Here is a 57,671-nt window from a genome sequence, read left to right as displayed (position 1 = left end):
GGGTACGACCGGCCGTTGGCGGAGTCGGTGTATCGCGCCGCTCGCCGGGGAGCCCGGCTGCTCCTGACGCTGCCGGAGGACGGGCCGGTCGCGGCGGCGGCCTCCGGGTCCTCGGTGCTGCTGTTCCCGAGGGTCACGGCGCCTGCCGGGCTGAGCCTGCCCAGGGCCGTCACCGGCGGCCTGCTCGCCGCCCGTGCCCTGAACCTGTTCTCGGTCGACCTCGACCGCGTCGCCGACGGCGTGGACCGCGAGGCCGAACGCGACCATCCGGTCCACGAGACCTTCGTGAACCCCGCGAAGACGCTGGCCCTGCGGCTGTCCGATCGGATTCCGCTGCTCTGGGGCCTGGACCCGGTGGCGACGGCGGTGGCGACCCATGCCGCCCACTCGCTGGCGTCCTTCAGCGGCCTCGTCGCCGACGCAGGCGACTATCAGAACGCCGTCCGACGTCCCGCGCTGTACCGCGCGGTGGCCGGGCAGGCACAGAGTCTCGACATCTTCGCCGACCCCGACGATCAGGTCGCGCCGCGCCCCAGGGTGCTTCTGCTGTCGATCCAGCGCGGCGACGAGGCCATGGCCTTGGCGCGGCAGGCTGGCGAGACCGTGCCCGGCGGCGACGTCGTGTCCCCCGAGACGGACCTCGACAGCCGTGCGGGCAGCGACGGCGACGTGCTCGGCGCCCTGTCCCTGGCGGCCAGATTCGACCTCTGCGCCGTGTACCTCGGTTTGGCCACCGGCGCGCTGGGCGGCTCGGGAGAGCTGGCCGGAGCAGGTCGCTGACCTGCCTGCCAGGCGCGCATCGCTCACACGTCAGTCTTGTTGACCGCAGACGAGGGAACGAGAGACCGAAGTGGACCTGCTGCGCAACCCCGTGCGTCCCTACGCCTGGGGGTCTCGGACCGCCATCTCCGCCCTGCTGGGCCAGCCGGTGCCCGCACCGCACCCCGAGGCCGAACTCTGGCTCGGCGCACACCCCTCCGACTCCTCGACCCTCGTCCGTGCGGACGGGTCCGAAGCCGCGCTCGTCGAAGTCCTGCATGCCGATCCGCACAGTCAGCTCGGCAAGGCCTGCGCGCAGCGCTGGGGCGGTCGGCTGCCCTTCCTGATGAAGGTGCTCGCCGCCGACGAACCCCTGAGTCTGCAGGCGCATCCCTCCGCGGAACAGGCCGCCGAGGGCTTCGCCAGGGAAGAGGCCGCAGGCGTGCCGCTGGACGCGTCCGACCGCAACTATCGGGATCGCAACCATAAACCGGAGCTGATCTGCGCTCTGACCGAATTCCACGCGTTGGCGGGCTTCCGAGATGCGACGCGGACGGTGGAGCTGCTCGCCGCGCTCGATGTTCCGCAGCTGGCCCACTACGTCGACCTGCTGGCCGCCGTCCCTGGCCCCGAGGGACTGCGGGCGTTGTTCACCACTCTGATCACCCTGCCGCAGGGGGCGGTCGACGCGCTGCTGCCGCCGGTGCTGGACGGCTGCATCCGACACGTCCAGGCGCACGGTCGTTTCGACCGCGAGTGCCGAACGGTGCTGGAGTTGGGCGAGGCGTATCCCGGCGACGCCGGAGTGCTCGCCGCGCTGCTGCTCAATCGCGTCGTGCTGGCCCCGGGGGAGGCCTTGTACCTGCCTGCGGGGAATCTGCACAGCTACCTGCGGGGGACCGGCGTGGAGATCATGGCCAACTCGGACAACGTGCTGCGCGGCGGACTGACCCCGAAGCACGTCGACGTGCCGGAGCTGATGCGGGTGCTCGACTTCCGGGGCGGCGACATGCCCGTCCTGACCGGTGACCGGCGGCGGGAACGCGTCACCGTCTATCCCACCGAGGCGTCCGAGTTCGAGCTGTCCCGCCTGGACTGGAACTCCGATGCCGGTGCCCTCGCCGCGTCTGACGGCGTCGGCGACCGTGCCGAGGATCTCACGGTGCGGCTGGAGCCGGTCGGCCCGCAGGTGCTGCTCTGCACGGCAGGCCGAGTGCGACTGCTGGCCGAGGACGGCGGCACGTTGACGATCTCGCGTGGGCAGGCCGTCTGGCTCGCGGCCGTCGATCCGGCGGTGGAGGTCGTGCCGGTGGAACACGACGAGGAAGGACGCACTCAGCTCTTCCACGCCACCGCGCCGGTCTGAGCCCGGCCGGCCCGCGCCAGACGCGTGCGACTCGACACGCGGGGCTGATCGGGCCTGGGGCGCCGAGGACTGCGAGACTGCTCCCTGTTCGTCAATTTCCCACCATGGGAATACCCCGTCTCCGGCTCACATGGCCGGGACGAGCAGCGCAGGGAGGGCGAGGAGATGCCACGCGGCCTGAAGCGGATCAAGTCGGTCGAGCAGTCGATCGCGGACACCGACGAGCCGGGCAGCAGACTCCGCAAGGAGCTGACGGCCTGGGACCTGATGGTCTTCGGGGTGGCCGTCGTCGTCGGTGCGGGCATCTTCACGCTCGCCGCCCGCACGGCGGGCAACATCGCGGGCCCTTCGGTGTCGTTGTCCTTCGTGCTGGCCGCCGTGACCTGCGGTCTCGCGGCGCTCTGCTATGCCGAGTTCGCGTCGACGCTTCCGGTGGCAGGCTCGGCGTACACCTTCTCCTATGCCACCTTCGGCGAGTTCCTCGCCTGGATCATCGGCTGGGACCTCATCCTGGAGTTCGCCCTGGCGGCCGCCGTGGTGAGCAAGGGCTGGTCGGACTACCTCCGTGAGATCTTCGCGCTGATCGGCCTCGACGTGCCGACGCAGGTCTCGCTGGGTGGCGTGGCGTTCGACTGGGGTGCGGTGCTGCTCGTCGCGGGACTGACCACCGTTCTCGTCCTGGGCACCAAGCTGTCCTCGCGGGTCAGCCAGGTGATCACCGCGATCAAGGTCGCCGTCGTCATCCTGGTGATCGTGGTCGGCGCCGCGTATGTGCGAGCCGAGAACTACACGCCGTTCATCCCGCCCGCCGCCGACAGCTCGACGGCGGCAGGCGGGCTGGACCAGTCGCTGCTGTCGTTGTTCTTCGGCATGGAGACCAGCACCTACGGGATCTTCGGCCTGCTGGCGGGTGCCTCGATCGTCTTCTTCGCCTTCATCGGGTTCGACGTGGTCGCCACGACGGCCGAGGAGACGCGGAACCCGCAACGCGACGTACCTCGGGGCATCCTCGGCTCCCTGGCGATCGTCACGGTCCTGTACGTGCTGGTCGCGCTGGTCCTCACCGGGATGCAGCCCTACACGGAGCTGGCGACGCCGCCCGGCGGTGATGACGCGACCTTGGCGACCGCCTTCGCCGCGAACGGCGTGGACTGGGCGGCGGCGGTGATCTCCGTCGGCGCGCTCGCGGGGCTGACGACCGTGGTGATGGTCATGATGATCGGCCAGGTGCGCGTGCTCTTCGCGATGTCTCGGGACGGGCTGGTGCCGAAGGTGCTCTCGCCGACCGGCTCCCGAGGCACTCCGGTCCGCTCCACGCTGCTGGTCGGCGGCGTGGTGGCCGTGGTCGCGGGCTTCTTCCCGGCAGGCACGCTGGAGGAGATGGTCAACGTCGGGACGCTGTTCGCCTTCATCCTCGTCTCGGCGGGCGTCATCGTGCTGCGCCGGACCCGACCGGATCTGAAGCGCGGCTTCCGCGCTCCGCTGGTGCCCCTGGTGCCGATCCTGGCGATCCTGGCCTGCATCTGGCTCATGCTGAACCTCACCGCGCTGACCTGGGTCCGGTTCCTGGTGTGGATGGCCCTTGGCGTGCTCGTCTACTTCGTCTACGGCCGACGGCATTCCGTGCTCGGTCGCAGGCAGCGCGAAGAGGATCAGACTGCGGGCGGGTCCGCAGGTCGATGAGCCCGGTGGCGACCTGCCGCGGGCTCTTGGCCCGCACCGACCGAGACGGGGCGGCCGACACCGCAGCAGCTGACCGGTCGTCGACTGCTCGGCGCAGATCGAGCGCGCCCGACGGCGTCCGGGCAGCGCGTCGGCCGCCCGGACGGCAGTGGGAGGCGAAGCAGCCGCATCGCCGGTAGACAGGGGAGAGTCCGCGCCCGCGTCGGGCGGCCGCCTGCGCGCGACGGCACGCCTCCAGACTCGGACGAACCGGACTCAACTCTTCCGTCTGCCCGGCAGATCGCCGCCGCGCTCCCACGGAGTGCTCTTGCCCCTCGGGGCATCGGGGACGATCGGGTCGCCGTTCTCGTCGACGGCTGCCGCGACCTTGCGCTTCGCCGCCTTCCGGCTCGTCTTGGCGCCCGGCGCCGCAGGAACGTCCGGCGGAGTGACCGTCTCGTCGGACTCCGAGACGGCCGAGGATTCGCCGTTGCCCGCAGGCAGGGCCGTCACCGGCTTCTCCGCCTGCGAGGGCAGCACCGCATCGACCCTGGTGACCAGGATCGTCGGCACATCGGCCTCGCTGTTCGCCTCGCCGTCGAGCGCGTCGTCGAGGTCGTCCGCCTCGGCCACGTGATGCCGAACGCCCGCGAGCAGATGGGAGTACTCGCCTGCCTGACCGCGCGGCGGCAGTTCGAGGCCTGCGGCGATCGCCACGGCGCGATCCCATTCCGGGTCGGAGTTGAAGTCGTTGTGGCCCAGCACTCCCGGCCCCCACCGCCTGCCGGTGAACGGGCCGCGTGCCGGATCGGGCAGCCAGTGGTCGCCGCCGAGCACCAGCGCCCCGCTCGGGCTTCGAGTGGCCGACGGCAGCGGACCCTCGGTGCCGTCGGCCCGGAAGCCGACGCCGATGAGGGTGCCCTCGTACACCTGCCTGTTCCATGTGGTGACGCCCCCGCCGAGGGCGTCGGTGCCGCGACACAACGCCCGCCAGCGGCCCGACAGGGAACCGGAAAGCTCCGTCAGCGACTCGTGTGGCACGACAGCGGGGAACGCCCGCGGATAGGCCCACTGCAGCTGTGAGCCCGCGGTCACCAGGCCCAGCCTGCTGCGGTCCGACTCCGGCAGCGTCCGCAGCAGTCTGCCCGCCGCGACCGCAGCCAGCAGACTGCCCTGGCTGTGGCCGACCAGCACCACCCTGGCGGCCGGGTCACGCAGGTGCTCCGCAGCCCGATGCACCAGCTCGGGAACGACCTTCAGCGCGTAGCACGGCGGCACCGTCGGATGTGCCTCGCGCGGCCAGAAACAGGCGAGATCCGCGAGCACGCCGAGCAGTCGCGCGGTGTTCGGCCTGCTCTTGGCCAGGTAGACCGTCCGAATCAGGGCCAGCGCCAGCGCGGCCAGTGCGATCACGCCCACCGCCGCGAGCGGCTCCAGCCACTCGGGCACGTCCGCGCCGGTGGCGTACTGGATCAGTGCCACCGCCGAACCGAGCGCCAGCAGCGCCGCGAAGGCGAGCAGTGCGTGATGCAGATGCTCTCGCTCCAGATTCGCCCACCACCAGGCACGGGCGGCGGTCCGACGGTCGTCGGGACGCCCCGCGTGCAGCAGGGTCGCCTCGGCCGGGGCGAGCCGGTCCTGGTGCTCGGCCAGCCAGCGACGCGTCAGGATCACCGGGACGATCACCGCGAGGGCGAGCAGGCTCAGCACCGCCGTCGCGCCCCACAGCACGGTCAGCGTCTCGTAGGCGGGCGGCGGGGTCACGTTCTCCGTGCCGAGCAGCGCGACGATCGTGAGGGCGATCCCGGCGCCGAAGCCCGCACCGAGGAGACCGGACATGCCCAGCACCGGCGCGGCCATCCAGCCGCCCGCCCACGGCCGCAGGTTCCTCGGCCGGCCTGCCCAGCCGCGCCGTGCCGCCCAGGCCGCCGGTGCCAGTAGCACCGCGAAGACCAGCACGCAGCCAGCGAAGGCGACGGCGAGCAGCCCGATGGTGTCTCCGGAGAACTGGGTGGGCATCGAGGACGGCGACGGCGACGGCAGCGGTCGCATGACCACGACCGAGGCCGCGAGCACCGCGATGCCCAGGGTCACGATCAGCTTGCGGGGCACGGTGCCCAGCAGCATCCGCAGCCGTCGTGACGCCGCCGCCGAGGGGCGGGCCGGGTCGTCGAGCAGCAGGACGCCCACCAGACTCAGCAGGAACAGCACGACGGCCGTGAGCCAGACCTGGGTGGCGGTGGCGCTCATCGGGCCTGCAGGCCCGCCGGTCGCCATCACCGCCGCCGTGGCCAGCGCGCCCGTCGTGTGCAGCGCTCGCAGCGCGGGGGTGTCGGGATCGGCCTCGACCGCATCGCCCGGCAGCACCGCACTCTGCCCGGGCGGCGGCGGTGCATCCTGCCGCAGGCCCGTGAGCCCGGCGACCGGGTTGGTCGATGCGCCCGCCTCCGCCTTGTTGACCTCCCAGTCGACCTTCGCCACCTGATGCAGCAGCAGGATGAGCAGGGCGGGCGGGATCAGTCCGACGGCGACCCTGGCCCACTCGCTCCGCAGCCAGTCCGGCGCGACGCCCGCGAGACACGCCCCGCCCGGTTGGAGGCACTGGGCGGCGATCAGGTCGAGACTCACGACGGTGACCTGTGCGACCAGCAGTGCAGTGAGCAGCAGCGCGGCCACCCGCAGCAGTGCCCGCAGCGCATGCCCCAGCAGGAACCCGATTCTGCTGTCCGGGCGTGCGGGCGGCAGCATCCAGTGCGCCACATTGGCCATGGCGAAGGGGAAGAGCATCGCCCAGGCCGCCTTCGCGAGACCGCCGGAGGTCATCCGACCCCAGAGATAGCCCTCCACGACGCGGGGCACCGGACGTGCCGTCGTCTGGAGGACGGGGCCAGGTGCGGGTCTGCGCAGCCGGTCGGCGGGTCGCACCACTCGGCCGAGGCCGTCGCCTGCGACCTCCACCGCAGCCACCGAGTCGGTGAGGCGTTCCGGGGTGGTGCCGAGAATCCCATGCACCCGCAATTCGACGACACGTGTGTCAGGCCCGGGAATCGCCACGGCTGCTCGCCTTCCTGCCACGTCTTGACCAAGGACGTCGATTATCGACTCTTCTGGTCGTGTTCGTCGGCAATCCTCTGCGATCTCGTGGTCCTTCGCGAGCACATGGGGTCATCGGCGTGGCGAACGGTACTGTTCGGAAGTCGATCGAGTCGGGTTTGAGGAGTCGTGGAGATGAGTGCCGAGAGGTTGCAGACGCGGGCCGGGATCGACTTCGCGGTGGCGGACCTGTCGCTGGCCGAGTTCGGCCGCCGGGAGATCCGCCTCGCCGAGCACGAGATGCCTGGCCTGATGGCTCTGCGGCGCGAGTACGCCGAGGTGTATCCGCTGAGAGGGGCCCGTATCTCGGGCTCGCTGCACATGACCGTCCAGACCGCAGTGCTGATCGAGACCCTGGTGGCCCTGGGAGCAGAGGTGCGCTGGGCCTCCTGCAACATCTTCTCCACTCAGGACCATGCCGCTGCGGCCACCGTCGTCGGCCCGCACGGCACGCCGGAAGAGCCTGCCGGGGTGCCGGTCTTCGCCTGGAAGGGCGAGTCGCTCGAAGAGTACTGGTGGTGCACCGAGAAGATGCTCACCTGGCCGAACGGTGCCACGGCCAACATGATCCTCGACGACGGCGGCGACGCCACCATGCTGGTGCACAAGGGAACCCAGTATGAGAAGGCGGGTGTCGTCCCGCCCGCGGACGACGCGGACAGCGACGAGTTCCGGGTCTTCCTCGACCTGCTGCGCGCCTCGCTGGCCCAGGACGCGTCCAAGTGGACCAAGGCGGGCGAGGCGATCCTCGGCGTCACCGAGGAGACCACGACCGGCGTGCTGCGGCTGTATCAGCTCGCGGCACAGGGCGAACTGCTCTTCCCGGCGATCAACGTCAACGACGCGGTCACCAAGTCCAAGTTCGACAACCGCTACGGCATCCGGCACTCGCTGATCGACGGTATCAACCGGGGGACCGACGTCCTCATCGGCGGCAAGGTGGCCGTGATCTGCGGCTACGGCGACGTCGGCAAGGGCGCTGCCGAATCGCTGCGCGGCCAGGGCGCGCGCGTGGTCGTCACCGAGATCGACCCGATCTGCGCACTCCAGGCGGCGATGGACGGCTACCAGGTGAGCACCCTGGCGAACATCGTCGACAAGGCCGACATCATCATCACGACCACGGGCAACAAGGACGTCGTGACGGTCGAGGACATGGCGCGGATGAAGCACCAGGCGATCCTGGGCAACATCGGTCACTTCGACAACGAACTCGACATGGCCGGACTCGCCAGGTATCCCGGCATCCACCGCATCGAGATCAAGCCGCAGGTCGACGAGTGGGTCTTCCCCGACGGCCACTCGATCATCGTGCTCTCCGAGGGCAGGCTGCTGAACCTGGGCAATGCGACCGGCCACCCGTCGTTCGTCATGTCGAACTCCTTCTCCAACCAGGTGATCGCCCAGGTCGAACTGTTCACCAAGAACGAGGAGTACGACCGCGAGGTCTTCCGGCTGCCGAAGAAGCTCGACGAGAAGGTGGCATTGATCCACCTGACCGCGCTCGGGGGTGAACTGACCCGACTCACCAAGGAGCAGGCCGAGTACATCGACGTCGACGTCGACGGCCCGTTCAAGGCGGACCACTACCGGTACTGATCTCTTTTCTCGCCGCGGCGGGTGTCCCGCTCCGGCCGGTGCGGTCGGTGTGCAGGCTTCGGCCGGAGCGTCGGTATGGGCGCTCCGGCCGGGGCCTTGGGTATGGACGCTCGGGCCGGGCCGTCTGTATAGAAGCTCCGGTAGGGCCGTCGGTGTGGATGCTTCGTCCGGCGGGGCCGTCGGTGTGGATGCTCCGTCCAGCGGGGCCGTCGGTGTGGATGCTCCGTCCAGCAGGGCCGTCGGTCGGCCCTCGGCACCCGCCGGCTACGGTGGCCGCCGTGAGTCGCTTGATCGTGATCGAGGGCATCGACGGAGCCGGAAAACGGACCATGACCGATCGACTGCGCGCCGGGCTCATCGCCCGGGGCGCGTCGGTCGGGTCCGGGGCTTTTCCCCGCTATGGGCAGGACGTGCACGCGGACCTGGTGCGGGAGGGACTGCACGGCAGGCTCGGGCCGCTGGGCGACTCGGTCTACGGGATGGCCGTCCTCTACGCGCTGGACCGCCGCGAAGGCGCGGAAGGGGTGCGTAAGGCCCTGCGGGAGCACGACGTCGTCCTGGTGGACCGCTATATCGCCTCCAACGCCGCCTACGGTGCGGCCCGGCTGCACGAGCCGATCGACGGCGAGTTCGTCACCTGGCTGCATGATCTGGAGGTGGACCGCTTCGGTCTGCCGAGGCCGGATCTCCAGTTGCTCCTGTCGGTGCCGCCTGCCACTGCGGCGGCGCGGGCCGTCCGGCGCGCCGAGTCGGAGGCGGACCGCGCGCGGGATCTCTTCGAGACCGACGACGGGCTTCAGGCGCGCTGCGCCGACCGCTACGCGCAACTCGCGGCGGTCTCGTGGCTGTCGCCCTGGGTCTCCGTCGACGGAGCCTCGTCAGTGGACGTGAACGGGCTGGTGGATGTCGTACTCGGCTGAGGACAATCCGGTCGACCTGGTGCGGGCGCTGCTCGCCGAGGCCGCCGAGCAGACCGGGTTCCCGCTGGCCTCCTGGGCCCACGAGGAACACGGCGTGCACACCATGATCGACGTCGAACCGCCGAACGAGGATGCGACGAGCGTGGGCATGTGGGTGCTCGGCGCGATCGTGCTCGTCTTCCTCGACATCGATCAACCGGTGGAATTCGACCTGCGGCTGGAGACCGACCGAGTTCGGCTGGTCGGTCTGGTGACGGCGGTGGTGCTCGGGACCGTGGAGCTGGACGAGGCCGTGGAGCGGTCCGTGGTGCGGCCGAACGCCGTCCGGTGGCCCGGCGGCTCGGCAGAGCTGGAGGGCACCCGCCCCGTCATCTCCCGCGAGCTGCTGCCGAGATTCCTCCTCCGCCGAACCGAACCGGAGCTTCGAGTCAGACGACTGGTGCCCTGGTCACCGGCCTGAGCCGTTCGGCCCAACGACTGCTCGGCCGCACGTGACTCGACGAACAGAGATCAAGTCGAGACATGTGAGTCGGTAACGTTTTCGGTCTCATCTGCGGTGTAGGTCATGGTTACGCCGATGGGGTGACCAAGGTCACCTCCAGTGAGTGCGAGGTACGTGCGTGGACAGAGACCAGTGGGTCGGGGGACAGCGGGTCGGAATCGCGGAGGCCGCTCAGCAGCGGGTGATGCGGACCAGGTCAGGACCCAGTGCGACCATATGGGGCATGAAGTCGCGTGTATTGGTGGTGGACGACGATCCGGCGTTGGCGGAGATGCTCACCATCGTCCTACGGGGTGAGGGCTTCGAGACGGCGGTCGTGGGGGACGGGGCACGAGCAATGCCCGCCATGCGCGAATTGAAGCCTGATCTCGTTCTGCTGGACCTGATGCTGCCGGGGATGAACGGCATCGACGTCTGCAAGGCGATCCGATCAGAGTCGGGGGTGCCCATCGTGATGCTCACCGCGAAGACCGACACGGTCGACGTGGTGCTGGGACTTGAATCCGGTGCGGACGACTACGTCGTCAAGCCGTTCAAGCCGAAGGAGCTGGTGGCGAGGATTCGGGCCCGCCTCCGCCGTACCGAGGCGGAGCCCGCCGAGACGCTCGGCATCGGGGACCTGACGATCGACGTCCCGGGTCACGAGGTCACGAGGGAGGGCAGGCCGATTCAGCTCACTCCGCTGGAGTTCGACCTCCTCGTGGCGCTGGCCCGCAAGCCTCGCCAGGTGTTCACCAGGGAGGTGCTGCTCGAACAGGTGTGGGGCTACCGGCACGCGGCGGACACCCGGCTGGTGAACGTCCACGTGCAGCGGCTGCGCTCGAAGGTCGAGCGGGACCCGGAACACCCCGAGGTCGTGCTGACGGTCCGCGGTGTCGGATACAAGGCAGGCCCGCCGTGAGGTGACCCGACGACTCACGGTCGAGCACGACGGGGAACGGGCAGCATGCTCCCCGTCGTCGGTCGACGGCAGGCGTGATTTTCCACTCGATCGAGTGGAGTTCAGGCCTGCATGGCTGCGTGCGGATGGCACGGGTTGATTACGGGCTTCCGCCTGCGCCGGGGACTCTGGTAAAGCCTGCGGTGGCACCGGGCCAGGGACAGCGGAGCAGAGGCGGGCTTGCAGTGGGAGTCGGTACTGCGCGAGGCACTGCGGCAGGCCGTGCCGTGGTGCGTGGTTTCCTGCGGGCCCGCCGCCTCGTCCGGCGGCGACTCGCCGCCTTCGCCGCGTTGTGGCGACGCTCGCTGCAACTGCGGGTGGTGATCAGCACGCTGGCGCTGTCCTCCGCCGTCGTGTTCGTCCTCGGCATGGTGTTGCAGGCCGAGATCACCAATCGGCTGTTGGACAGCAAGCAGAGCGCCGTCACCGCCCAGGCCTACACGAGCCGGGACACCGTCGAGCGGCTGCTGGTCAACGTCAACCCCAACCGGGACGACTTCGAGGCCACGCTGAGCAGCACTCTCACCGACCTCAGCAGCACAGACAGCTCAGACGACTCGACCAGGCCTGCGGCAGGCGTGTTCGAGCCGGTGCTGATAGACGGGCACGGTCCGGCCCGCTGGGAGGAGAGCCAGCTCGCCGTCGGGCGCCAGGAGGACGTTCCGCAAGAACTGCGCAGCCAGGTCGAGGACGGCGCCCTCAGCTATCAGATCACCACCGCCGTTCGGGAAGACCAGGCCGTCCGGATGCTGGTGATCGGCATCCCCGTCCAGACCACCAACCGATACGTGCAGCTCTACCAGCTCTACCCCCTGACCAACGAGGAACAGACGATCGGGGTCGTCCAGAGCACCCTCGTCCTCGGCGGGCTGGCCATCGTGCTGCTGCTGGCCGGTGTCACGAACCTGGTCACCCGGCAGGTGGTCCGCCCCGTGCGGCAGGCCGCCGCCGTCGCCGAACGGTTCGCGGAAGGCGATCTCGACGATCGGATGCGGGTGGTCGGTGAAGACGAGGTCGCGAGGCTGGCCGAGTCGTTTAACGAGATGGCCGCCAGCCTGCAGGATCAGATCCACCGCCTCGAGGAGTTCGGCACCCTGCAACGCCGCTTCACCTCGGACGTCTCCCATGAACTGCGCACCCCGCTGACCACGGTGCGCATGGCCGCCGACGTCCTGCACGCCTCGCGGGACCAGTTCCCCGCCGGACTGGCCCGCTCCACAGAGCTGCTGGTCAACGAACTGGACAGGTTCGAGTCACTGCTCGGCGACCTGTTGGAGATCAGCAGACACGATGCCGGGGTGGTGGATCTCAGCTCCGAGACCGTCGACCTGCGCTCCTCGGTGCACCGGGCGCTGGAGGCCGTGCACGGGCTGTCCACGAACGTGGGCGCCTCCATCGAGCTCGACCTCCCGGTTCGGCCGGTGCTCGTCGAGATCGACTCCCGACGCATCGAGCGCGTGCTCCGAAACCTGCTCGCCAACGCCGTCGACCACTGCGACGGCAATCCCGTGGTGGTCACGCTGGCCGCCGACCGCAACGCCGCGGCCATCACCGTTCTGGACCACGGCATCGGACTGCGTCCCGGCGAGGAGGAGCTGGTCTTCAACCGGTTCTGGCGGGCCGACCCGTCCAGGAACCGGCGTACCGGCGGCACCGGACTCGGCCTGGCCATCAGCCTGGAGGACGCCCGACTCCACGGCGGCATGCTGGAGGCCTGGGGCGAGATCGGCGTCGGCGCCTGCTTCCGGCTGACGCTGCCCCGCAGGCTCGGCGAGGAGGTCAACGGCAGCCCGCTCCCGCTGCCGCCCGCCGCCGTCTCGGGCCCGGTCGTCGGCGAGATCGGCGGTGAGCCTCCGGAACCGCCCGCCGTCGTGGAGCCGGACTCCGTCGCCGACGCCCTACGCTGGCAGGCGGCCGACGAGGAGCTGGAACCCGCCACAGCCGACCGGGACCGGGCGCGGGAGGAGGACCAGACCGGGGTTTCCGATCGGAGTGCGGACCCGATCGGACTGGACCAGCGCCCGGAGCCGAACCAGAATCGACAGCAGGACGAACACCGGGACGAAGGTCGAGAGCAGCGTCGACACCGGGACGGGGAGCAGGGGCCGGATCGACTCACGCCACCGGCTCCCGAACGGCGAACTGGCGACGGTCCGGGCTCCGCAGGCCGCGAGGGGGATTCGAGATCATGAACCGGGCACGCACCGGCAGAGTCTGCGTCGCGATCCTGCTCGGACTGTCGATCACCTCCGGGTGCGCGGCCATCCCGGACTCGTCGACGCCGATCAAGCTGGACGAGGTGGTCGAAGGCGGCCGGACGGGTGAACCGCAGGCGCCGGTGAGCAGTCTCAGCGCCACCGAGCTGGCCAGGAGCTTCCTCTCCGCGAGCGTCGACCCCGACGACGACCACCGTGCCGCTCGGCTGCACCTCACCGCCGAGGCAGCCGAGTCGTGGAACAACGAGGTCAGCATCCGCTTCCTCAGCAGCAACTACAACGCGATCGACGCGCCGGATCAGGCCCCCTCCCCGGACTCGCAGGACACCGCCGTCGTCGAGGTGTCGGGCTTGGAGGTCGGGGTGCTCAACGAGTACAACGCCTTCGAACCGCGCCTCCAGGAGGTCGAGTTCCGGCTGCCGATGCGCTGGACCGATGACGGGTGGCGGATCACCGAGGCCCCGCCCGGCGTGATCATGCCGCTCAGCGAGTTCCGCGACCACTACCAGCCGGTCCAGCTGTACTTCTTCGCACACGACCGGAAGGGACTGGTACCGGAGCGGCGCTACCTGCCGCCCGCGACCAACAGCAGTCAGCCGGGGCAGATCGTCGAGCTGCTCAAGAAGGGGCCGTCACCCGCGCTGCAGGGGGCGGTGATCCCCGTGCTGTCCGCAGGCGTGGACACCCGACATGCGGTGGCGGAGAACGATGACGGGGTCATCGAGATCGACCTCACCAATCTCGGCGAACTGACGCAGGACGGCCGACGGGAGATGGTGGCAGGCCTGGTCTTCTCGCTGCAATCGCTGCGCCCCACCCCGGTACGGGTGCTGGTGGAGGGCGTCGACGTCCTCCGGGATCAGACCGAATGGCATCGCGAGGACTTCGACGACCTTCGGCGAGCCGTCACGCCGGACCCCGACCTGTCGAGCCTGGTGGTGCGAGACGGTCAGGTCCAGAAGCTCACCGTCGACGGTGAGGCGGTGCCGGGGCCTGCGGGTGAGGGGGCTTACCGGGCCCGCAGTGCCAGCCAGTCGATCGCCGGGTCGAGACTCGCCGTCGTCGGGGACGACGACGCCGGGGGACGAGACCTGTGGGTCGGCGAGTACGGGGAGGAACTGGACTCCGTCCCCGTCGAGGCGACGACCTTGACCCGGCCGACCTGGCGGGCGGGCGCATCGGAGTTGTGGACCGTCGCCGACGGGCACACGGTCCTCCAGGTCGTGGCCACCGGCGAGGGCGGCTGGCAGGCGAGCGAGGTGTCGGCGCGGGAGCTGCTCGAGTACGGCGAGGTGACTGCGCTGCGCTTCGCCCCGGACGGGATGCGCATCGTGGCGATCGCTGGGGGACGGCTGTTGGTGGGCGCGATCGTCAGCGACGGGGGCAATCCGAGGATCGGCAACCTGCGTGAGCTGCCGCTGCCGCTCAACCCGCAGGCCACGGCAGTGAGCTGGAACAGCCCGTCCGGCGACTCGCTGGACGGCGATCTGCTCGTGGTGGCCACCGACAATCCCGACGTGCCGGTGGTACGGCTCCAGGAGGATGGGTTGGACGGCCGCACGTATCAGCCGACGAACCTCAGCCCGCCGGTCACCGAGGTGACGGCCTTCCCCGGTCATGACGTCATCGTCGCCGACCAGAACGGCCTGTGGACGACGGCGGACGTCAACGGGTACTGGAAACAGCTGCTTCGTGTCTCCGGTTCCAGCGTGACGCCGTCCTATCCGGGCTGACGGCAGGCGGGCCCGCGCCGCGAAGATCTCGGGCCGCGGCCGTGGCAGGCCGCGGCCGCGGAATCCGGTCGGCGGACGGGGCTGCCTGCGCCGGGCTCGTGGTCGACACGGGGCGTGGCGCGTCTTCGAGCTTCTCGTGGTCTCGCGGCGTCCGTGGGCGTTGATTTCGGCAGGTCGCAGCAGGCGTCTCAAGGCCGCCGGGTTCTGCCTGCCTCGCTAGCGCGGCCGTTCCGGCTGCCGTGCCTCGGGCCGGTCGGGCGGGAGTTCCGCTGCGACGGGCGGCGGTCCGGCCACTCGCGGCATTCTGGGCACCATGCGTGTCTTGATGAATGCTCTGCGTGATCTGAACGATCTGATGCTGCCGATGTCCTGTGTCGGCTGTCCGGCGGAGGGCTCGTCGTTGTGCCCGGACTGCCGATCCGAGTTCGGTCTGCCCGCCGTGGTGCCGGGCCTCGCCGAGGTGGTGGGGGCGCCCTGCCACGCGCTGGCCAGATATCGCGGCGCCGCCCGAGAGGCGGTCGTGTCCTACAAGGAGCGAGGCGATCGGGCGCTGGCCCGGCCGTTGGGCGAGCTAATGGCTGCGGCGCTGCCGTCGTTGTCCGACGGCGGTACGGCCGACGGGTGGTGGCTGGTACCTGCGCCCTCTCGCCCGGCCGTCTCGCGGCGTCGCGGTGGCAACCATGTCGAGCGACTGCTGCGGTTCGCGGCACGGGCCGCGGCCGAACGCGGCACGCCCTGCGCCCTCGCCCCCTGCCTGGTGTTGGCCGCCGGAGCCGAGGAGTCGGTCGGGCTGGACGATGCGAGCCGCGCGGCCAACCTCGCCGACCGGGTGCGGGTGCGGGGCGCGGGACTGCCGCCGCCCGGAACACCCGTGATCCTCGTCGACGACGTTCTGACCTCGGGTGCCACGGCAGGCGCGTCGATCAGGGCGCTCAGGATGGCAGGCCTCGAGGTCGACGCCGTTCTCGCCCTGACATCGGCCCGCGGTCTGGGTGCGGCGAGCGCGGTCGGACGAGCCGCAGATCGGCGGTCCGTTGTCGGCCACCCGACTCGGCCGATAGTGTGATGTATGTCACTCGATTCTGGTGACCCGAGTCGGCGATGGTCGCTCGATCGGGCCACGTTGAGGTGCGTCCGGATCGATCGAGCCGTACGCGAGACGATCTTCCGCCGAACGGTGTACCCGCGATGCGGCCGTTCCGGGGAACTCGTCGGCCGTTCGGCTCGTTGTAGGGGTATGACATGGCCGAACGCGGTTCCGCGAGCTTGGGGGAACAACCCGAGCCGGGCCGCGTTGGGTATCACCCAATCGGGTGATGTGAAGACCGTTCGGGTTCGTCGGACCGCCGTCAAAACTGCTCGTCAGGTGCTGGGGTCACGTTCTGTGTTCGATCGCCGTCCCCCAAGTCGGGTCTGTCATCCAGGTCACGGGACGGCTAACGTCCTCCGCTATCGACGGACGTTCCGAGAGAACGGCGCGGTTGAGCAGCGACGAGGGAGGGGATAAGTACAGCCATCGGGTGATGGGCAGATGCTCCCGGAAGGGTGACAGCCGATCCTCGAATGCCCGTAAAAGTTCACTCGCACGACTGCGAGGAGGTCGCGTATGGACATCGTCGTCAAGGGCCGCAACGTCGAGGTGCCCGAGCACTATCGGACGCATGTAGCGGAGAAGCTGGACCGCCTCGAACGTTACGACCGCAAGGTCATCAGCTTCGACGTGGAACTCTTCCACGAACCCAACCCGAGGCAGACGAAGAACTGCCAGCGGGTGGAGATCACCGGCAAGGGCAAGGGCCCCGTGATTCGCGCGGAGGCATGTGCGGCCGACTTCTACGCCGCCCTGGACGGTGCCGTCACCAAGCTGGAGAGCAGGCTTCGTCGAGCGCACGATCGCCGCAGAGTCCACTACGGACGACGCAACCCCACGTCGGTGGCGGAAGCCACCTCCATGGTCTCCGACATGTTGCCGGACGCGACCACCGGCCACGTCAATGGCGAGCGAGGGAGCACAGCCGTGTTGAAGGCGACCGAGGTAGAGACGGCAGAGCACCAGGAGAGTCACGAGCTGCCTCCGCAGCGGTGGCAGGACGCCGCCAACGGCCACGAGCCAGGGCAGATCGTTCGGGAGAAGGAACACCCGTCGACGCCGATGACCGTCGACCAGGCTCTGTACGAGATGGAGCTGGTCGGCCATGACTTCTACCTCTTCGCCGACGCCGAGAGCGGCAGGCCGAGCGTGGTGTACCGCAGGCGCGGCTTCGACTACGGCGTGATCCAGCTCGTGTGAGGCAGTCGTGCGGCCGGTGCCCGGCGCGGGACCAGGCGGCCCGCGAGCCGTCGTGACGCCGGGACGGCCGGTGCCGCAGAACGGCCGGTGAGCAGCTGATCCGCTGCCGTCACGGCAGCGGACGACCTCGTGGTTCCCTGCGGAACCTCCGCCCCGTCGCATGCATCGCGGCGGGGCGGAGTGCTGTCCTCCTTCTCCCCGTGGTGTCTGCCCGCTGGTGAGTTCGCTCGAGTCCGCCGCATCCGCCCCCCCCGCAGCCCGACCTCGCCGCAGCCGCCGCCCTGCGCCTGCACGGTCGCGACCGCCGCCGAGCAGGGCCGTCTGCGCGCCGAACAGGGAGGCCTGCGCGTCAAGCGGCGACCTGGCGGAGCCGGACACCCGAGGACGTGCGAACAAGCGACTCCCGCGCGGCGGGTAGGCGACAGGATGCGGGCACGGCGGGCAGATCCGGCATGGTCGGCGGGACTGACGGGGAGTATTCACCGCCCGACATCGCGCGCTCACCTGCGGTGATGTGTCTGCCGGTCGACCGAGCGGCCTGCCTGCACCAGGGAAGTCGATCCGAGTGGCTCGGGGCGGTGCCTTGCCGAACCGCTCGAATGCCGACCACCTTGCGAAGCACCAGGGATGATCGGGCATTCTTAAACGAGGTGTCCATCGGCGGGTGACGAGCCCACCACCTGCGTGGATGCCGTCGACACCCTGTCCATGCCTACGATGGCGGCAAAGCGTCCTGACCGGGCGCATGACGATCAGCTAGTGAGGTCGACCGCATGGTCCTGTCTCGACTGCTCCGCGCCGGCGAGGGCAAGACGCTCAAGCGCCTGCGGATGATCGCGGCGCACGTCAACTCCCTGGAAGACGAGTTCGTCGATCTCAGCGACGCCGAGCTTCGTGCGAAGACCGCCGAGTTTAGCGAGCGGCACTCCGCAGGCGAGTCGTTGGACGAACTCCTTCCCGAGGCGTTCGCCGTTGCCAGGGAGGCCGCCAAGCGCACGCTCGGCCAGCGGCCCTTCGACACACAGGTCATGGGTGGCGCGGCACTGCACCTCGGCCAGGTCGCCGAGATGCGCACCGGTGAGGGCAAGACCCTGACCTCGGTGCTCGCCATCTACCTCAACGCCATCTCCGGCGAGGGCGTCCACGTCGTCACGACCAACGACTACCTGGCCAGACGTGACTCCGAGTGGATGGGCCGGGTGCACCGCTTCCTCGGCCTGAAGGTCGGGGTGATCGCGCCTCAGATGACGCCGGATCAGCGCCGTGAGGCCTATTCGGCCGACATCACCTACGGCACGAACAACGAGTTCGGCTTCGACTACCTGCGCGACAACATGGCCTGGAGCATCAAGGACTGCGTCCAGCGCGGGCATCACTTCGCCGTCGTCGACGAGGTCGACTCGATCCTCATCGACGAGGCCAGGACCCCGCTGATCATCTCGGGTCCGACCGACCAGTCCTCTCGCTGGTACCAGGAGTTCGCGCGGCTCGCGCCGCTGCTCAAGCGCGACGAGCACTACGAGGTGGACGAGCGCAAGCGCACCGTCGGCGTCTCCGAGAAGGGCGTCGAGCTGATCGAGGACCAGCTCGGCATCGACAACCTCTACGAGGCGGCCAACACCCCGCTCGTCGGCTACCTGAACAACGCGCTGAAGGCCAAGGAGCTCTTCAAGAAGGACAAGGACTACATCGTCCGAGGCGACGAGGTCGTCATCGTCGACGAGTTCACCGGCCGTGTCCTGGCAGGCCGCCGTTACAACGAGGGCATGCACCAGGCCATCGAGGCCAAGGAACGGGTGCCGATCAAGGCCGAGAACCAGACGCTCGCCACGATCACGCTCCAGAACTACTTCCGGCTGTACGACAAGCTCGCCGGGATGACCGGTACGGCACAGACCGAGGCCACCGAGCTGCACCAGATCTACAAGCTCGGCGTCGTCAGCATCCCCACCAATCGGCCTGCCATCCGTAAGGACCAGCCGGACCTCGTCTACAAGACCGAGCAGGCCAAGTTCGAGGCGCTCGCCGAGGACATCGAGGAGCGGCACCGCAAGGGCCAGCCGGTGCTGGTCGGTACTACCAGCGTCGAGCGCTCCGAGTACCTGTCGAAGCTCCTCACCAAGATGTCCGTCCCGCACGAGGTGCTCAATGCCAAGCACCACGAGCGGGAGGCGCTGATCATCGCGCGCGCCGGGCTCAAGGGCGCCGTCACCGTGGCCACGAACATGGCCGGTCGCGGTACCGACATCGTGCTCGGCGGCAACCCGGACATCATCGCCGACGAGGAGATCCGGGCTCGCGGGCTCGACCCGGTGGAGACGCCGGAAGAGTACGAGGCGGCCTGGGACGAGGTGCTGGCCGAGACGAAGGCGTCCGTCGACGCCGAGGCGTCCGAGGTCCGCGCCGCAGGCGGTCTCTACGTGCTGGGCACAGAACGACACGAGTCGCGTCGGATCGACAATCAGCTTCGTGGTCGTTCAGGCAGGCAGGGCGACCCCGGCGAGTCGCGGTTCTACCTCTCGCTGGGCGACGAGCTGATGCGCCGCTTCAACGCCGCGATGGTCGAGGCCGTGATGAACCGGCTGCGGGTGCCGGAGAACGTGCCGATCGAGCACAAGATGGTCACCAGGGCCATCCTGTCCGCCCAGACTCAGGTCGAGCAGCAGAACTTCGAGATCCGCAAGAACGTCCTCAAGTACGACGAGGTGATGAACAAGCAGCGTCAGGTCATCTACGCGGAGCGCCACCGGGTGATGGAGGGCGAGGATCTGCAGGAGCAGATCGAGCACATGATGACGGACGTGCTCACCGCGTACGTGTCGGGCGCCGCAGCCGAGGGCGACGCGGAGGACTGGGATCTCGAACAGCTCTGGACAGCCCTCAAGACGCTCTACCCGGTGAGCCTCGACCACAAGAAGCTGGTGGAGGAATCGGAGCGCGGCCTGACCAAGGACGAGCTGCTGACGGCCGTGCTCGCCGACGCTCGTGAGGCGTACCGGATCCGTGAGGCCGAGATCAACGAGAAGGTCGGCCAGGAGAACGGGATGCGGCAGCTCGAGCGGCGAGTGCTGCTCTCCGTCCTGGACCGCAAGTGGCGTGAACACCTCTACGAGATGGACTATCTCAAGGAGGGCATCGGCCTGCGGGCGATGGCCCAGCGCGACCCGGCGATCGAGTACCAGCGCGAGGGCTTCGACATGTTCGCGGCGATGTTGGAGGCGCTGAAGGAGGAATCCGTCGGGTTCCTCTTCAACATCCAGGTCGAGCCCGCCGACGGCGCGAAGCCTGCGGCAGCGCCTGCAGGCCCGCCGGTCGCCGTCACCGTCGGTGGTGGCGGCTCCAACGGCGACCCGGCGGCGACCCCCGCGCTGGGCGGCCCGGGCGGCAACGGCCGGGCCAATGCCAATGCCAATGCCAACGGTCAGCGCAATGGCAACGGCCGTCGTCCGGCGCCTCCCCAGCAGCCGCGCGCGCCGCGTCCGGAGGAGGCCGTGCCGCCCGCCCTACGGGGCAAGGGCCTCGGCGGCCCCGGCCAGCAGCGGCTGACCTACTCCGGCCCGGAGGAGGGCGGCGGCGTCGAGACCCGTCGCAGCGGCCAGAGCGGGAGCGGCGGCGCAGGCGGACGAGCGAACAACGCCAGCCGCAAGGACCGACGCGCCGCAGAACGGGCGCAGGCCAAGCGCGACAAGCGGAGCTGACCCGAGACGGTCATCGAGACAGCCCACCAGAGCGGGGCAGGCGTCGGCGCCTGTCCCGCTCTGGTGTTCGGCGGTGGTGGGCGATCGCGCTCTGGTGTTCGGCGGTGGTGGGCGATTCTGTTGTTCCTCCCCCCCCGCCGCCACTCTGGTCGTGCCTGCGGGAGTCGTGCCGACAGTCGGCGGGAGGCGCGCACTCCCGCCGACGTCGTCCGCCGGCAGGCTGACCAGACCCCGCGCAGGCTGACCCGAACCCGCGCAGGCACCGGCCCGGCCGGACCGGCTGGTCGGCCGCGCACCACTCGGTCACCCGGCGATTGGATCGGCCACCCGCGCGAAGCGGTGTCCGGCCCGCTCACAGCCTGAGGCCTTGTCGGGTCACCCGTGACCTTGTCGGGTCACCGCAGGATCAGCACCTGATCAACCCCCTCGCCGTTCGGTGAGTCCGCGACGATCCGACCTCGGTGGGCGCAATACCTGCAGAGCCGTGCCGAGCCATCTGGTCCCGCGCAGCTCCAGCCGCAAGGCCACGGCGAAGACCCGATCGCGGCCCCGCACCGGCGCCGTCGACTCGATCACGGTTTCGCTGACCTGCTGTGCGTGCACCCGGAGCAGCCTGCTCGGCGGATTCGTGCTCGGCCCGTGCCTGGCCCGAGGTGCGATCAGATAGTGCAGGTCGGGGACCAGCAGCCGTCCGAGCTGCAACCGTGACCGCCTGCCGTCCAGGATCTCCACCAAGGCGTGCAGCGCCTGCCGGGCGATGCGATGCGCCGAGGGCGTCCGACCGGGTGGGTCCGGCGACGTGGTGGACGCCGGGATGTCGGTACCTGCCATGGGATGTCGCTGTTCGGCGTTCGACCGAGCCGTGGCGAGCCTGCGCAGGACGGGAATCGGGACCTGCGACGTCGGCGACGAGGACACCGGGAGCGGTGGTGAGAGCCGTGCCCAGTCCGGTACTGCCACGACCTCGACCGGGACGGACGCGAGCGGCGCGGCCACACTCGGCACCGTGATCCGGGATCTCGCCGGGCGAGGAGACCTCGGGAGCGTCGCGCTCGGTGGAGCGGCCCGCTGCGGGCTGCCGTGCAGCGGCGGGTCCGGGGCGATGCTCGACGGTCTCTCGATGCTCGATGGACTTTCGACGCTCGATGGTCTCTCGCTGCTCGGGCAGGCCGCAAGCGGCGCGGCAGGTGATCGCACGGCCGATGCGCCTGCCAGCAGCAGGCTCACCGTGAGCCCGGCGAACGCAGGCCGATCCAGGGGTTCCACCACGGGCATCGCGGCGATCACGCCGGCGTCAGCGGCAGTGGGAGACAGCAGACTGGTCATCTCGATTCCCTCCAGCGAAACGGTTTCCGTGGAGGAAGAGCGGGGTGGGGGGTTGATCCGTACAGTCTTGGCGCTGAAGTCACTCGAAAGTGTCGGAAGAGCGGGTGCTCCGAGGCTGTCTTCGGTTCCCGCTCTGTCGTGAGCGGGGATCGGCGTGGCTGAGCTGCCAGGCGGTAGGAGGAGCCATGGTGACCGACGACGACGCCGCAGATCGCCGCGCTCGACCCCGCGCAACTGCAAGACAGGGGGTCGAAGACAGGCTCTTAGACTGGCGACGTGACGCTCTCCGGACTGGTGCTGGACTTCTTCGGCGTGCTCACCGACAGCGACGGTGCGCCGGATCACGCCGAGCCGCCCCTGGTGACCCTCGTGCGATCGGCCAGGGCCACCGGGCTGCGCACCGCCCTGCTGTCCAACGCGGAAGGCAGACGAGCCGACGACGGACTCGGCGAGCTGTTCGACACGGTGGTCGTCTCCGGCGAGGTCGGGCTGAGCAAACCAGATCCGAGGATCTACCGACTCACCGCCGAACGACTCGGCCTGGCCACGACCGAATGCGTGTTCGTCGACGACCTGCGGAGCAACGTCGCAGGTGCGGTCGTCGCGGGCATGATCGGCATTCACCACCAGACCGTCCCGGCCACCGTCGCCGAGCTGAACATCCTGTTCGGCCGCGAGTTCCCGCACCGTCAACCGGACTGACGCACCCGAGGCGGGCAGCCGCCTGACCAGCCGGGCGGGAACTCGGGCAGACCTCGAGCACCCGCCCGGACCACGCGGCACCACGCTGAATGCCTTCACCGGCGCGCGCACCGCGCCCTCGGCCGGGTCGGTCGAGACTCACCCCGAGGTCAGCCGCCGCCGGGTCAGCTCGAAGCTCAGCACCGCCGCCGCGCTCGCGACGTTCAGCGACTCGACACCGTCGGCCAGCGGGATGGCGACCCGACCCATCACCAGTTCGGCGACCTCCTCGGAGACGCCGTGGGTCTCGCCGCCCAGCACGAACGCCACCCGGCGCGGCAGCTCCACCTCGAACAGGGTCGCATCGCCGTCCGCAGCCATCGCGTACAGCGCGAAGCCCGCCTCGATCAACTCCTCGGCCGCCGCTCCCGCCGTCGACGTGCGCAGGATCGGGGCCCGGAAGGCCACCCCCGCCGAGGCCTTCACCACCATCGGGTCGATCGTCGCCACGCCCCGTCGAGGCACCACCACCCCGCCGATGCCCGCCGCCGTCGCCGTGCGCAGGATCATCCCGACGTTGGCCGGCGTGGTGATCCCGTCGAGCAGCAGCAGCGTCTCGGGAACGTCGCGGCCCGCCGCCAGCGCCGTCGACAGAGTGCGCATCCGAGGCGCGACCACGTCGGCCAGCACGCCCTGGTCGTGACGCCCGTTCCCGGCCAGGACCTTCACCCGCTGCGCGGTGGCCCGCTGCACCGGGACGTCGCGCTGCGCGGCCGCCTGGAGGATCTCGCGCGCGGCCGCGCCGACGGCGTTCTCGGCGAGGATCACCTTGTCCACGGCCAGCTGCGGGTCCTGGAGGGCTTCGAGCACCGGCTTTCGACCGTAGACCGTGACGAACCGGTCCTTCGGGGAGACATCGTTGGGCACGACGAGCAGGATCGCACGCCCGCAGATGTGTCAGGATTCGTCCATGCCGGACCGACTCTCCGCCCTGGATGCGTCCTTCCTCTACCTGGAGGATCCGACGACTCCGATGCACGTCGGCACGGTCCTGCTCTTCCAGCAGTCCCGAACGGGAGGACGACGGGCCGCCTCCGGCGGTCGTGCCGGCTCCGAGGGCAGACCGGGCGGCGGCCTGGAATACGGGCGGATCGCCGCCCTGATCGAGCAGCGGCTGCCGTTGGCGCCCCGATACCGGCAGAAGGTCGTCCAGGTGCCGGGCAGGCTGGCGCGGCCCGTGTGGGTCGACGACCCGGACTTCGACCTCGACTACCACCTGCGTCGATCCGCGCTGCCCAGGCCCGGCAACGACGAACAGCTCGCCGACCTCGTCGCTCGACTGATGTCCCGGCCGCTCGACCACTCCCGGCCGCTGTGGGAGGCCTACATCGTCGAAGGACTGAGCCGCGGTCGCGTCGCGCTCATCACCAAGACCCACAACGCGATGGTCGACGGCATCGCGGGCTTCGACATCGGGCAGGTCATCCTCGACGACGCGCCCACGGTGCCGCGGGTCGGCGACGAACTGTGGATGCCGGAACCCGAGCCCGGCCCCGTCCAACTCGTCCTGGACGCCGCAACCGAGGCGGTCCGCAGGCCGGGCGAGATCGTGGAGAACGTTCGAGTGGCCGCGATGGACGTCGCCGCGACCCTGCGCAACGTCGCCGAGGCCTTCGGCGGCGTCGCCTCGGCAGTCCGCACCGCGGCGCGCCCGGCCACCCGGGGCCCCCTCAACGTCAGCATCAGCGTCCAGCGCCGCTACGCCGTCACCAGGACCCGCCTCACCGACTACCGCAAGATCCGACGAGCACACGGCGGCACGGTCAACGACGTCATCCTCGCCGTGATCGCCGGGGCGCTGCGCAACTGGCTGCTGTCCCGGGGCGAGGTCGTCACCGCCTCCAGCACGATCAGGGCGATGGTGCCGGTGTCCGTACGGGGACCAGGGTCCGGTCGCGACGAGGAAGGTGCTGCGGGCCGCGAGTCGAACCTCGTCGGAGAGCCCGCCGCCGAGGACGTCGCAGGGCCGGTCGCGGGCAGCAGGGTCTCCGCCTACCTCGTCGAGCTGCCGGTCGGCGAGGCCAGCGCCACCCTGCGCCTGCACCACGTCGGCCATGCCATGCGGGCCCATCAGGAGTCAGGGCAGTCGGTCGCCGCGAGCGCACTCGTCCGCCTGTCGGGCTTCGCTCCGCCCACTCTGCACGCGCTCGGCGCGCGCGCCGCCAACTCGTTCTCCCGCAGACTGTTCAACGTGGTGGTCACCAACGTGCCAGGACCACAGGTGCCGTTGTACGCCGCAGGGACGAAGATGGTGGAGATGTTCCCGGTGGTGCCGCTGGCCAAGCACCAGGCCCTGTCGATCGGGGTCGGCTCGTACGACGGCGGCGTGTACTTCGGGCTCAACGGAGATCGGAATGCGATGTTCGACGTGGACGTTTTGGCAGGGATGATCGACGAATCCCTCGATGAGCTGTTGGGGACGGTGTGATGCGGATCTACGTTCCCGCGACCGTGGCGATGCTGCGCGGGCTGTTGGCGACCGACGAACTCGTGCCGGTGAGCGGCACCGCCTTCGCGTTGACGCCCATGCTGCGTGAGTCGTACGCGACCGGCAGCACCGAGGAGTTGGAGTACGCGGCGCTGATGGAGGCCACCAGAGGCTCCGTCCGCCTGATCGCCGCCGAACTCGCCGACGACCCCAAGTCGCCGACCCGACGGGTCGTCGTCGCCGCCGACATGCCGGAGGTGACGCTGCGACCCGACCTGGACGCCGCCGTCGTCCGGCTCGCCGGACCGGTGCCGCTGCGGGCCATCGCCGCCGTGCACGTCGACGACCCCGAGGCGGAGGACGCCGTGCGCGCCGCCGCCGAGGTGATCGACGCCGCCGACCTGGGCGACGCCGACGCCGAGTTCGCCCTCGGGGAGGCCGAGGATCACGAACTCGCCTGGTACGCCGTCCAGGAGGTGCCGTTCCTGCTCGACCTGATGTGATCCGAGGCGGGCGGCCGCAGGCGGGGTCCACACCCGTACCCGCCTCGGCCGCATCACACCCGCACCACCCGACCGCGGCGACGGACGGCGGCGGCAGCCGCCCACGACGACGCCACCGGAGGACGATGATTCCTCGGGCGTCGAGCGGCGAGACCGTCCCGGCCGGTCCTCGCCAGGGGGCTGCGCAGCGCGGGCTCATGTCAGGATGGTGCTGCTGCGACGGTCCTCACCAGGGGTCCGTCGCCACCGACCGCGTACGACACCGCACCGATGCCAAGGAGGCGACCCCACTCATGGACGCCGTCACATCCCCGCCCGCCCCGCGCAACGAGCCGGTGCACTCTTACGCCCCCGGCTCCGCCGAGCGTGAGTCGCTGCTTGGCCGGATCGCCGAGCTGGAGGACACGACCCACGACCTCACGCAGACCATCGGCGGCAGGCGGGCCATGGCGGGCGGTGCGCGGTTCGACGTCGTCCAGCCGCACGACCACGCACACGTGCTCGGCGTCAGCGCCAATGCCACTACCGAGGACGTCACCGCCGCCGTCACCGCCGCGAAGGACGCCGCCGCCGGCTGGGCGGCCCTGCCGTTCGACGAGCGCGCCGCCGTGCTGCTCCGGGCCGCCGACCTGATCGCCGGACCGTGGCGCGACACCATCAACGCCGCCACCATTCTCGGCCAGTCCAAGTCCGTGCAGCAGTCCGAGATCGACGCCGCCTGCGAGTTGATCGACTTCCTCCGCTTCAACGTGGACTACGCCCGGCGGATCATCGCGGAACAGCCCACGTCCGTGCCCGGCGTCTGGAACCGGATGGAGTACCGGCCGCTCGACGGGTTCGTCACCGCCATCACACCGTTCAACTTCACCGCGATCGCGGGCAACCTGCCCACCGCGCCCGCGCTGATGGGCAACACCGTGGTGTGGAAGCCCACACCGACCCAGCAGCTCGCCGCCCACTTCACCATGCAGGCCCTCGAAGCAGCGGGACTGCCGCCCGGCGTGATCAACATGGTCACCGGGGACGGCAAGGCCGTCAGCGAGGTCGCCCTGACCGACCCGGACTTCGCCGGACTCCACTTCACCGGCTCGACGGCCACCTTCAAGCTCCTGTGGCGCACGATCGGCGAGAACCTCGACAAGTACCGCAGCTACCCGAGGATCGTCGGCGAGACCGGCGGCAAGGACTTCGTCGTCGTCCACCCGTCGGCCGATCCGGCCCCCATCGTCACCGCCCTCGTCCGCGCGGCCTTCGAGTACCAGGGCCAGAAGTGCTCGGCCGCCTCCCGCGCCTACCTGCCCCGCTCGCTCTGGGAGGGCGGTCTCCGCGAGCAGCTCGCCGACGTCACCAGGACGATCTCCTACGGCGACGTCACCGACTTCGCCCACTTCGGTGGTGCCGTCATCGACGCCCGTGCGTTCGCCAAGCACAAGGCGGCCCTCGACCGCGCGGCGGCCACCCCGTCGCTGGAGGTGCTGGCAGGCGGCGGCTACGACGACACCACCGGCTACTTCGTCGAGCCCACGGTGCTCGTCGGCACCGACCCCGGCGACGAGGTGTTCCGCACCGAGTACTTCGGCCCCATCCTGGCCGTGCACGTCTACGAGGACGCGGACTACTCGCAGGTGCTCGCGCAGGTCGACTCCGCTAGCCCCTACGCCCTCACCGGCGCCGTCTTCGCCACCGACCGCGCCGCGATCGAGGAGGCACACCGGGCCCTGCGGTTCACGGCGGGCAACTTCTACGTCAACGACCGTCCCACCGGCTCGGTCGTCGGCCAGCAGCCCTTCGGCGGATCGCGGGCCTCCGGCACCAACGACAAGGCAGGCTCGATGTTCAACCTGCTCCGGTGGACCAGCCCGAGGTCGATCAAGGAGACCTTCGTGGCCGCCACCGACCATCGCTACCCCCACATGGGCTGATCGTCGCCGCCCGGCGGGCGAGCCGAGCCGTGTTCCAGACCGGCACGGCCTGCCCGCCGGGCCACGGCGAGGCCCGGGCCCGCGCTGTGAGGAGCGCCCCCGGCACGTCCGAGACCGAAACCGAGCACCCCGACCCCGGCACTGGTCTAGGCTCACCGGCGATGTCAGGGTCGGCGGGCCGCACGGCGGTCGGGTGGGAGCTCCGGTGAGACGACGCGGTACGACGATCCTGTCGCTGCTGGCACTCGCGGGCACCCTCACCGCCTGCGCCGATCCGGAACCCACCGTCCATGAGGACACCCGGTCACTGGCGACGGCCGCCCGCGAGGCCATGGTCGAAGCGGGCACGACACGACTCGAGTTCTCCTTCGCCACCGGCGAGGAGTCCGCCAACACCGGTCGATGCCTGACGACCGTCTCCGAGCCGGAGTCCCGGCAGGCCGACGACGATCCGACGGCCGAGACCGCCGAACACGACTTCGACTGTGTCTTCGCCACGCAGGGCGGGGAGACCCGCTTCATCGTCGCAGGCGGCTACCTGTACGTCGAAGTCCCAGAAGACCAGCAGGAGCCCGACCAGCGGCCGTGGGTGCGGACCGACCCCTACGGGGCCGACCCGATCGCGCAGCAGTTCGCCGGACTCCACCAGCAGGCCGCGCGGTCGGCATCCCTGGCGGACATCCTCCCCGCCACGGCGGACATCACGGCCGCCGAGCCGGACGAGGTCGACGGCGTCGCGGCTCAGCGATACGAACTGAGCGTCGACGTCGCCGAGGCGATCGAGGCGGGCACCGACGAGTCCGTCACCGCCGCGCAGGAGTCCCTGCTCGCGGCAGGGGTCACCACCATCGAGGGCACCGTGTGGCTCGACGCCGATGATCTCCCGATCCGGCAGGTCGTCGAGTTCGAGATGCCCGAGGCGGGCACGGTGCGCACCGAGACCGACTTCAGCCTGTGGGGCGAGGCGCACGAGGTGCTCGCCCCGCCGGACCACCAGGTGGCCGAACGCGTCCCCGCAGGCTGAGAACGACGAATCCACGGCCGATCCGGATCGGCAGGCCCGGTCACCCGACCCCGGCGACGGAAGAAACCCGAACAGATTTCGTAGTCATTCTGATCGGCACCTTCGGCGGAGGCGCTCACGATGGACGACAGGGACCAGTCGCGAGCCGATCCCACCTTTCGGTTGAAGGTTATTCCCTTTCGGGTGGGTGGATTCTTTGAGTCAGCGCGGGTGGTGATCGGGAATGCCCGTGAATCCACCACGATCCCAGATCAAGGGGCGCTCTGGCGGTGGATATCTAGCCAGGGCGTGACATCGGACGCTGAGCGCACGGACCCGGCGACGAGCCAGGCAGGACCCCGTGGACACGAGAACGGGCGCCCGGGGACTCTCGCCCCAGGCGCCCGTGGAGTGCGGAGACGGCAACGGTCCGCTGCCGGGAGTCAGCCCTCCGGAAGCTCGCCCACCTGGTCCTCGGCAGGCTGGTCGATCTGGACGTCCTCACCCCAGGACATGTAGTCCACGGTGATGACGGCGGAGTCGAAGTTGCCCGTGATGCCGGGCTGGTTGATGACGAAGCGCACCGGCACGTTGTCGGTATTGTCGATCCACACCTGGTAGTCGATCGTCGTCATGCCGTTGTCCACGGCCGTCTGGAGCCGTTCCCGCTCCAGCTCGTCCCTCGCGCTCTCCGCCAGCGTCGCGATGTCGAGCTGGAGGTCGTACCGGGTGGTGGCGACCCCGTCGACCTCCTCCTCACCCGTGTCGGTGATCTGCGCGGCGTCGGCCTGCTGGTTGAGCTGGCTGGTCGGGTCCGCCGAGTCCACCAGCTGCTGGGCGACCATGGCGAAGGCCTGGTTGGCCCCGTCCTCTTGCTGTTCGGACGGATCGATGCGCACCCAGGGCTGGTCGATGGGCGTGGCGTCGCCGAGGTTCAGGTAGACGATCTCGTCGATGGTGACCAGCTCGATCTGCTGGGCGCCCTGCTCCTCGTCGATCGCCAGCTCGACGGTCAGTGTGAGGTCGGCGCCCCGGTCGGTGTACCGGAGCTGCCCCTCTCCGGAGCCGAACGCGTCCTCGGAGGAGGAGATCGTGAAGTGTGCGGTCTCCTTCTGACGTGCGCTGTCGGTCATCGAGCTGAAGAGCTGGCTGGGCGACAGCTCGCCGGGAGTGGTGCTGGTCTCCGAGCCGTCGGTCTCGGAGCCGGGTTCGGTCGTCGGCTCGGCGCCCCCTGTGCCTGTGTTGCCGTCGGTCTCCGGCGCGTACTCCTCGCCGTTGGAGCCACACGCGCCTGCGACTGTCACCAGCCCCAGCATCATTGCCGCGATCGTCGTTCTCCGCACCCTCATCTCTCCATTCCGAATAGGGGATGATCGAGATCGATCCGCCCGTCGTCGCGCACTGCGCGAGTCGGTGGGCGCACCGCCGGTCGCCCGGCTTCCTCAATATCGAAAGGGTAAGGAGAGAATCGGGATTCGGCTCATCCAAACTTCTCGTCCGGGCGAACGCGGGACTGAAGCAGGCGTCGCAGCGAGTCGAGTCTGCCCGGCGAGGAACCGCCGTCGGCGAGGAAACGGTCCAGATAACAGTCCGGGTCGTCCGGCGGCCCGAGATGCCCGCAGTTGGACGGACACTCCTCCGCGGCGGCGTGCAGATCGGGGAACGCCGCCACCACGTCGTCCGGCTTGATGTGCGCCAGTCCGAACGAGCGGATGCCCGGAGTGTCGACCACCCAGCCGCCGCCCTCCAGCGGCAGCGCCACCGCCGACGTCGAGGTGTGTCTGCCCTTGCCCACGGCACTCACCGAGGCGGTGGCCCGGCCTGCATCCGGGACCAGCCGGTTGACCAGCGTCGACTTCCCGACGCCCGAGTGGCCGATCATGGCCGACACGTCGTCGACCAGCTCCGCGCGCAGATCGGCGGGCTCGGTGTCTGCCCTGGTGACCACCACCGGGACCGCCAGCTCCGCATACAGCGCCATCAGCCGATCCGGCGCCGCCAGATCGGCCTTGGTCAGACACAGCACCGGCGACAGCCCGCCCGCGAAGGCGGCGACGAGGCAGCGGTCGATGAACCCCGTTCGCGGCGGCGGGTCGGCCAGCGCCGTCACGATGATCAACTTTCCGGCGTTGGCGACGACGATCCGCTCGTACGGATCGGTGTCGTCGGCCGTGCGTCGGAGCACGCTGGTCCGCTCGGCGACGCGCACGATCCTCGCGAGTGACCCCGCCGCACCGGAGGTGTCGCCCACCAGCTCGACGAGGTCGCCGACCACGACGGGCGTGCGACCCAGCTCGCGGGCGCGCATCGCCGTGACCAGGCGACCCGGATCGCGATTCATCGCGCAGGTCCAGCGCCCCTTGGCCACGGCGACGACCATCGCCTGGCTGGCGCCCGCATGATCCGGTCGAAGCTTGCTGCGTGGTCGGGTGCCGCGCCGATTGGGTCGGACCCGGATGTCGGACTCGTCCAGCGAGTGCCAGCCCTGTCGACTCACACTCCCTGCACGTCCTTCCGGGACAGCCCTGCCACGTCGGAGTCGTCGTCGAGCATCGCCGCCCACATACCGGGGAAATCGGGAATCGTCTTGTTCGTCGTGTCGATGTCGTCGACCGTCACCCCTGGCACGACCAGGCCGAGCACGGCGCCCGCCGTCGCCATGCGGTGATCGGCGTAGGACCGCCACTCGCCGCCGTGCAGCGGGCGCGGCTCGATGGTCAGGCCGTCCTCGGTCTCGACCGCCGCCCCGCCCAGCCGGTTGATCTCGGTGGACAGCGCGGCCAGTCGATCGGTCTCGTGGTGCCGCAGGTGAGCGATTCCGCGCAGCCTGCTCGGGCCGTCGGCCAGCGCGGCCAGCGCGGCCACGGTGGGGGAGAGCTCCCCGACGTCGTGCAGATCGATGTCGACACCGGACAGCCGCCCCGGCGCCGACACCGTCAGCGCATCCGCCGCGACGGTGACCACACAGCCCATCTCCGTGAGGATGCCGCGCACCGCGTCACCGGCCTGATCGGTCCGAGCAGGCCAGCCGGGCACGGTGACCGATCCTCCCGTCGCCGCGGCGGCGGCCAGGAACGGAGTCGCGTTGGACAGGTCGGGCTCGATCAGCCATTCGCGGCCCGCCACGGGTCCGGGCACGACCCGCCAGACGTCCGGCACACTGTCGTCCACCTCGACACCGACCTCCCGCAGCATCGCCACGGTCATCGCGATGTGGGGAAGCGACGGCACCGGCGCCCCACGATGGCGGACGGTTACGCCCTCGGCGTACCTCGGGCCGGAGAGCAGGAGACCGGAGACGAACTGCGAGGACGACGAGGCGTCGAGGACGACCTCGCCGCCGCGGAGTCCTCCCGCACCGTGCACGGTGAAGGGCATCCGGTCGTCGGTGATCCGCGCCCCCAGCTCACGCAACGCCGTCAACACCGTGGACATCGGCCGTTTCCTGGCGTACTCGTCGCCGTCGAAGCGGACGTCGCCGTCGGCGAGCACCGAGGCAGGCGGCAGGAAGCGCATGACGGTGCCCGCCAGCCCGCAGTCCACCTCGATCGGACCCTGCCACGAACCGGGGCGCACGCGCCAACCCGCCACCGAGTCCCCGTCGGCCGGGACGTCCTGGATGTCGGTGCCGAGCGAGCGCAGGGCCTGCGTCATCAAGAGCGTGTCTCGACTGCGCAGCGGCGCGTGCAGGATCGACTCCGACTCGGCGAGCGCTGCCAGCAGCAGCGCGCGATTGGTCATCGACTTCGAGCCGGGCACACCGACGGTGGCATTGACCGGGTGTTCGACTGCGGGTGCGGGCCAGGCCTGGGTCATCGTTCCATGATTGCGCACTCCACCTGCCTTTTCGGCCGCGCCCCTGTGTTCGCCGCGCGGCCGTCGTCGCTGTGGCAGGCCGTCGTGATCGGCCGCTAGACGTAGGCACGCCACGACGGGGTCGGAATCGCTCATGATCACCCGATGGTGCTAACCGGGTTCAGCGGAGTGGATCTTAATGTCTCTCGGAGATCTCCGGGCAGCGACGATGCGACGGCCGCATATCCAGGGTCTCGCTCGGCCGGTCGCGGGAGGATCGGCGCAGCCCGCACCCGTCGGCACGTGTTCACCTGCGAGGGGCTTTCACAACGGGCCGTGTGCTGGCATCGTCGGGCACGGCGGTCCGGGCGGGCTGCCCGCTGCGGCAGGGGTTCCCTGCCGTGCCTCCCCTCGCTCTGTAGTGCTCTTACTCATTCAGCAGTGCGGGTGACGATCACACGCAGTGAGATTTTGACTCCACTGTGTGTGCTTTACGGCTGCGACAGGAAATGCGAAGTGTCGGGCGATGCGTACCGTTGCGCCCGGAGGGGCATTACTTCAACGGTGGTCGGGCAGGCTCTGCCCGCCCCGCCGCGGAGGTGAACGACATGTGCGGAAGATTCGCCTCGATCAAGGACTCGACGCAGTTGGCGAACGAGTTCGAGGCAGTAGACGGAACACGAGGTCAGGTCGTCGAGCCGGATTACAACATCCCGCCGACCCATGCGGTGTTAACGGTCGTCGCTCGGCATCCCAGAGATGACGACGGGATGCCTGATCCGACGCGTACCGTGCGATCGATCAGAGTGATGCGGTGGGGACTCGTCCCGCGTTGGGCGAAGGACCCGGCCATCGGATCGCGGATGTTCAACGCCAGAGTCGAGACCGTCGCGGACAAGCCTGCCTTCCGAGGATCGGCGGCGCATTACCGCTGTCTGATCCCGGCCGACGGCTGGTACGAGTGGCGACGGGAGGAAGGGCGCAAATGGCCCTTCTATCTGACCAGCATCGACAGGGAGAGCCTCGCGATGGCAGGCATCTGGTCGGTATGGCGTGACCCCGCAGGCGATCCGGACGGCCCGCCGCTGTCCACCTGTGCGGTGCTCACCACACCCTCGGTCGGCGAACCCGCCGAGGTGCACGATCGGATGCCGCTGGTCCTGCCGCGCAAGGCGTGGAGACCCTGGCTCGATCCCGACGTCGACCTCGGCGCGAGCGAGGTCAGCTCGCTGTTGTCCCCGCCAGGACCCGATGTCCTCGGCCGCATCGAGGTGCGCCCGGTGTCCCCGGCGGTGAACCACGTTCGTAACAACGGCCCCGGCCTGGTAGAGCGCTTCGACCCGATCTCCCTCCCGCCCGCCCTCGACATCTCCGGCCTCTTGAGCAAGAGTTGAGAGCTGGTGTGCCGCCGAGAAGACACTGCCCGCGGCGCGTCATCAGCCGAGGGAGTGAGTGTCGATGTGCGGCCGGTACGCGATCACCAAGGACCCGGCGCGACTCGCCGCCGAGTTCGACGCGGTCGACGGGACCGACGGTGCCTATGAGGGGCCTGATCACAACGTCACCCCCACCCGGATGGTGCCGATCATCGTGGAACGGATGCCCGCCGACGGCGGTGCGGCCCGCCGCACCGTGCGACTGGTCCGGTGGGGACTGGTACCGCCGTGGGCCAAGGACCCGGCAGACGGTCCGCCCATGATCAACGCCAGGGCCGAGACGATCACCGAGAAGCCCGCCTACCGCGATGCCGCCTCCCGGCGACGCTGCCTGGTGCCCGCCGACGGCTGGTACGAGTGGAAGCCGACCGCCGAGCGGAAGCAGCCCTATTTCGCGGCCCATGAAGACGAGCGGACCCTCGCGATGGCCGCGGTGTTCTCGGTGTGGTGGCGCCCGCCGAGCGAACCCGGCGCGGAGCCCACCCCGCTGGTGACCGCCGCCGTGGTCACCACCGATGCCCTGGGCGAGACGGCGGACATCCACCACCGGATGCCGCTGGTGCTCCCGCGACATGCCTGGTCCGACTGGCTTGATCCCGCGAGATCCGCCGTGCCCGAACTGCTGGCCGCGCCCGATGAGGACCTGGTGGCCCGCATCCGGGTCCGCCCGGTGTCGCCTGCGGTGAACAACATGCGCAACAACGGTCCCGAACTGATGGAACGCATCGAGCTGCTCGACTCCGGTGCGCCCCCGACGCTCTTCGACGCGCCGTGACCACGCTGGACGTCGAGACGCCGCACGGACCGGCGCTCGTGGAGCTGCACTCCGCCGAGGAGGGCACCGCGGTGCTGCTACTCGGGCACGGAGCAGGCGGCGGCGTCGATGCGCCCGATCTGGTCGCGGCGGCCCGAGGCGCCACCGCTGCCGGGGTGCACGTCGCGCTGGTCCAGCAGCCGTACCGGGTGGCGGGCAGGCGCGCGCCCGCGCCCGCGCGGCAGCTCGACGCGGCCTGGCTCGCCGTCGCCCGGTGGCTCGGCGAGAACTGGTTTCGCGACCTCCCGATGGTGTTCGGCGGCCGGTCCTCCGGGGCGCGGGTCGCCTGTCGTACCGCCTCGGCGGGCGGCGCGGCGGCCGTGTTGTGCCTGGCCTTCCCGGTTGCCCCGCCGAAGACCCCAGAACGGCATCGGCTGGCGGAGCTGGACGCCGTCGACGTGCCCCTGCTGGTCGTCCAGGGCGAACGCGACGCCTTCGGCAGGCCGGAGTCCGGTTCCCACCGCGAGGTCGTCGTGGTGGCGGGCGACCACGCACTGAAGGCCGATCCGATCGGGGTGACCAGGGCGGTCGAGGAGTGGCTGGTTCGTGTGCTGCGTCCCCTGGCACGACCCGACTAGCCCGACCGGCTCCACGGCTCGCCGCCCCGGCTCTGATGTCGGGCCGCCCTGGCCGAGCGACTCGGAACTCGCCCGAGTCCGTGCCGTCGAGCGACGGGGCGAACTCGGCAGGCAGGTGAGCGCGTGGCTTCTGCTTCGACGGTCGGTACACCCGTGGTGCCGAGCGGCGAGCCGTCTGCCTGCGAAGGAGCAGACCCTCAGCAGCCCGGGTGCCTCGGCGGGGGTGCGGCCCTGCGGCGGCGGCGATCTAGGCTGCGTGCATGGCGGGACGAGGAACACCGGCGACCGCACTGCTGGTCAAGAAGGCCGTCCAGCATCAGGTGCACGCCTACGAGCACGATCCGAAGCACGCCTCCTACGGGACCGAGGCCGTGGAACTGCTCGGTCAGGACGCGCGCCGAGTCTTCAAGACCCTCGTGGCGGATCTCGACGGCCGACTCGTGGTGGGTGTGGTTCCCGTCGCACGCCAGCTCGACCTCAAGGCCTTGGCGGCGGCGCTCGGCGGCAAGAAGGCGAGGATGGCGGTGGTGGCCGACGCCGAGCGGGCCACCGGGTACGTGGCGGGCGGCATCTCCCCGCTGGGACAGCGCAAGGCACTGCCCCTGGCGCTCGACGAGTCCGCCGTCGAGCATCCGACGATCTTCTGCAGCGGCGGCCGACGCGGTCTGGAGATCGAGCTGGCCCCGGCGGACCTCGTCACGCTCACCAGGGCGGTGGTCGCGCCGATCTCCTCCTGATCGGGCGGGCCCTCCTGCTCGCCGCCGAGGTCGTCTCGCCAGTTCCCTGCCGATGCGGCCTGCATCGAGCGGGCAGCGCCGAACCGCCCGGCCCGTTCGTCCCCGCAGATAGAGGACGCGGCCCGTGCGGGCGTGCGAGTGTCGCCCGACGCTGCCCAGCACCTCGCAGAGTGCGGACCCGACGCGTCCGCGTAGTTCGGGCAGGAGCCGGGCGGGCAGGCATGAGCGTGGCCCGGGGTGGGCCGCCGAGGAACAGGGACACCGAGAGCCGACACGCGCACCAGGGCTCACTTAGAGCACCCGAGGCGACCGAGGGCACCGGAGTCCCTTGACACGCCTGCCCGCCCGACGAATGCACCTTCTCGACGAGTCGGGGCTGCCCGCCACGTCTGATCCGGCAGGCCTCGGGGTACCCGCACAGCGGAACGAGGGACGGTGCGCGGGAATGCGGGCGCGGCCCTCGGCGTTGCCCTGGACGTGGTGACAGAGGTGCTGGAAGCCGGGCGGGATGCCCGCGAAGACGTAGGCTTGAGGACGGCCCGCGGTCGCCCGACCTCGGGCTTGTCGACTCGTACCGTCGCAGGCAGGCGACGGCGGGAAGGGAGTTCCGTGCCCGGCAGATCGGGAGCCACGGGAGCGGATCGCCAGGCGGGGCCCCCGGCGGACGGCGAACTCGCAGGCCGGTTCGAGCGCGACGCCATGCCGCTGCTCGACCAGCTCTACGGCGCTGCGCTGCGGATGACCCGCAACCCGGCTGACGCGGAAGACCTGGTGCAGGAGACCTACCTGAAGGCGTACGCGGCCTTCGCGTCGTTCTCGCAGGGCACCAACCTGAAGGCCTGGCTCTACCGAATCCTCACCAACACCTACATCAACGGTTACCGTAAGCGGCAACGCCAGCCGCAGCAGCAGCCGACCGAGGAGATCTCGGACTGGCAGTTGGCACAGGCCGAGAGCCACACCTCGTCCGGGCTGAGGTCCGCCGAGGTGGAGGCACTCGACAACCTGCCGGACACCGCGGTCAAGGAGGCGTTGCAGCAGTTGCCGGAGGACTTTCGGATGGCGGTCTATCTGGCGGACGTGGAGGGCTTCGCCTACAAGGAGATCGCCGAGATCATGGGCACGCCGATCGGCACGGTCATGTCGCGACTGCACCGTGGACGCGCTCAGCTCAGGGACCTGCTGACCGACGTCGCCAGGGACCGCGGCTTCTTCCGGGCGAGTGAGCGGGAGGTGACGAAGTCGTGAGCGACGAGCGACCTCACGAGACGCCGTGTACCGAGGTGCTCGGCGAGCTGTGGCTGCTGCTCGACCACGAGTGCGCGCAAGGTCGAGGCGATGCGCTGCGCAGGCATCTCGACGAGTGCGGGCCGTGCCTGGAGCACTTCGGCATCGAGGAGCACCTCAAGGAGCTCCTCGCCCGGAAATGCGGCAACGAGCAGGCGCCGGACGCACTCAAGGAGCGGCTGCGCACGTCGATCCGTGAGACCGTGCTGGAGCAGGCACAGGTGACCGTCGAGCACGGACCGCGCGGCCGGACCGTCGAGGTCGAGCTGCGGGCCAGGACGCCGGATGCCGCCCCGCCGCAGCGAGTCCAGGTCCGCGAGGACTGAGCGTCCGAGCCGCAGTTCTGTACGCCGGTCGCCGGTTCGCGGTCGGTGCCGAGAACGCAGGTCGAGGCAGTCGCTCGGCTGCTCGGCTCAGGTCGGGTCGACGGCCGGGCACCGGGCAGTTCATCCGCCTCGGGTCTGCTCGCCGTCGACGGTCCACGCCGTGGGCGATGATCGCGGCGATGGAGTTCGCCGGGGAGCCTGTTTGCCGGAGCTTTCGCTGTGCGCACCCGCATCGGCAGCCTGCGAAGACCTGTAGAACGACGTCATCGCGGGTCCGACGGCCAACGCCCGACCGGCCCGGGATGTCCTCGGTGCGGCGCACCGCCAGGAACTCGGCAGGAGTTCGGGCAGACGACCACTTGGCGCGGCGCGGGCCTTGCACGAACCTTCGGCCGCCCCGGCTGCGATGAGGACTCGGACGCGAAACGACCCCGGACGCGATGTCGGCTGCGTGCCGGGGTCGTTCACTGTCGAACCGGTCCTCCAGAGTGCGGGACGCACCCGAGGCTCCGCTCAACTGTTGGGGCGCTTGCCGTGGCTCGCGCCCTTCTTCTTCCGGTCACGCTTCTTGCGAGCACGCTTGGACATCGTGGCTCCTTCTCGTGGAGTTGCCCGGAGAGTCTGACACGCTGTCACCGACGCCGAGGAGCCGGCCCGGTCGTGGTTGGATGGCGACGAGGATGGAGCATCAGGAGGACGTGGCGATGACCGAGAAGATTCGTGCCGAGCGTGCGGCAGACGGGTCCGAGGTCGCCGTCGTCGCAGCGAGCCGAGGGACCCAGGGCCGCCTGCACGTCATGCTCACGTCGATGAAGAGGGAGACCTCGTGGTGACCGAGACCACAGGCGCGGCGGCGCGACCGGTGCGCGACGGAGACGTCGCTCGGCACGGCGCCCCGATCGCGGTGGTCGAGTGATCGCGTCTCGGGTGGGGGCCTGACATGTCGACGCTGTCCGACCTGCTCGCCGAGCACACTGGTCTGTCCGACGCCGTCATCGAGCACCTCCAGCGGGTGGTCGTGGAATGGCAGCTCCTCGCCGACCTCTCCTTCGCGGACTTCCTGCTCTGGGTGCCGCTGGAGGAGGACGCCGAGCTGGGACGACGGTTCCTGTGCGTCGCCCAGGCCCGTCCCACGACCGCGCCCACCGCTCATCCGGAGGACCTGGTGGGCGGCAGGTTGGCCGCCGAAGAGCATCCGCAGCTGCGCAGGGCCGTGATCGAGGGCCGGATCTGTCGCGAGGAGGACCCCCGCTGGCATCTCGGCGTGCCGGTCCGCCGCGAGACCATCCCGGTGCGGTTCGACCGAGAGGTCGTCGCCGTACTCAGCCGGGACACCAACCTGGCCGTTCCTCGGGTGCCCAGCCCGCTGGAGATCTCCTATCTCGGCAGCGCCTCCGACCTGTGTCAGATGGTCGCCGACGGCACCTTCCCCGCCGTCGAGCCCTCGCCCGACGTGCACACGAGTCCTCGGATCGGCGACGGCATGATCCGGCTGGACTCGGCGGGGGGCGTGGTCTTCGCCAGCCCCAACGCCCTGTCGGCCTATCACCGGATGGGGCACGCCGCCGACCTCATCGGCACGCAGCTCGCCGCGCTCACCCGGTCACTGCTCTCCGATCCCTTCGACGCGACGGAGGTCGCGCAGCGGATCAGGTCGGCGGTGGACGGCGAGCCGAGTATGCGGATGGAGGCCGAGGCGCGCGGTGCCACGGTGCTGTTCCGGGCGTTGCCGCTGCGCCCTCGGGGGCAGCCTGCCGGGGCGCTGGTGCTGGTCCGCGACGTCACCGACGTCAAGCGGCGCGATCGTGCGTTGATGTCAAAGGACGCCACGATCCGCGAGATCCACCATCGCGTGAAGAACAATCTCCAGACGGTGGCGGCGTTGCTGCGCCTGCAGTCCCGCCGGATGTCGACGGTCGAGGCCCGGCAGGCCTTGGAGGAGTCGATGCGTCGGGTGACCTCGATCGCGCTGGTGCACGAGACGCTGTCGATGTCGGTGGACGAGCGGGTGGACCTCGATGATCTCGTGGACCGGGTCATTCCGATGATGAGCGATGTCGCCGCGGCGGAGAGTCGGGTCGTCGTGCGCCGGGAGGGCCGGTTCGGCGTGGTGAACGCCGAGCTGGCTACGCCCTTGGTGATGGTGCTCACCGAGCTGGTGCAGAACGCGATGGAGCATGCTTTCGCCAGCGGGGTGCGGGGACTGGTGGTGGTGTCGGCCGAACGATCGGCGAAATGGCTGGACGTGGTCGTCGCCGACGATGGCAGGGGGCTGCCAGCAGGCTTTTCGCTCGAGCGAGCGGAGGGGCTGGGGCTTCAGATCGTGCGGACCCTGGTGGACTCGGAGCTGCGGGCCTCGTTGAGTCTGCGGCGGGGTGACACGGTCGGGACGCAGGCGGTACTCCGGGTGCCGCTGACTCGACGGCGTTGATTCGGCGGGTTCGGCGTCCGTTCGCCTGTTCCGACCTTGACTCTCGGTGTCCGGCGGCCTGCGGGCGCAGGGATGCCGGATGTGATCAGCGGGTGACTGTTCGACGTATTCGAGTGGGTATGGCGAACGCAGTGAAGGCCCGATCCGAAGTCGACTCGGATCGGGCCTTCACAGCGTGTGAATGGTGTTTCGCGCGGCTCAGACGTTACTGCGGGCGCGAGTGCGAGCGTTACGCCGCTTGAGAGCGCGTCGCTCATCCTCACTCATCGCGCCCCAGACGCCCGCGTCCTGCCCGCTCTCCAAAGCCCAGCTCAGGCACTCGGAGGACACCGGGCAGCGGCGGCAGACGGCCTTCGCCTCGGCGATCTGCAGAAGGGCGGGACCGCTGTTTCCCACGGGGAAGAACAGCTCGGGGTCCTCGTCACGGCAGGCCGCATCGTGGCGCCAGTCCATTGTTCCTAGCTCCTCGCTAGGCGCGATCAGTACGCGCCGGTAGTCGGTGGGGGGATGTGCTGGGTGCTTGTGAATGCTTTCACGAACTGGCGCGATGTCAAGGGGTTCGATCCATTCCGGTGAGGAGACTCACCCGAACGATCGACAGGTGATCACGTTTGGTGGTGGGTTTGCGGGGCACGCCCGGCGAAAAGAACCACCCGACAGCGGTTGACAACGTGCCAGTCGTCGCGGTGCAACGGTCAGGCTACAACCTCGAGTGCGTTCGGCGCTGCATTAAAGCGAACTTCTTCGTGGCGACCTAGGAAGTCGCCGTCGACCTGAAGGCCCATCGGACGGTCACAACGCACCACGACACTCGGCACATCGTCTTCGCGAAGCAGCCGAGCGCCGTGCGGACCGCCCGTCGTGCCCGCGAACACCTGGGTCAGATGGCGCAGCACCGTGGGCACTCGCATCGTGTCCAGCGCGAACACCCCGAGACCGGAGTCGAACGAGCAGTCGGGATTGGTGCGCATCGCGTACGGACCGAGATAGGTCCACGGGGTCGTGTTGCAGACGAATGCCAGATGACATCCCGTTATCGGCTCTCGACCGGGCAGCTCCACGGTGAGACTCGGCTTTCGCATCGCCGATCGGAGATATCTGTCGAACGCGATCCTGGCGTAGCGAAGCGGAGTCGCGACCAGGCCCGCCTCGCGTTGACGTTCCACGGCCTCGACGACGTCGGCGTCCCAGCCGAGACCCGCGTTGAAGGTGAACCACCGGTCGTCGACGCGACCGAGGCCCACGCGTCTCGAACGACGAGCCTCTAAGGCCTGGAGCACCTGATGGGTCGCCTCGACCGGCTCTCGGGACATGCCCAGCGCGCGGGCGAACACGTTCGCCGACCCGCCGGGCACCACGGCGAGCATCGGCACCTCGCCGCCCGTTCCGCGCCGGAGCAGCCCGTTGACCACCTCGTTGACCGTGCCGTCGCCGCCCAGCGCGACGACCAGGTCCAGCCCGTCGGCGCGCGCCTCTGCCGCGGCGTCGGCTGCATGACCCCGGTAGGCGGTCTCCACCAGATCCAGTTTCACCGCGCTCGCCAACGCGTGCGCCAGCACGTCCCGTGTTCCGGGAGTCGTGGTGGTGGCCTGCGGGTTCGTCACGAGGAGGGCGCGCACGAGGAAAGCCTAAGCCGGCAGTGGAGCGGTCGTGAGACGCCGACGAGGCCGGACGTGACGGGGGACGCATCGCCGAGTCGCCGTCACCCGCCCGGTGTTACACGGGGCTACCATCGAGGTCGACATCCCTGTATCCCTGTTCGCCGAAGCTGGTAGGAGTGGGCCGTGCGCCTGGACACTGCGCCGAGGTCGGTGCTGATCGCCGGTCTGCTCGTCGGTATTCAAGGCATCGCCGGTCTGGTCTTCACCGCCATGCTGCTCGCCCGTGAGGTCGGTGGGCAGGCCGCCGAGACCGGCGGCAGCGGCTACGGGCACGCCGCCTACTTCGCACTGCTCAGCGGCGGGGTGCTGGCCTTCGCGGTCGGCCTGTTGCGGGGGCGTCCCTGGTCGAGGACCCCTGCCCTGTTCATCCAACTCCTGCTGCTCGGCGTGGCCTGGTACGCCTTCGGGCCGTCGGGCAGGCCTGCCGAGGGCATCGCACTCGCCGTCTACTGCGCGGCCGCGGTCCTCCTGCTGCACACCCCGGCCGCCCGCCTGTGGGGCATGGGGCTGACGCCGGAGGAGGCGGGCCAGGAGCTCAGTCGGGCGGCTGAGGAACGACAGGCGTGACCGGATCGCAGCAGGCTCCGGGGACCGAGACTCCTCGGCAGAACCTCGGCCGCGCCGCCGTGACGCCCACGCTGCGCCCCGCCGTGGCGGCCGACTGGGCGGGCGTCTGGCCGATCTGGCATCGGATCGTCGCCGACGGCCGGACCTACTCCTACCCTCGGGACACCGACGAGCGCACCGCCGAGGGACTGTGGATGCTGCCACCGCCCGCGCGGGTGTTCGTCGCCGAACTCGACGACGAGGCAGGCCGCCGGACGATCGTCGGGTCCGCGCTGCTCAAGCCGGTGCAGCCTGGTGCGGGCGCACACGTCGCCAATGCCTCGTTCATGATCGACCCCGATCAGTCGGGCGCGGGGCTGGGCCGGGCGCTGGCCCGGCACGTCCTCGCCGAGGCCGAGGCCGAGGGGTATCGCGCGATGCAGTTCAACGCGGTCGTGGAGACGAATCGGGCCGCCGTCCGGCTGTGGACCTCGCTGGGCTTCGAGATTCTCACCACCGTCCCGGAGGCGTTCCGGCATCCCGAGCACGGGCTGGTGGGCCTGCACGTGATGCATCGACGGTTCTGACCTACTCGGCGTCCCGCCTTCGGCGCGGCCGGACCGGCTGTCGGCTCGTCGCGGCAGGGGACCGACCTCGGCCCGCCTCGGCAGGCGGCTAGCGCGGCGCCTCGTCCGCTCTCCGCACGCCGAGCTGTGCCAGGACCGCCCTGCCCAGGGAGGTGGCGGGATCGCCGAGGTCGAACGGCAGATCGAAGTGATTGCGTCCGTCGACGACGAGGTCGCACACCTCGCCGCCGACGGCGCGGACCGCACGGATCATGTCGTCGTGCTGGCGGGCGAACTCCGAGGTCTCGTCGGCGCCCCTGGCCACGATCAACGGCGGCAGCCGGTCGGGCAGCAGATGCAGCGGACTGTTACGCCGGGCGGCCGCCGCATCCAGGCCCAACGCCCGGTTCACATACGAGAGCCGGATCGGCTCGAGGTCGTACACCCCGCTGAGCAGCGTCGCCCCCGCGAACACCTCCGAGGGCGATCGTCCGTCCGGCAGCGCTGCGTGGCAGAGCGCCATGGCGACCAGCTGGGCACCCGCCGAACTGCCTGCGAGATGGATACGGGCGGGGTCGACGCCCAGGCTCTCGGCGTGCTCGACCAGCCACCACAGGCCCTGCCGCACCGAGGCCACGATCTCTTCGAGCGAGTGCTCCGGCGCCAGCCCGTAGCCGACGGAGGCGAACGCGGCGCCCGCCGGGATCAGGTCGAGGGCCGGAAACGACGCGTCGCCCTTGCCGAGCTCCTGCCAGTAGCCGCCGTGGACGAACACCAGAAGCGGCGCCTCGGGCGCGTCGGCGGGGAAGAAGTCGAGTGCCTGCATCGGGTCGGGGCCGTAACGCAGGTCGAGCCGGACCCGGAGCGCGGCACGGGCTCGAACGCCCGCGACCGCGTAGTCGTCGAGCAGCCGTGCCAGGTCCGGCACACACGAGCTCGGCGAGTACTCACGATCCAGTTCGGCCTGGTCGAAACCGGCGTAGACCGCCTGCGGGCCGCCGTGCTCTCGGTCGGTCATGGCTGTCGTCCTCCTCGCGGGTCGGCGCCGGAACCAGAACCGGGCCCGCCCTCGGCGTCGAGCCGCCCCCGATCATCGCTGCCATCGGCCGCGAGGCGAAGGCGAGACTGCCGTTTGGGGGTGGTCCGGCGGCGGTTCGTCCGGTGAGGGAGTCCCGAGGCGCGCCCCCGGGGGCGCGGCCCTGCGTGCGGCGACGTCGACGACCGCTGCGCTGCGGGATCGTCGAGCCGCCGTCGTCCGTGGCCGACCGCCGATCGTGGCGGCTGCGGCCGGTCCTGGACGTGCCTGCCGTCAGCGCAGGTTGAGGCTCCGGAGCTGGGGCACTCCGCGTTCCGCACCGAGCACCGTGATCGCGGCGGTCTGGAGGGCGAATCTGACGCCCTGGTCGGGCTGCAGCCCGAGGGCCCTGGCGATCAGCACCCGGAGCAGATGGCCGTGGGAGACCAGGACGACGTCGCGACCCGCGCTTCGGGTCGACACCGTCGTCAGGACCGCATCGGCGCGGCGGCCCACCTCGGCCGAGGTCTCCCCGTTCGGCGTCGGCCTGCTCCAGATCGTCCAGTCCGGCACCTGCTCGCGGATCTCGGGCGTGGTGCGGCCCTCGTAGTCGCCGTAGTCCCATTCCGCCAGCTCGTGAACGACCTCGCCGGTGAGGCCCGCGAGTTCGGCGGTCTGCCTGGCGCGGGCTCGCGGGCTGGTCAGCACGAGCGGCGGCGGCGCGTCGCCTCGCAGCCGGGCGAGCAGTTCGCCCGCTCGACGCGCCTCGTCTCTTCCCCGCGTGGTCAGGGAGAGGTCGGTGACACCGGTATGCCTGCCCGTGGCCGACCACTCGGTCTCGCCGTGCCGCAGCAGGTAGACCGCGCCTGCAGGCCATTCCGGCGGTTTTTCGGCGGTCATCGCAGCTCGACCATCGTGCGCTGCCTGCCGTAGTGCTCCAGGCACGTCTGGTGATCCGGCAGCAGCCCCGCGGCCAGCGCCTCGTTCAGCGAGGGCGCGTCCCGGTCCTTGTCGGACAGCAGCAGCGGGATGTCGCTCGGCCAGGGCAGCTTCAGCTCGGGGTCCAGCGGGTTCACCCCGTGCTCGTGACCGGGGCGGTAGCCCTCGGAGCACAGATAGGACACGACGGTGTCGTCATCGAGGGCGAGCAGGGCGTGGCCGATGCCCTCGGGCAGATAGACCGAGTTGGACGATTCGGCGTCCAGCCGCACGGTGTCGTGGTGACCGAAGGTCGGGGACCCCACCCGCAGGTCCACGGCGACGTCGAGGATCGAGCCGCGCGTGCAGTAGACGAACTTGGCCTGGCCTGGCGGGACGTCGGCGAAGTGCACGCCGCGGATCGCCCCGCGTCGGGAGACGCTGTTGTTGGCCTGCCCGAGTCGCAGCGGGTGCCCGACCGCCTCGGTGAAGACGTCCTCCTGGTACGGCGCGGCGAACGACCCACGCGAGTCGGGGAATTTTCTCGGGATGAACTCGAAGATGCCGTCGATGCTCAGCTCTCGTACTCGCACGAGCCACGAGCCTAGTCCGCGTCGCGGCGCGGACGGACGGGCTCGCCGAGAGCCGTCGGCGTCACAAGTGGGCGGTGTGCCGTGGCTGGTTCGTCCGGCGGTCGGCCGGGGCGCTGACGTGCGAGGGCGCCCCGCCTGCCCGCGTCGAGCCGATCGCGAGCCTGCCGGGGCGGCGGCGCGGAGCCGCCCGCCGGGTGCCTGCGCCGATGCACTTCCGACCTGGACTCGGGCCGTCCTCGATCCGGGTGCGAGATGCTGCTCCCGCTCGGCTCTCGCATTCGGACGCCGCCGTTGGCCTGTTCGGCCGACCGGGGTATACGACGGATGCGGTGGGCCCGGGTGAGGACGCCGGGAACGGATGATTCGGGTAGCCGAGCAGGAATGAGTGAAGACCTGACTGTCAGAAGAATTCTCAACAATCAGAACGGACGTCTTGCTAACCGAATCGTCGTTTCAATGAAATATTGCTCACCTTTCGCGGGACGTCGTTTGGAGGGGCTCGGGCCGGACTGCCAGACTGATCGGCACCGCTGATTCGCCTCGTGCTCCTCACTCAACGTCCTTCGAGGGCACCGCTCGCCTCTACGGATACCGCCGCACCGGTGCCACCACCTCGCCGGGCCTCACCGCAGGCGGTCCGCCGCCGCGAGCACCCCAACCTGTCTCCCACCGTGAGGGATGTCGTGACCGCACTGAACGATCAGGCGACCGGTCGGTTGACCGACGAAGAGATCTTCCTGGCCCACGAGGGCGGCAAGCTCGGGGTGAGCGTGCGCACCTCGCTCGCCGACTCCCGTGCCCTGTCCATCGCCTACACACCCGGCGTCGCGCGGGTCAGTAGCGCCATCGCCCGCGACGCAGCACTGGCCAGGGACTACACCTGGACCGGCCGACTGGTCGCGGTGGTCAGCGACGGCACCGCCGTCCTCGGCCTCGGTGACATCGGCCCGAGGGCGGCACTGCCGGTGATGGAGGGCAAGGCCGCCCTCTTCAAGGCCTTCGGCGGGCTGGACTCCATCCCGATCGTGCTCGACACCACCGACGTCGACGAGATCGTCGAGACTCTCGTGCGGCTGCGCCCGTCCTTCGGCGCGGTCAACCTGGAGGACGTGTCCTCGCCGCGCTGCTTCGAGCTGGAGGCCAGGCTGATCGAGGCCCTGGACTGCCCGGTCATGCACGACGACCAGCACGGCACGGCGATCGTCGTCCTCGCCGCGCTGCGGGGTGCGGCGACCGTGCTCTCCCGTGATCCCGGCTCCCTGCGCGTCGTCGTCTCGGGAGCGGGCGCGGCCGGGGTGGCCTGCGCGCGCATCCTGGTCGCGGCGGGCATCGCGGACGTCACGGTGCTCGACTCGCGGGGGATCGTGCACGCGGGACGCGGCGATCTGAACCCGATCAAGGCGGCCCTCGCCGAGGAGACCAACCCGGCCGGGCGTACCGGCGGTCTGGACGAGGCGTTGACCGGCGCCGACGTCTTCATCGGAGTCTCCTCCGCTCAGGTGCCCGAGACCTCGCTGAAGTTGATGGCTCCGGACGGGATCGTGTTCGCCCTGTCCAACCCGGACCCGGAGGTGCACCCGGAGATCGCCGCCCGCCATGCGGCCGTCGTGGCCACCGGGCGCAGCGACTTCCCGAATCAGATCAACAACGTCCTGGCCTTCCCCGGCGTCTTCGCGGGCGCCTTGAACGCGGGAGCCCGGCGCATCACCGAGCGGATGAAGCTCGCGGCGGCGGAGGCGATCGCCTCGGTGGCGGCGGAGGAGTTGTCCATCGACCGCATCGTGCCCAGCGCCCTGGACCCGCGCGTCGCACCCGCCGTGGCCGACGCGGTGGCCCGTGCCGCCGAGTAGCCGTGCAGTCGCCCGATCAGGGGGACTGGGCCGGGACGATCGGGTGCAGAGTGACACTCTGCAGACGCGACGAAAAAAGATCGTCGAAACGGCGTCATCGGGTGCGCATTGAGGAGTCACCTGAAAGGCTGTCACTTGATTGGCGAAGCTTTCAGCCCGCCGAACATGCCTGATCGGCCGGGGCCCACCGGGGCCCCGGCCCGGTCTGGCGGAGTGACTCCGAAGGCAGGCGTCGGGTAGGCACTGACAGGTGGCGTTCCGACGCCGTCGGTCGATCGCCGTCGACGCGGACGGACCGTCCGCGCAGTCGACTGCATGCCACGTCGCGCGAGCGGGAGGATGAAGCCGTGACCGATCAGGTCGAGCAGCTCGGGGGCCTGGACGGTGCCGGTGTTCTCGATCAGGACATCGGCCTGTCCGCATTCGACGTCCCTGCGGTCCGCTGTGACCCCCAGGGGTTGATCCAGGCGGCCAACGAGGACTTCGTGCGGCTGCTGCGGGCGGACTCCGCCGTGGCGTTGATCGGCCGCAAGCTCGATGTCACCGCAGACCCGGACGGCGGGTCCGATCGGGTCACGCGCACGGATGGTTCGACTGTTCCCGTTCGAGTGGTGCGATTGCCCCCCGAATCGGGTGAGCAGGCGCTGCGCACCGTATTGCTCGTCGATCTCCCGGACACCGGTCCGTCGTCGAAGGTGCGGGCGGAATTGCAGCGGCTTCGCGAGGTCCAGATCGACGCGGGCATCGGTTCCTTCGAGTACCGGCTCTCCGACGGCGTCGGGCACTGGTCACCGGGCCTGTTCGTGCTGCACGGCCGTGAGCCCGGCGGGGCGCCCCTGGACTTTGCAGGCATCGTCGGCCTGCTGCATCACGACGATCGGGAACGGCTGATCAACCTCGCCGCCGAACAGACCGAGCGGCTGGAGGACTTCGTCTTCGAGTACCGGGTCCAGCCGCCCGACGGTCCGGTGCGGCGGCTCCTCGCCAAGGCGACGATCACCAGGGATGCGGCCGGGCTGCCCGAGTTCCTCGTCGGCTTCGCCACGGACGTCACCCAGGAGCGGATCGCGGCCGAGGCACTCGCCGAGGAACGCGCCTGGCTGCTGGAGGCCCAGCGCATCGCCCGACTCGGCAGCTTCACCCAGGAGGAGCCGTTCGGTTCCCGTCGGTGCAGCGAAGTGCTGCGCGAACGGCTGCTCGAACTCACGGGCGACGACAGACAGCTGCTGGCAGCGGTGCATCCCGAGGACCGCGATGTGGCCGTGAGCCTGCTCGATCACGTCGACGGCAGGCCGGGCGAGGTCGAGTTGCGCGATCGCACCGGAGAACGGCGATACGCCTGCCGGATGCGTGCCGAACTCGACGAGAACGGTGCGGTGATCCGCCGACACGGCACCGTGCAGGACGTGACCGCGCAACGTGAACTGGAGGCCGAGCTGCGGGCGGAGCGCCGACGGCTCTTCGACGCCGAGCGCGGCGCGGGCCTCGGCTTCTGGTCGTGGGACCCGGCATCCGACCATGTCTCCTGGTCGCCGGTCCTGCGGGAGATCTTCGGCGTCGCCGACGACGTCGAGATCACCTACCAGCGATACCTCGACGGCGTGCATCCCGAGGATCGGTCGACCGTCGACGGACTCTGGCACACCCTGCTGGTGGATCAGCAGCCCTCGGAATGCGAACACCGCGTGATTCGAGACGACGGCTCGATCCGCATCGTGCGGTGTAGTGGCGCGATCACGTTAGAGGCGGACGGGACCCCTCGCGTCGTCGGCATCACCCAGGACCTCACCGGGCAGCGCGCTGCGGAGGCCAAGGTCCGCCGGACCAGTCAGCGGTTCGCCGACCTGGTGTCCATCGCCCCGGTCGGCATCGGCATCTTCGATCACGAAGAGCGGCTGATCGACGCCAACGAGACGCTGTGCGACCTGCTCGGCTATGACCTCGACCAGATCCGAGGCATGTCGGCCGACCAGCTCACCCATCCGCAGGAACGCGAGGCCAGGGCGCGGTCGGCGGCCCGCATCGCGGGACTGGACGTCAAGCGGACGAAGGTGCCGCAACGGCTGCTGGTCCGCTCCGACGGCGAGCCCGTCTACTGCGAACTGCACGTCTCCCGCTCGGTGCAGGACGACGGCCGCCAGTTCTGGCTGATCGTCTTCCAGGACATCACCGAGCGACGCAGGGCCGCGGAGGCCCTGCGGCACCAGGCAACCCACGATGACCTCACCGGACTGCCGAACCGGGCGGCCGTGAAGGAACGCCTGGCCGGGCTGCTCAGCGGCCCGGACGGCAGCCGGGTGGCGGTGCTGTTCTGCGACATCGACAACTTCAAGCGCGTCAACGACTCGCTCGGCCACGACGCGGGCGACGAACTGCTGGTCGCGTTGGCGCGTCGGCTGGAGGGCGGCCTGCCCCCCGGCTGCACCGCGGCGCGGCTCTCCGGTGACGAGTACGTGGTGATCTGCTCGGACATCGACGCCGTCGGCGGGGTGGACGCCCTGGCGACGCGGGTCGCGGGGCTGTTGCGGACGGCGGTTCCCGTGCACGGTCAGCTGGTGCGGGTCTCGGCCTCGATCGGCGCCGCCGTGCCGAACGGCTCACGGGCCAGCGGCGCCGACCTGCTGCGGTTCGCCGACGCGGCGATGTTCGAGGCGAAGCGGGAGGGTGCGGGTCGGGTCGCGCTGGCCAGCGCCGCCCTGATGGCCTCGGCCGACCGGCAGGTCCACCTGGAGGGGCAGCTGCGCGAGGCGCTGACCCGTGACGAGCTGGTTCTGCACTATCAGCCGGTGGTGGGGCCGGACGGCGCCGTGCAGACGGCGGAGGCCCTGGTCCGATGGCCGCATCCCGAGCGCGGCCTGCTCGCCCCCGACGTGTTCCTGCCGGTGGCCGAACAGGGCGACCTGCTGCGGGACCTGGACCGCTGGGTGTTGCGGACCGCGCTGCGGGAGGCATCGACGTGGCCGCAGGTCGACGGCAGGCCGGTCGCGGTGGCGGTGAACCTGGCCGGTCTGGTGCCCGGCGTTCCCGACTTCGTCGACTCGGTGACGCACGCCGTCGAAGAGGCCGGGATCGACTGGAACCGGGTGATCCTGGAACTCGTCGAGACCAGCCTGGTCGACCTGCCTTCGAGAACCAGACAGACGATGGGCGAGCTGGTGGACCGGGGCGTGCGCTTCGCGGTCGACGACTTCGGCACCGGCTACTCCTCGCTGGCCCGGCTCAAGGACCTGCCCGCGCAGATCATCAAGGTCGATCGGCGATTCGTCGCCGGGGTCGGCAACGATCCCTCCGACTTCGCCGTGGCGCGGGCCGTGGTCGACATGGCCAGGGCGATGGATCGCAGCTGTGTCGCCGAGGGCGTCGAGACGGCGACCCAGTTCCACGTGCTGCGGGGCGTCGGGGTGGACGCGTATCAGGGCTGGCTGTTCTCGAGGCCGGTGCCTGCCAAGGAGTTCCGCGCCGTGCTCGACCTCGGCCCGTTGCACGTGCCTCGGGCGGGCTGAGCCGAGGCGATCTGCGCCCGTCTGGCGGGTGCGGGTGCCCGGGTGCCGCCCGGCGCCTGGCGTCCTGCCTGCTCGGCCCGCCGGACGACGGCTTCGCTGTCCGGTCGCGGTCCGGTGGGTGATCTGTCTGCGGTGACCGGACCCTGCGATCGGATTCGACTCGCGGCAGCGGGCTCGCTCCAGGTCGGGTATCGGGGCGGGCACCGCTCGGGGCGTCCGCCGGTCTCGGGGCCGTCGACCTGATGCCGTGGACTCGGCGCCCGGGGTGCGTTCTGCCGGGGCCGTTGTGTGCCTGCCCGGTGCCGTCGGCCCTTTCGTACCGGACCCGGACCGGCGGGCGTCGGGCCAGCCCGGGGTGCGCCGAGTCCCGACGTCGAAGTCCTCGGACTCGGCGGCCCGGCCCGGCCCGGCCCGGCCCGGTTCGGACGCGGCGCGGTTCGGACGGGCGGCTACTCGGCCGACCCGGCGGCCGACGCGTCCTCGGCCGCAGGTTGGTCGGCGGCGGCCAGCACTGCGGCGACCCGGTGGCGGGGCAGGTCGATCAGCCGTAGGTCGAGTTCGTCGCGGCGGGGCGCCGAGGCAAGGACCAGGTCGCGAGCCTGGTTCTTCGTCAGCGTCCGACCGCGCGCCGACTCCCGGCGGATCAGCGCCTCCCGCCATACGTTGGCGATCCGGCCGTGGGCCTTGCGCAGCAGGGCGCCCGCGATCGAGCTCTCGGCGGCCGGCCGCGTCGCGTCCGGCTCCGCTGCGCTGGACGCTGCGATCGAGGACGCCACCACCACGGCGTGTCTGCCGTCCGGGGTGCTCCGATGGAACTTCAGCCGGAACTTCGCGCCGACGAGATCGCTCAGCGCCCGCTGTGCCGCCGCGTCGAGCAGGTCGGGATGGTTGTTGCGCACCAGCACGCCCAGCTGTCGGGTGTTCGCCGCCGCCAGCACCCGGAACAGCCACGGCCCTGGGTCGGCCATCGCGTCGATCAGCGCGGCGTCACCGGTGGTCGGACTCGTCCACTCGGCCTCGACCACCGGCAACGGGGTCGGTGCGGACACCAGCCCGCGCAGCGCGTCGAGCGCTGCCGCACTCGGCCCGCCGGTCGACTCGCCGGACTGCGGTCCGTGGGTGTAGATGCGGGTGTCGCCGCGCCGGGTCGTTCCCGAGCCGAGCGGCCTGCACACGTACAGATCGCTGGCGCTCCCGACCGCCTGTGCCCCGTCGTATCGGTCGAAGTCGGGCAGGATCGCCTCGAACAACATGCCCAGCCGGTGCAGTCGCTGCTGCACCTTCAGCCCGAGCGCAGGCGTGCGATCGCTGTATCCGTAGGCGATGAGCACCCGTCCACCGTCTCGGAGGCACTCGGCAGCGCGGGCGGTGAACAGTCCGACGCCCTCCGGCGTGTACGGCGGGTCGGTGAAGACCAGGTCCGAGGTACCGAGCACCGAGGGCGGCAGTCCGAAGCGCAGATCGGCGTGCAGACAGCGAATCCGCAGTCCCTCGCGCTCCGCGATCCGGTCGATGTGCGCCAGCACTCGATCGTCGACGTCGACGACGGTGATCGCCAGGTCGGGGTGCAGGCGTCCCAGCGCAGTCGAGGTCAGATCGTGGTCGCCGAGGAAGAGCACCGACGCGTTGTCCAGGTCATAGTGTGACGCCAGCCATGCGGCCCGACGCAGCACGCTCTCCGGGGTGGCCTGGACGTGGTCCAGCGCAGCCATCGGCGGGGGCACGGCGGCGACGTCCGCCCGGACGGCGGCCCGCAGCGACTCCGACAGCCGGGCTGCCGCGGGCGCCTGGTCGACGGGCGCGGGCAGCTCGGCGGTGGCGAACTCGGCGCGGTAGTCGGCGGCGCACTCGGGGCGGATGCGGACCAGCTCGCGGCCGTCGACGCGCCGTCGTCCCAGGTCGGTCCCGGTAGCGGCCAGCAGCTCCTCCACGGTGCGTCGAGGCGTCGCCTGCGTCCTGATCAGGTCTTCCACCGAGTGCCAGCCCGCGACCAGCATCGCGAGCACCCGCCTGAGCCGGAGGCCGTGCACCCCGGCGGCGCGGATCAGCGCGGCCACCGCCACGCGCGGCTCAGGGGTGGTGTGGTCGACGCCGTCCTCGGCGATGTGGTGCTCCATGCCCCGATCGTTCCACCATGCGGACATTCGCCGGGACCGGCGCCTGGTCTCCTCGAGTTTGGTCGCAGATGTCCCCTGCCGCGTCTAGGGTCGTGCGGAGCTCAGCGGCCGGGAAGCGGCCGCGCGATCACGAGGGGGCTCGGGTGATCGAGTTCCAATCAGCGACCAAACGCTTCGCCGACGGGACGGTGGCCGTCAGGGAACTCGACCTGACCGTGGAGGCGGGCACGATCACCGTCTTCGTCGGACCGTCCGGGTGCGGCAAGACCACGTCGCTGCGGATGGTCAACCGCATGGTCGAGCCGACCTCCGGCACCGTCCTGGTCGACGGCGCCGACGTCATGGCCTCCGACCCGGCCCGACTGCGCCGAGGCATCGGCTACGTCATTCAGCATGCGGGCCTCTTCCCGCACCGGTCGGTGCTCGACAACGTGGCCACCGTGCCGCTGCTCTCGGGCTGGACCCGGCGGCAGGCGCGGGCCCGGGCCGCCGAGCTGCTGGAGCTGGTCGGCCTGGCCGCCGAACTCGGCTCGCGCTACCCGGCCCAGCTCTCCGGCGGCCAGCAGCAGCGGGTCGGCGTCGCCAGGGCCCTCGCGGCCGATCCGCCGGTGTTGTTGATGGACGAGCCGTTCTCGGCGGTGGACCCGGTGGTACGGGAGGGCTTGCAGGACGAACTGCTGCGCTTGCAGAACGACCTGGACAAGACGGTCGTCTTCGTGACCCACGACATCGACGAGGCGGTGCGGATCGGCGAGCGGGTGGCGGTGTTCGCCGAGGGCGGCCGACTGGCGCAGTACGTGCCGCCCGCCGAGCTGCTGGCCTCGCCCGCTGACGACTTCGTGGCGGACTTCGTCGGACGTGACCGGGGATATCGCGGGCTGTCGTTCCTCGACGCGGCCGAACTGTCGGTCGGCGAGGTGCCGACGGCGGACGTCGGCGCGACACTGACCGGCGTGGCCGCCGGGCCCGCCGAGTGGGTGCTGGCGCTGGATGGCGAGCGAAGACCGCGTGGGTGGCTGGCGCCGGAGTCTCCGCTGCGCGGCGGTTCCGCTGCGCGACCGCTGGCCGAGTCGGACCTGCTCGCGGGCGGCTCGCTCTACACGAAGGGGACGGCGCTGCGCGGTGCCCTGGACGCCGCATTGTCGGCACCGTCCGGGCTGGGCGTCGTCGTCGACGAGGCGGGCAGACACCTCGGGGTGATCACCGCCGGTCAGGTCCTCGAGCTGGTGGAGCGTCGCCGGGATCAGCGTCGGGGACGTGACACGGGGGCCGCACTCTGATGTGGGACGACCTGGTCCGCTACCTCAGCAGTGCCAACAATCGTGAGTTCATCGGATCGCAGCTTCTCGAGCACGTCTACCTGTCGTTGACGCCGCTGCTGTTCGGGATCGCCGTCGCGATCCCGGTCGGCTGGCTCGCGCACCGCTTCCGTCGGGTCAGGGTGGCGTTGCTGACCAGCGCGAGCATCCTGTACACGGTGCCGTCGCTGGCCCTGTTCGTGGTGATCCCCGGCATCATCGGCACGCTGGTCCTGGACAGCATCAACGTGGTGGTCGCGTTGACCCTCTACACCAGCGCGCTGCTGCTGCGCCCGGTGATCGACGCGCTCGACGCGGTGCCCGATCACGTGACCGCCGCCGCCACCGCCATGGGTTATCGGCCTGCCCGTCGCTTCCTCGCCGTGGATCTGCCGCTGGCCGTCCCGGTGCTCGCCGCAGGCCTGCGCGTCGGCGCCGTGAGCAACATCAGCCTGGTCAGCGTCGGCGCGCTGATCGGCACCGGCGGCCTGGGCGTCCTGTTCACCGAGGGATTCCGGACGCGGTATCTCGCGCCGATCGTGGTGGGCATCGTGCTCACCCTGCTACTGGCCCTGGTGGTGGACCTGCTGCTGGTCGCGCTCCGCCGCAGGCTGACGCCGTGGGAACGAGTCGAGCTGGGGGCACGGTCATGATCCAAGGACTCGTCGACTGGCTGGGCGATCCGGCGAACTGGCGCGGTGTGAACGGCGTGCCGAACCGCATCGTGGAACACCTGGCCTACTGCTCGATCGCGATCCTGCTCGCGGCGTTGATCGCGATGCCGCTGGGGCTCTACATCGGGCACACCGGACGCGGCGGGGTGACGCTCGTCGGCGCGGGAAACGCCATGCGGGCGCTGCCGACGCTGGGGCTGGTGACCTTCCTGTACCTGGTGCTCGGCGGTACGCAGACCGCCACCGTGGTCGGCCTGGTCGTGCTGGCGGTGCCGCCGATCCTGGCGGGCACCTATGCCGGGGTGCAGGATGTCGACCGGCGGGTGGTGGACGCGGCGCGGGGTGTCGGCATGACCGGCTGGCAGCGACTCTGGCAGGTGGAGTTCCCCAACGCGCTTCCGCTGCTGCTCGGCGGCCTGCGCAACGCCGTCCTCCAGGTCGTGGCCACCGCGACGGTCGCCGCGTATGTCGGCCTCGGCGGGCTGGGCAGGCTGCTGCTGGACGGGATCAGGGAGCCGAACTACTCGAAGGTGCTGGCGAGCGCGCTGCTGGTCGCGTTGCTGGCCTTGACACTGGATCTGGTGCTGGCGGGCCTGCAGTGGCTGATCGTGCCGCGCGGACTCCGACCGGTCGCCACGACCACGCGGGCGGCCCGCCGGGCTCGACGGGCGGACCGACGCGAGACCGGGGCCGGTGAGTCGGATGCCGGACCGTCCGCCCCTGACCTGGCGGAGACGTCGCGACCTTGACGGCGCACCGAACGGCCGCCCGCTGGGACCTCGTCGGTGCAGGCGGGCCTCCGACATGCAGGCAGTCCTGCGGTCGATGCGCCGCCTCGGCGGGGCGCGGGACGGCGGCGGGCGCGGGCTGATCGGGGCCGCCGACGACCGCGGAGGCTGTCTGCGGTGCACGACGACCGGTTGAGACACGAGAAGGATTCATCACGATGCGACACCGAGGGAGATCACGACCGATGAGACGGGGACTGGCCACACTGGCCGTCGGAGCAGTGCTGGTGACGGGAGCCTGCGGCGGCGGCGATCCGTTGAGCAACGAGGGCGGATCGGCCGAGGACGGTCAGATCATCGTCGGCTCGGCCGACTTCGCCGAGAACCAGCTGTTGATGGAGATGTACGCCGAGGTGCTGCGGGAGGGCGGCGCCGAGGTGACCACCCGGCCGGGTGTCGGCAACCGTGAGTTCATCGTCGACGGCCTGCAGGACGGTTCGCTGACGATCGTTCCCGAGTACTCGGGGAACCTGCTGCACCACTTCGCGGAGGTGGCGCCGGGAACCTCGGCCGAGGACATCATCACGAGCCTCGACGAGTCGTTGCCTGCCGGACTCGGCATCCTCGCACCTGCCGATGCGGAGAACAGCGACGTGCTGGTGGTGACCGAGGAGACGGCGGATCGACTCGAGCTGACCTCGCTGGCCGACCTAGGACCGCAGTGCGACGAGCTGGTCCTCGGCGCGGCCGGGGAATGGGCGGAGCGGTGGGCCGAGCCGATCGCCGAACTCTACGACTGCACCTTCGCCGAGATCAGGACCACCGACGCGGGCGGCCCGATCACCGTCGACGAGCTCGCGGGTGGCAACGTCGACGTGGCGAACCTGTTCACCACGATGTCGGCCATCGAGGAGAACGACTTCGTCGAGCTCGAGGACCCCGAGCGGCTCTACCCGGCTCAGCAGGTGATCCCGCTCGTGCGCGCCGACGCGCTCAGCGACGATCAGCAGGCCGCACTCGACGAGCTGTCGGCCGCGCTGACCACGGAGAACCTCAAGGAGATGGTCCGGCGCATCGAGGTAGACCGGGAGAACTACGCCGACGTGGCACAGGAGTTCGTCGCCGGGCTCTGATCTCTCCCGGGTGCCGGTGCCGCGATGGCCTTGACGGCCGTGCCGTCGGAGCCTCGTGGAGAGGCGTCCTCGTCGAGTTCCGACACCGCGGTGGGCAGGGCCCGGTCATCGGCCCTGCCCACTCGCCTTCTCCGCACCCGGAGGGTGGAGGACTCACCTGGTGCGGCGCAAGCTCAGCCGGTCACGGGATGGTGGCCGCGGATCGGGGTGGGCCGGGGTGCGGGCTGCGGCGACTCGGCACCGGGGCCTTCGGTCTCGGGCTGCTCCGGCTCCGCACCGGGCTGCTCGGGCTCCGGTTGCTGCGGGTCGGTCGGCTCGGGAGACTCCGGCCCCTCGGCACCCGCCGCGCAGGTGGCGGAGGCGATGTCGACGCTCTGCAGCCCGGCCACCTCCACGGACAGGGCCGTGACGGTCAGCGAGCCGTCGGGGTTGGTCACCTGCCGATTCAGCAGCACCGTGGCCAGGCCGGGCACGTCGACCCCGGTGTTGGGGCCTGCCGAGGCGTCCAGCGCGACCCCGCCCAGCGTCGCGCCCACCAGCCGGGTCTCGCCCCGGCCCTGATCGCAGGTCGCCTCCACGGCGGTCGCGGCGAGATCCCCGAGGCCAAGCTCCGAGAGGAGCGCCCCGGTCAGTCCGACGCGCAGGTCCGTGACGCTCGACTTCGCACGGTGGGTGTCCACCTCGGTGTTGAGCACGCCCGCCTGGACCAGCCCGTTCGCCACGCTCAGATCGGCGACGGAGCGCTGCTGGAAGCCGTGCTCGCCGGTCAGCTGCGGCGTCGGTTCGACTGCGAGCAGGCCCTGGGCCCGCAGGGCGAAGGCCGAACTCGGCCCGGTGCCGGTCGTGTCCTGGGCCGTGGCGGGCAGCGCCGAGGCGAACTGGAGTCCGAGGACGAGGGCGAAACCGAGTGATGCGCGTGCGGTCTTGACGAACACGATTGCCTTTCCTTCTACACGTGAGTCGA

At 70.4% G+C, this 57,671-nt stretch carries 47 protein-coding genes (1 of these 47 cut by a window edge); 33 read left to right on the top strand and 14 right to left on the bottom strand.

Annotation, left to right across the window (positions count from 1 at the left end; genetic code table 11):
* From UA74_RS26780 to UA74_RS26770, 3 genes are all read left to right on the top strand, one after another.
* A protein-coding gene (locus UA74_RS26780; RefSeq protein ID WP_075744274.1) for an SIS domain-containing protein crosses the window boundary here: on the top strand, positions 1-780 show its 3' portion. The gene continues 324 nt to the left of window position 1, outside the view; 780 of the gene's 1,104 nt are visible here — the last part of the coding sequence; its start codon lies beyond the left edge, outside the window; the stop codon is at positions 778-780.
* A gap of 70 nt (positions 781-850) precedes the next feature.
* Positions 851-2,125: a mannose-6-phosphate isomerase, class I gene (gene manA / locus UA74_RS26775; protein WP_075742691.1), complete on the top strand. Its 1,275-nt coding sequence runs from the start codon at positions 851-853 to the stop codon at positions 2,123-2,125.
* Positions 2,126-2,290: 165 nt separating this feature from the next.
* Positions 2,291-3,808 carry an amino acid permease gene (locus UA74_RS26770; RefSeq protein WP_075742690.1) on the top strand — a complete coding sequence of 506 codons (1,518 nt, stop codon included), beginning with the start codon at positions 2,291-2,293 and terminating at the stop codon, positions 3,806-3,808.
* A 255-nt stretch (positions 3,809-4,063) separates the two neighbouring features.
* Here UA74_RS26770 and UA74_RS26765 read toward each other — a convergent pair whose 3' ends face one another.
* Positions 4,064-6,799, bottom strand: a complete 2,736-nt coding sequence (locus tag UA74_RS26765) for a hypothetical protein (protein WP_083683674.1) — start codon at positions 6,797-6,799, stop codon at positions 4,064-4,066.
* Between the two features lie 216 nt (positions 6,800-7,015).
* Here UA74_RS26765 and ahcY point away from each other — a divergent pair, with 216 nt between their 5' ends.
* From ahcY to secA, 9 genes are all read left to right on the top strand, one after another.
* Positions 7,016-8,479, top strand: a complete 1,464-nt coding sequence (gene ahcY / locus UA74_RS26760) for an adenosylhomocysteinase (RefSeq protein WP_075744273.1) — start codon at positions 7,016-7,018, stop codon at positions 8,477-8,479.
* A gap of 278 nt (positions 8,480-8,757) precedes the next feature.
* A complete protein-coding gene (locus UA74_RS26755; RefSeq protein ID WP_083684163.1) occupies positions 8,758-9,399 on the top strand; it encodes a dTMP kinase in 642 nt (213 codons plus the stop codon).
* Positions 9,383-9,859 carry a hypothetical protein gene (locus UA74_RS26750; RefSeq protein ID WP_075742687.1) on the top strand — a complete coding sequence of 159 codons (477 nt, stop codon included), beginning with the start codon at positions 9,383-9,385 and terminating at the stop codon, positions 9,857-9,859. The genes UA74_RS26755 and UA74_RS26750 overlap by 17 nt, the downstream gene beginning before the upstream one ends.
* 265 nt (positions 9,860-10,124) lie before the next feature.
* Positions 10,125-10,802: an MtrAB system response regulator MtrA gene (gene mtrA, locus UA74_RS26745; RefSeq protein ID WP_069852043.1), complete on the top strand. Its 678-nt coding sequence runs from the start codon at positions 10,125-10,127 to the stop codon at positions 10,800-10,802.
* 224 nt (positions 10,803-11,026) lie between these two features.
* Positions 11,027-13,033 carry an MtrAB system histidine kinase MtrB gene (gene mtrB, locus UA74_RS26740; protein WP_404799953.1) on the top strand — a complete coding sequence of 669 codons (2,007 nt, stop codon included), beginning with the start codon at positions 11,027-11,029 and terminating at the stop codon, positions 13,031-13,033.
* Positions 13,030-14,790, top strand: coding sequence for an LpqB family beta-propeller domain-containing protein (locus tag UA74_RS26735; RefSeq protein ID WP_075742685.1), 1,761 nt, complete (start codon positions 13,030-13,032; stop codon positions 14,788-14,790). The genes mtrB and UA74_RS26735 overlap by 4 nt, the downstream gene beginning before the upstream one ends.
* Before the next feature lie 313 nt (positions 14,791-15,103).
* Positions 15,104-15,856, top strand: coding sequence for a ComF family protein (locus tag UA74_RS26730; RefSeq protein WP_075765682.1), 753 nt, complete (start codon positions 15,104-15,106; stop codon positions 15,854-15,856).
* A gap of 540 nt (positions 15,857-16,396) precedes the next feature.
* Entirely contained in the window at positions 16,397-17,080 is a 684-nt protein-coding gene (hpf, locus tag UA74_RS26725; protein ID WP_075742683.1) for a ribosome hibernation-promoting factor, HPF/YfiA family, read from the top strand.
* 773 nt (positions 17,081-17,853) lie between these two features.
* On the top strand, positions 17,854-20,778 hold the full coding sequence (gene secA, locus UA74_RS26720) for a preprotein translocase subunit SecA (RefSeq protein ID WP_075742682.1): 2,925 nt from the start codon (positions 17,854-17,856) through the stop codon (positions 20,776-20,778).
* A 417-nt stretch (positions 20,779-21,195) separates the two neighbouring features.
* On the opposite strand, the gene UA74_RS26715 is transcribed toward secA, so the two are convergent.
* Entirely contained in the window at positions 21,196-22,104 is a 909-nt protein-coding gene (locus tag UA74_RS26715; protein ID WP_075742681.1) for an Rv3235 family protein, read from the bottom strand.
* A 276-nt stretch (positions 22,105-22,380) separates the two neighbouring features.
* Here UA74_RS26715 and UA74_RS26710 point away from each other — a divergent pair, with 276 nt between their 5' ends.
* Complete coding sequence (locus UA74_RS26710) at positions 22,381-22,806, top strand: HAD-IA family hydrolase (protein WP_075742680.1); 426 nt, start codon at positions 22,381-22,383, stop codon at positions 22,804-22,806.
* 138 nt (positions 22,807-22,944) lie between these two features.
* Here the strand turns inward: UA74_RS26710 and UA74_RS26705 are convergent, their stop codons facing one another.
* Positions 22,945-23,712, bottom strand: coding sequence for a TrmH family RNA methyltransferase (locus tag UA74_RS26705; protein WP_157434464.1), 768 nt, complete (start codon positions 23,710-23,712; stop codon positions 22,945-22,947).
* A 43-nt stretch (positions 23,713-23,755) separates the two neighbouring features.
* Between UA74_RS26705 and UA74_RS26700 the strand changes: the two genes are divergently transcribed.
* The 4 genes from UA74_RS26700 to UA74_RS26680 all read left to right on the top strand — a co-directional run bounded on the left by UA74_RS26700 (position 23,756) and on the right by UA74_RS26680 (position 28,722).
* Entirely contained in the window at positions 23,756-25,273 is a 1,518-nt protein-coding gene (locus UA74_RS26700) for a WS/DGAT/MGAT family O-acyltransferase (RefSeq protein WP_075766344.1), read from the top strand.
* Complete coding sequence (locus tag UA74_RS26695; protein WP_075742678.1) at positions 25,273-25,776, top strand: DUF6912 family protein; 504 nt, start codon at positions 25,273-25,275, stop codon at positions 25,774-25,776. The genes UA74_RS26700 and UA74_RS26695 overlap by 1 nt, the downstream gene beginning before the upstream one ends.
* A gap of 293 nt (positions 25,777-26,069) precedes the next feature.
* Entirely contained in the window at positions 26,070-27,698 is a 1,629-nt protein-coding gene (gene pruA, locus UA74_RS26690; RefSeq protein WP_075742677.1) for an L-glutamate gamma-semialdehyde dehydrogenase, read from the top strand.
* A gap of 205 nt (positions 27,699-27,903) precedes the next feature.
* Positions 27,904-28,722, top strand: a complete 819-nt coding sequence (locus UA74_RS26680; RefSeq protein ID WP_075765678.1) for a hypothetical protein — start codon at positions 27,904-27,906, stop codon at positions 28,720-28,722.
* 422 nt (positions 28,723-29,144) lie between these two features.
* Here the strand turns inward: UA74_RS26680 and UA74_RS26675 are convergent, their stop codons facing one another.
* The 3 genes from UA74_RS26675 to aroA all read right to left on the bottom strand — a co-directional run bounded on the left by UA74_RS26675 (position 29,145) and on the right by aroA (position 32,517).
* The gene (locus UA74_RS26675; protein ID WP_157434463.1) at positions 29,145-30,044 is read right to left on the bottom strand and encodes a LolA-like protein; all 900 of its coding nucleotides are present in this window, start codon (positions 30,042-30,044) and stop codon (positions 29,145-29,147) included.
* A gap of 137 nt (positions 30,045-30,181) precedes the next feature.
* Positions 30,182-31,198, bottom strand: a complete 1,017-nt coding sequence (rsgA, locus tag UA74_RS26670) for a ribosome small subunit-dependent GTPase A (protein ID WP_075742674.1) — start codon at positions 31,196-31,198, stop codon at positions 30,182-30,184.
* On the bottom strand, positions 31,195-32,517 hold the full coding sequence (aroA, locus tag UA74_RS26665) for a 3-phosphoshikimate 1-carboxyvinyltransferase (RefSeq protein WP_075742673.1): 1,323 nt from the start codon (positions 32,515-32,517) through the stop codon (positions 31,195-31,197). The genes rsgA and aroA overlap by 4 nt, the downstream gene beginning before the upstream one ends.
* 587 nt (positions 32,518-33,104) lie before the next feature.
* Here aroA and UA74_RS26660 point away from each other — a divergent pair.
* From UA74_RS26660 to rsrA, 6 genes are all read left to right on the top strand, one after another.
* Positions 33,105-33,890, top strand: a complete 786-nt coding sequence (locus UA74_RS26660; RefSeq protein ID WP_075742672.1) for an SOS response-associated peptidase — start codon at positions 33,105-33,107, stop codon at positions 33,888-33,890.
* Positions 33,891-33,954: 64 nt separating this feature from the next.
* The gene (locus UA74_RS26655) at positions 33,955-34,707 is read left to right on the top strand and encodes an SOS response-associated peptidase (RefSeq protein WP_075742671.1); all 753 of its coding nucleotides are present in this window, start codon (positions 33,955-33,957) and stop codon (positions 34,705-34,707) included.
* On the top strand, positions 34,704-35,324 hold the full coding sequence (locus UA74_RS26650; protein WP_075742670.1) for an alpha/beta hydrolase family protein: 621 nt from the start codon (positions 34,704-34,706) through the stop codon (positions 35,322-35,324). Before UA74_RS26655 ends, UA74_RS26650 begins: the two co-directional genes overlap by 4 nt.
* Before the next feature lie 260 nt (positions 35,325-35,584).
* Complete coding sequence (gene ybaK / locus UA74_RS26645; protein WP_075742669.1) at positions 35,585-36,061, top strand: Cys-tRNA(Pro) deacylase; 477 nt, start codon at positions 35,585-35,587, stop codon at positions 36,059-36,061.
* Positions 36,062-36,670: 609 nt separating this feature from the next.
* A complete protein-coding gene (locus UA74_RS26640; RefSeq protein WP_232237478.1) occupies positions 36,671-37,309 on the top strand; it encodes a sigma-70 family RNA polymerase sigma factor in 639 nt (212 codons plus the stop codon).
* The gene (gene rsrA, locus UA74_RS26635) at positions 37,306-37,674 is read left to right on the top strand and encodes a mycothiol system anti-sigma-R factor (protein WP_075742668.1); all 369 of its coding nucleotides are present in this window, start codon (positions 37,306-37,308) and stop codon (positions 37,672-37,674) included. Before UA74_RS26640 ends, rsrA begins: the two co-directional genes overlap by 4 nt.
* A 513-nt stretch (positions 37,675-38,187) precedes the next feature.
* Here the strand turns inward: rsrA and UA74_RS34345 are convergent.
* On the bottom strand, positions 38,188-38,262 hold the full coding sequence (locus UA74_RS34345) for a 50S ribosomal protein bL37 (protein ID WP_404800003.1): 75 nt from the start codon (positions 38,260-38,262) through the stop codon (positions 38,188-38,190).
* Positions 38,263-38,378: 116 nt separating this feature from the next.
* Between UA74_RS34345 and UA74_RS34080 the strand changes: the two genes are divergently transcribed.
* Complete coding sequence (locus tag UA74_RS34080) at positions 38,379-38,507, top strand: hypothetical protein (protein WP_257787489.1); 129 nt, start codon at positions 38,379-38,381, stop codon at positions 38,505-38,507.
* A gap of 107 nt (positions 38,508-38,614) precedes the next feature.
* Entirely contained in the window at positions 38,615-40,105 is a 1,491-nt protein-coding gene (locus UA74_RS26630) for a sensor histidine kinase (protein WP_075742667.1), read from the top strand.
* 198 nt (positions 40,106-40,303) lie between these two features.
* Here the strand turns inward: UA74_RS26630 and UA74_RS26625 are convergent, their stop codons facing one another.
* Both UA74_RS26625 and UA74_RS26620 read right to left on the bottom strand, forming a co-directional pair.
* Positions 40,304-40,558, bottom strand: a complete 255-nt coding sequence (locus UA74_RS26625; protein WP_069851995.1) for a WhiB family transcriptional regulator — start codon at positions 40,556-40,558, stop codon at positions 40,304-40,306.
* Between the two features lie 242 nt (positions 40,559-40,800).
* Positions 40,801-41,724 carry a diacylglycerol/lipid kinase family protein gene (locus UA74_RS26620; protein WP_075742666.1) on the bottom strand — a complete coding sequence of 308 codons (924 nt, stop codon included), beginning with the start codon at positions 41,722-41,724 and terminating at the stop codon, positions 40,801-40,803.
* Positions 41,725-41,889: 165 nt separating this feature from the next.
* Between UA74_RS26620 and UA74_RS26615 the strand changes: the two genes are divergently transcribed.
* Positions 41,890-42,333, top strand: a complete 444-nt coding sequence (locus tag UA74_RS26615) for a hypothetical protein (protein ID WP_075742665.1) — start codon at positions 41,890-41,892, stop codon at positions 42,331-42,333.
* Positions 42,330-42,899, top strand: a complete 570-nt coding sequence (locus UA74_RS26610; protein ID WP_318533271.1) for a GNAT family N-acetyltransferase — start codon at positions 42,330-42,332, stop codon at positions 42,897-42,899. The genes UA74_RS26615 and UA74_RS26610 overlap by 4 nt, the downstream gene beginning before the upstream one ends.
* 88 nt (positions 42,900-42,987) lie before the next feature.
* Here UA74_RS26610 and UA74_RS26605 read toward each other — a convergent pair whose 3' ends face one another.
* The 3 genes from UA74_RS26605 to UA74_RS26595 all read right to left on the bottom strand — a co-directional run bounded on the left by UA74_RS26605 (position 42,988) and on the right by UA74_RS26595 (position 45,404).
* The gene (locus UA74_RS26605; protein WP_075765676.1) at positions 42,988-43,896 is read right to left on the bottom strand and encodes an alpha/beta hydrolase; all 909 of its coding nucleotides are present in this window, start codon (positions 43,894-43,896) and stop codon (positions 42,988-42,990) included.
* Positions 43,897-44,187: 291 nt separating this feature from the next.
* Entirely contained in the window at positions 44,188-44,793 is a 606-nt protein-coding gene (locus UA74_RS26600) for a histidine phosphatase family protein (RefSeq protein WP_075742663.1), read from the bottom strand.
* A complete protein-coding gene (locus UA74_RS26595; protein WP_075742662.1) occupies positions 44,790-45,404 on the bottom strand; it encodes a dTDP-4-dehydrorhamnose 3,5-epimerase family protein in 615 nt (204 codons plus the stop codon). Before UA74_RS26595 ends, UA74_RS26600 begins: the two co-directional genes overlap by 4 nt.
* Positions 45,405-46,087: 683 nt before the next feature.
* On the opposite strand from UA74_RS26595, the gene UA74_RS26590 reads away from it, so the two are divergent.
* Positions 46,088-47,254 carry an NAD(P)-dependent malic enzyme gene (locus UA74_RS26590; protein WP_075742661.1) on the top strand — a complete coding sequence of 389 codons (1,167 nt, stop codon included), beginning with the start codon at positions 46,088-46,090 and terminating at the stop codon, positions 47,252-47,254.
* Between the two features lie 347 nt (positions 47,255-47,601).
* The gene (locus UA74_RS26580) at positions 47,602-50,757 is read left to right on the top strand and encodes an EAL domain-containing protein (RefSeq protein WP_232237476.1); all 3,156 of its coding nucleotides are present in this window, start codon (positions 47,602-47,604) and stop codon (positions 50,755-50,757) included.
* A gap of 449 nt (positions 50,758-51,206) precedes the next feature.
* Here UA74_RS26580 and UA74_RS26575 read toward each other — a convergent pair whose 3' ends face one another.
* The gene (locus UA74_RS26575; protein ID WP_075765674.1) at positions 51,207-52,874 is read right to left on the bottom strand and encodes a bis-aminopropyl spermidine synthase family protein; all 1,668 of its coding nucleotides are present in this window, start codon (positions 52,872-52,874) and stop codon (positions 51,207-51,209) included.
* A gap of 143 nt (positions 52,875-53,017) precedes the next feature.
* Between UA74_RS26575 and UA74_RS26570 the strand changes: the two genes are divergently transcribed.
* The 4 genes from UA74_RS26570 to UA74_RS26555 all read left to right on the top strand — a co-directional run bounded on the left by UA74_RS26570 (position 53,018) and on the right by UA74_RS26555 (position 56,707).
* Positions 53,018-54,154: an ABC transporter ATP-binding protein gene (locus tag UA74_RS26570; protein WP_075742659.1), complete on the top strand. Its 1,137-nt coding sequence runs from the start codon at positions 53,018-53,020 to the stop codon at positions 54,152-54,154.
* Entirely contained in the window at positions 54,154-54,825 is a 672-nt protein-coding gene (locus UA74_RS26565; protein ID WP_075742658.1) for an ABC transporter permease, read from the top strand. Before UA74_RS26570 ends, UA74_RS26565 begins: the two co-directional genes overlap by 1 nt.
* On the top strand, positions 54,822-55,595 hold the full coding sequence (locus UA74_RS26560; RefSeq protein WP_083683669.1) for an ABC transporter permease: 774 nt from the start codon (positions 54,822-54,824) through the stop codon (positions 55,593-55,595). The genes UA74_RS26565 and UA74_RS26560 overlap by 4 nt, the downstream gene beginning before the upstream one ends.
* A 224-nt stretch (positions 55,596-55,819) precedes the next feature.
* A complete protein-coding gene (locus tag UA74_RS26555; protein ID WP_075742657.1) occupies positions 55,820-56,707 on the top strand; it encodes an ABC transporter substrate-binding protein in 888 nt (295 codons plus the stop codon).
* A gap of 173 nt (positions 56,708-56,880) precedes the next feature.
* Here UA74_RS26555 and UA74_RS26550 read toward each other — a convergent pair whose 3' ends face one another.
* The gene (locus UA74_RS26550; RefSeq protein WP_075742656.1) at positions 56,881-57,642 is read right to left on the bottom strand and encodes a choice-of-anchor P family protein; all 762 of its coding nucleotides are present in this window, start codon (positions 57,640-57,642) and stop codon (positions 56,881-56,883) included.
* Positions 57,643-57,671 lie beyond the last annotated feature (29 nt).

Source organism: Actinoalloteichus fjordicus (genome assembly GCF_001941625.1).
Lineage (GTDB): Bacteria > Actinomycetota > Actinomycetes > Mycobacteriales > Pseudonocardiaceae > Actinoalloteichus_A > Actinoalloteichus_A fjordicus.
The sequence above is the reverse complement of the archived record's forward strand: the minus strand, read 5'-3'. Positions and strand labels throughout refer to the sequence as shown.

Coding starts and splice junctions, on each gene's coding strand:
- UA74_RS26770 (WP_075742690.1), top strand. CDS start 2,291: ATGCCACGCGGCCTGAAGCGGATCAAGTCGGTCGAGCAGTCGATCGCG.
- ahcY (WP_075744273.1), top strand. CDS start 7,016: ATGAGTGCCGAGAGGTTGCAGACGCGGGCCGGGATCGACTTCGCGGTG.
- UA74_RS26750 (WP_075742687.1), top strand. CDS start 9,383: ATGTCGTACTCGGCTGAGGACAATCCGGTCGACCTGGTGCGGGCGCTG.
- mtrA (WP_069852043.1), top strand. CDS start 10,125: ATGAAGTCGCGTGTATTGGTGGTGGACGACGATCCGGCGTTGGCGGAG.
- UA74_RS26735 (WP_075742685.1), top strand. CDS start 13,030: ATGAACCGGGCACGCACCGGCAGAGTCTGCGTCGCGATCCTGCTCGGA.
- UA74_RS26730 (WP_075765682.1), top strand. CDS start 15,104: ATGCGTGTCTTGATGAATGCTCTGCGTGATCTGAACGATCTGATGCTG.
- hpf (WP_075742683.1), top strand. CDS start 16,397: ATGGACATCGTCGTCAAGGGCCGCAACGTCGAGGTGCCCGAGCACTAT.
- secA (WP_075742682.1), top strand. CDS start 17,854: ATGGTCCTGTCTCGACTGCTCCGCGCCGGCGAGGGCAAGACGCTCAAG.
- UA74_RS26715 (WP_075742681.1), bottom strand. CDS start 22,104: ATGACCAGTCTGCTGTCTCCCACTGCCGCTGACGCCGGCGTGATCGCC.
- UA74_RS26700 (WP_075766344.1), top strand. CDS start 23,756: ATGCCGGACCGACTCTCCGCCCTGGATGCGTCCTTCCTCTACCTGGAG.
- UA74_RS26695 (WP_075742678.1), top strand. CDS start 25,273: ATGCGGATCTACGTTCCCGCGACCGTGGCGATGCTGCGCGGGCTGTTG.
- pruA (WP_075742677.1), top strand. CDS start 26,070: ATGGACGCCGTCACATCCCCGCCCGCCCCGCGCAACGAGCCGGTGCAC.
- aroA (WP_075742673.1), bottom strand. CDS start 32,517: ATGACCCAGGCCTGGCCCGCACCCGCAGTCGAACACCCGGTCAATGCC.
- UA74_RS26660 (WP_075742672.1), top strand. CDS start 33,105: ATGTGCGGAAGATTCGCCTCGATCAAGGACTCGACGCAGTTGGCGAAC.
- UA74_RS26655 (WP_075742671.1), top strand. CDS start 33,955: ATGTGCGGCCGGTACGCGATCACCAAGGACCCGGCGCGACTCGCCGCC.
- ybaK (WP_075742669.1), top strand. CDS start 35,585: ATGGCGGGACGAGGAACACCGGCGACCGCACTGCTGGTCAAGAAGGCC.
- UA74_RS34080 (WP_257787489.1), top strand. CDS start 38,379: ATGACCGAGAAGATTCGTGCCGAGCGTGCGGCAGACGGGTCCGAGGTC.
- UA74_RS26630 (WP_075742667.1), top strand. CDS start 38,615: ATGTCGACGCTGTCCGACCTGCTCGCCGAGCACACTGGTCTGTCCGAC.
- UA74_RS26625 (WP_069851995.1), bottom strand. CDS start 40,558: ATGGACTGGCGCCACGATGCGGCCTGCCGTGACGAGGACCCCGAGCTG.
- UA74_RS26605 (WP_075765676.1), bottom strand. CDS start 43,896: ATGACCGACCGAGAGCACGGCGGCCCGCAGGCGGTCTACGCCGGTTTC.
- UA74_RS26600 (WP_075742663.1), bottom strand. CDS start 44,793: ATGACCGCCGAAAAACCGCCGGAATGGCCTGCAGGCGCGGTCTACCTG.
- UA74_RS26575 (WP_075765674.1), bottom strand. CDS start 52,874: ATGGAGCACCACATCGCCGAGGACGGCGTCGACCACACCACCCCTGAG.
- UA74_RS26565 (WP_075742658.1), top strand. CDS start 54,154: ATGTGGGACGACCTGGTCCGCTACCTCAGCAGTGCCAACAATCGTGAG.
- UA74_RS26560 (WP_083683669.1), top strand. CDS start 54,822: ATGATCCAAGGACTCGTCGACTGGCTGGGCGATCCGGCGAACTGGCGC.
- UA74_RS26555 (WP_075742657.1), top strand. CDS start 55,820: ATGAGACGGGGACTGGCCACACTGGCCGTCGGAGCAGTGCTGGTGACG.